The organism is Nonomuraea sp. NPDC050451 (assembly GCF_044458585.1).
This window is the reverse complement of the sequence record NZ_JBITHZ010000050.1, coordinates 1-54,649: the sequence shown is the minus strand read 5'-3', so window position 1 is coordinate 54,649 and position 54,649 is coordinate 1. Positions and strand designations below refer to the sequence as shown.

58 protein-coding genes and 5 pseudogenes (1 of these 63 cut by a window edge) are annotated in these 54,649 nt (G+C 69.1%); 35 read left to right on the top strand and 28 right to left on the bottom strand.

What is annotated here, in order from left to right:
• Window positions 1–942, bottom strand: the 5' portion of a protein-coding gene (locus tag ACIBI9_RS61190) for an MFS transporter (RefSeq protein WP_397237244.1). It extends 285 nt beyond the left edge of the window; only the first 942 of its 1,227 coding nucleotides appear in the window; its start codon is at window positions 940–942; its stop codon lies beyond the left edge, outside the window.
• A gap of 72 nt (window positions 943–1,014) precedes the next feature.
• On the opposite strand from ACIBI9_RS61190, the gene ACIBI9_RS61185 reads away from it, so the two are divergent.
• Window positions 1,015–1,857 carry a LysR family transcriptional regulator gene (locus ACIBI9_RS61185; protein ID WP_397237242.1) on the top strand — a complete coding sequence of 281 codons (843 nt, stop codon included), beginning with the start codon at window positions 1,015–1,017 and terminating at the stop codon, window positions 1,855–1,857.
• A gap of 165 nt (window positions 1,858–2,022) precedes the next feature.
• A complete protein-coding gene (locus tag ACIBI9_RS61180; RefSeq protein WP_397237240.1) occupies window positions 2,023–2,622 on the top strand; it encodes a TetR/AcrR family transcriptional regulator in 600 nt (199 codons plus the stop codon).
• 16 nt (window positions 2,623–2,638) lie between these two features.
• Here ACIBI9_RS61180 and ACIBI9_RS61175 read toward each other — a convergent pair whose 3' ends face one another.
• From ACIBI9_RS61175 to ACIBI9_RS61155, 5 genes are all read right to left on the bottom strand, one after another.
• Window positions 2,639–3,889, bottom strand: coding sequence for an MATE family efflux transporter (locus ACIBI9_RS61175; RefSeq protein ID WP_397237238.1), 1,251 nt, complete (start codon window positions 3,887–3,889; stop codon window positions 2,639–2,641).
• Window positions 3,890–3,998: 109 nt separating this feature from the next.
• On the bottom strand, window positions 3,999–4,988 hold the full coding sequence (locus ACIBI9_RS61170) for a phosphotransferase family protein (protein WP_397237236.1): 990 nt from the start codon (window positions 4,986–4,988) through the stop codon (window positions 3,999–4,001).
• A 285-nt stretch (window positions 4,989–5,273) separates the two neighbouring features.
• Window positions 5,274–6,113: an SDR family oxidoreductase gene (locus ACIBI9_RS61165; protein WP_397237234.1), complete on the bottom strand. Its 840-nt coding sequence runs from the start codon at window positions 6,111–6,113 to the stop codon at window positions 5,274–5,276.
• 293 nt (window positions 6,114–6,406) lie between these two features.
• Window positions 6,407–7,081 (bottom strand): SDR family NAD(P)-dependent oxidoreductase, encoded by a 675-nt coding sequence (locus ACIBI9_RS61160; RefSeq protein ID WP_397237232.1) that lies wholly within the window; start codon window positions 7,079–7,081, stop codon window positions 6,407–6,409.
• A gap of 41 nt (window positions 7,082–7,122) precedes the next feature.
• A complete protein-coding gene (locus tag ACIBI9_RS61155) occupies window positions 7,123–8,058 on the bottom strand; it encodes an NADP-dependent oxidoreductase (RefSeq protein ID WP_397237230.1) in 936 nt (311 codons plus the stop codon).
• Window positions 8,059–8,155: 97 nt separating this feature from the next.
• Between ACIBI9_RS61155 and ACIBI9_RS61150 the strand changes: the two genes are divergently transcribed.
• Window positions 8,156–8,848 (top strand): TetR/AcrR family transcriptional regulator, encoded by a 693-nt coding sequence (locus ACIBI9_RS61150; RefSeq protein ID WP_397237228.1) that lies wholly within the window; start codon window positions 8,156–8,158, stop codon window positions 8,846–8,848.
• A 16-nt stretch (window positions 8,849–8,864) separates the two neighbouring features.
• Here the strand turns inward: ACIBI9_RS61150 and ACIBI9_RS61145 are convergent, their stop codons facing one another.
• Window positions 8,865–9,443, bottom strand: coding sequence for a LuxR family transcriptional regulator (locus ACIBI9_RS61145; RefSeq protein ID WP_397237226.1), 579 nt, complete (start codon window positions 9,441–9,443; stop codon window positions 8,865–8,867).
• A gap of 3 nt (window positions 9,444–9,446) precedes the next feature.
• On the opposite strand from ACIBI9_RS61145, the gene ACIBI9_RS61140 reads away from it, so the two are divergent.
• Together ACIBI9_RS61140 and ACIBI9_RS61135 are read left to right on the top strand one after the other, a co-directional pair.
• Entirely contained in the window at window positions 9,447–9,590 is a 144-nt protein-coding gene (locus ACIBI9_RS61140) for a hypothetical protein (RefSeq protein ID WP_397237224.1), read from the top strand.
• A 15-nt stretch (window positions 9,591–9,605) separates the two neighbouring features.
• Window positions 9,606–9,962, top strand: a complete 357-nt coding sequence (locus tag ACIBI9_RS61135) for an alpha/beta fold hydrolase (protein ID WP_397237222.1) — start codon at window positions 9,606–9,608, stop codon at window positions 9,960–9,962.
• 42 nt (window positions 9,963–10,004) lie between these two features.
• Here the strand turns inward: ACIBI9_RS61135 and ACIBI9_RS61130 are convergent, their stop codons facing one another.
• Window positions 10,005–12,731, bottom strand: coding sequence for an ATP-binding protein (locus ACIBI9_RS61130; protein WP_397237220.1), 2,727 nt, complete (start codon window positions 12,729–12,731; stop codon window positions 10,005–10,007).
• A gap of 118 nt (window positions 12,732–12,849) precedes the next feature.
• On the opposite strand from ACIBI9_RS61130, the gene ACIBI9_RS61125 reads away from it, so the two are divergent.
• The 7 genes from ACIBI9_RS61125 to ACIBI9_RS61095 all read left to right on the top strand — a co-directional run bounded on the left by ACIBI9_RS61125 (window position 12,850) and on the right by ACIBI9_RS61095 (window position 19,125).
• The gene (locus tag ACIBI9_RS61125) at window positions 12,850–13,770 is read left to right on the top strand and encodes an alpha/beta hydrolase (protein ID WP_397237218.1); all 921 of its coding nucleotides are present in this window, start codon (window positions 12,850–12,852) and stop codon (window positions 13,768–13,770) included.
• On the top strand, window positions 13,767–15,065 hold the full coding sequence (locus ACIBI9_RS61120; protein WP_397237216.1) for an MFS transporter: 1,299 nt from the start codon (window positions 13,767–13,769) through the stop codon (window positions 15,063–15,065). The genes ACIBI9_RS61125 and ACIBI9_RS61120 overlap by 4 nt, the downstream gene beginning before the upstream one ends.
• Window positions 15,066–15,332: 267 nt before the next feature.
• Entirely contained in the window at window positions 15,333–16,157 is an 825-nt protein-coding gene (locus tag ACIBI9_RS61115) for an alpha/beta fold hydrolase (protein ID WP_397237214.1), read from the top strand.
• An 18-nt stretch (window positions 16,158–16,175) separates the two neighbouring features.
• Window positions 16,176–16,517 (top strand): esterase/lipase family protein, encoded by a 342-nt coding sequence (locus ACIBI9_RS61110; RefSeq protein WP_397237212.1) that lies wholly within the window; start codon window positions 16,176–16,178, stop codon window positions 16,515–16,517.
• Between the two features lie 155 nt (window positions 16,518–16,672).
• Entirely contained in the window at window positions 16,673–17,503 is an 831-nt protein-coding gene (locus tag ACIBI9_RS61105) for an alpha/beta fold hydrolase (protein ID WP_397237210.1), read from the top strand.
• An 11-nt stretch (window positions 17,504–17,514) separates the two neighbouring features.
• Window positions 17,515–18,309 carry an alpha/beta hydrolase gene (locus tag ACIBI9_RS61100; RefSeq protein WP_397237208.1) on the top strand — a complete coding sequence of 265 codons (795 nt, stop codon included), beginning with the start codon at window positions 17,515–17,517 and terminating at the stop codon, window positions 18,307–18,309.
• Window positions 18,310–18,333: 24 nt separating this feature from the next.
• Window positions 18,334–19,125, top strand: coding sequence for an MBL fold metallo-hydrolase (locus ACIBI9_RS61095; protein ID WP_397237206.1), 792 nt, complete (start codon window positions 18,334–18,336; stop codon window positions 19,123–19,125).
• A 147-nt stretch (window positions 19,126–19,272) separates the two neighbouring features.
• Here the strand turns inward: ACIBI9_RS61095 and ACIBI9_RS61090 are convergent, their stop codons facing one another.
• Both ACIBI9_RS61090 and ACIBI9_RS61085 read right to left on the bottom strand, forming a co-directional pair.
• Complete coding sequence (locus tag ACIBI9_RS61090) at window positions 19,273–19,842, bottom strand: TetR/AcrR family transcriptional regulator (protein WP_397237204.1); 570 nt, start codon at window positions 19,840–19,842, stop codon at window positions 19,273–19,275.
• 72 nt (window positions 19,843–19,914) lie between these two features.
• Entirely contained in the window at window positions 19,915–20,730 is an 816-nt protein-coding gene (locus tag ACIBI9_RS61085; RefSeq protein WP_397237202.1) for a class I SAM-dependent methyltransferase, read from the bottom strand.
• A gap of 74 nt (window positions 20,731–20,804) precedes the next feature.
• Here ACIBI9_RS61085 and ACIBI9_RS61080 point away from each other — a divergent pair, with 74 nt between their 5' ends.
• Window positions 20,805–21,287: a GbsR/MarR family transcriptional regulator gene (locus ACIBI9_RS61080; protein ID WP_397237200.1), complete on the top strand. Its 483-nt coding sequence runs from the start codon at window positions 20,805–20,807 to the stop codon at window positions 21,285–21,287.
• Window positions 21,288–21,887: 600 nt separating this feature from the next.
• Here ACIBI9_RS61080 and ACIBI9_RS61075 read toward each other — a convergent pair.
• The 4 genes and pseudogenes from ACIBI9_RS61075 to ACIBI9_RS61060 all read right to left on the bottom strand — a co-directional run bounded on the left by ACIBI9_RS61075 (window position 21,888) and on the right by ACIBI9_RS61060 (window position 24,985).
• Window positions 21,888–22,574: an aldo/keto reductase gene (locus ACIBI9_RS61075; RefSeq protein ID WP_397237198.1), complete on the bottom strand. Its 687-nt coding sequence runs from the start codon at window positions 22,572–22,574 to the stop codon at window positions 21,888–21,890.
• An 86-nt stretch (window positions 22,575–22,660) separates the two neighbouring features.
• Window positions 22,661–22,876: pseudogene (locus ACIBI9_RS61070) on the bottom strand (aldo/keto reductase); the annotation flags it as partial.
• Between the two features lie 163 nt (window positions 22,877–23,039).
• Window positions 23,040–24,215, bottom strand: a complete 1,176-nt coding sequence (locus ACIBI9_RS61065) for an MFS transporter (protein ID WP_397237196.1) — start codon at window positions 24,213–24,215, stop codon at window positions 23,040–23,042.
• Window positions 24,216–24,217: 2 nt separating this feature from the next.
• Window positions 24,218–24,985, bottom strand: coding sequence for an SDR family NAD(P)-dependent oxidoreductase (locus ACIBI9_RS61060; RefSeq protein ID WP_397237194.1), 768 nt, complete (start codon window positions 24,983–24,985; stop codon window positions 24,218–24,220).
• A gap of 56 nt (window positions 24,986–25,041) precedes the next feature.
• On the opposite strand from ACIBI9_RS61060, the gene ACIBI9_RS61055 reads away from it, so the two are divergent.
• Window positions 25,042–25,995: an ArsR/SmtB family transcription factor gene (locus ACIBI9_RS61055; RefSeq protein WP_397237192.1), complete on the top strand. Its 954-nt coding sequence runs from the start codon at window positions 25,042–25,044 to the stop codon at window positions 25,993–25,995.
• A 396-nt stretch (window positions 25,996–26,391) separates the two neighbouring features.
• Here the strand turns inward: ACIBI9_RS61055 and ACIBI9_RS61050 are convergent, their stop codons facing one another.
• Window positions 26,392–27,831, bottom strand: a complete 1,440-nt coding sequence (locus tag ACIBI9_RS61050; RefSeq protein ID WP_397237190.1) for an ankyrin repeat domain-containing protein — start codon at window positions 27,829–27,831, stop codon at window positions 26,392–26,394.
• Window positions 27,832–28,139: 308 nt separating this feature from the next.
• On the opposite strand from ACIBI9_RS61050, the gene ACIBI9_RS61045 reads away from it, so the two are divergent.
• Window positions 28,140–29,495, top strand: a complete 1,356-nt coding sequence (locus ACIBI9_RS61045; RefSeq protein ID WP_397237188.1) for an FAD-binding oxidoreductase — start codon at window positions 28,140–28,142, stop codon at window positions 29,493–29,495.
• A 9-nt stretch (window positions 29,496–29,504) separates the two neighbouring features.
• Here the strand turns inward: ACIBI9_RS61045 and ACIBI9_RS61040 are convergent, their stop codons facing one another.
• On the bottom strand, window positions 29,505–30,968 hold the full coding sequence (locus ACIBI9_RS61040) for a PLP-dependent aminotransferase family protein (RefSeq protein ID WP_397237186.1): 1,464 nt from the start codon (window positions 30,966–30,968) through the stop codon (window positions 29,505–29,507).
• 223 nt (window positions 30,969–31,191) lie between these two features.
• The gene (locus ACIBI9_RS61035) at window positions 31,192–31,644 is read right to left on the bottom strand and encodes a hypothetical protein (RefSeq protein WP_397237184.1); all 453 of its coding nucleotides are present in this window, start codon (window positions 31,642–31,644) and stop codon (window positions 31,192–31,194) included.
• Window positions 31,645–32,026: 382 nt separating this feature from the next.
• Between ACIBI9_RS61035 and ACIBI9_RS61030 the strand changes: the two genes are divergently transcribed.
• Window positions 32,027–32,422: a recombinase family protein gene (locus ACIBI9_RS61030; protein ID WP_397237298.1), complete on the top strand. Its 396-nt coding sequence runs from the start codon at window positions 32,027–32,029 to the stop codon at window positions 32,420–32,422.
• Here ACIBI9_RS61030 and ACIBI9_RS61025 read toward each other — a convergent pair.
• Window positions 32,305–32,889: pseudogene (locus ACIBI9_RS61025) on the bottom strand (class I SAM-dependent methyltransferase); the annotation flags it as partial. The gene ACIBI9_RS61030 and the pseudogene ACIBI9_RS61025 overlap by 118 nt on opposite strands.
• 615 nt (window positions 32,890–33,504) lie before the next feature.
• Between ACIBI9_RS61025 and ACIBI9_RS61020 the strand changes: the two are divergent.
• Together ACIBI9_RS61020 and ACIBI9_RS61015 are read left to right on the top strand one after the other, a co-directional pair.
• On the top strand, window positions 33,505–34,104 hold the full coding sequence (locus tag ACIBI9_RS61020) for a hypothetical protein (RefSeq protein WP_397237182.1): 600 nt from the start codon (window positions 33,505–33,507) through the stop codon (window positions 34,102–34,104).
• An 80-nt stretch (window positions 34,105–34,184) separates the two neighbouring features.
• A complete protein-coding gene (locus ACIBI9_RS61015) occupies window positions 34,185–34,400 on the top strand; it encodes a hypothetical protein (RefSeq protein ID WP_397237180.1) in 216 nt (71 codons plus the stop codon).
• Between the two features lie 403 nt (window positions 34,401–34,803).
• On the opposite strand, the gene ACIBI9_RS61010 is transcribed toward ACIBI9_RS61015, so the two are convergent.
• Window positions 34,804–35,490 carry an arginase family protein gene (locus ACIBI9_RS61010; protein WP_397237178.1) on the bottom strand — a complete coding sequence of 229 codons (687 nt, stop codon included), beginning with the start codon at window positions 35,488–35,490 and terminating at the stop codon, window positions 34,804–34,806.
• 26 nt (window positions 35,491–35,516) lie between these two features.
• Window positions 35,517–36,425 carry a helix-turn-helix transcriptional regulator gene (locus tag ACIBI9_RS61005; protein WP_397237176.1) on the bottom strand — a complete coding sequence of 303 codons (909 nt, stop codon included), beginning with the start codon at window positions 36,423–36,425 and terminating at the stop codon, window positions 35,517–35,519.
• 232 nt (window positions 36,426–36,657) lie between these two features.
• Between ACIBI9_RS61005 and ACIBI9_RS61000 the strand changes: the two genes are divergently transcribed.
• The 7 genes and pseudogenes from ACIBI9_RS61000 (at window position 36,658) to ACIBI9_RS60970 (ending at window position 41,164) form a co-directional block, all read left to right on the top strand.
• A complete protein-coding gene (locus ACIBI9_RS61000; protein WP_397237174.1) occupies window positions 36,658–37,293 on the top strand; it encodes an MFS transporter in 636 nt (211 codons plus the stop codon).
• On the top strand, window positions 37,254–37,874 hold the full coding sequence (locus ACIBI9_RS60995) for a hypothetical protein (RefSeq protein WP_397237172.1): 621 nt from the start codon (window positions 37,254–37,256) through the stop codon (window positions 37,872–37,874). Before ACIBI9_RS61000 ends, ACIBI9_RS60995 begins: the two co-directional genes overlap by 40 nt.
• Before the next feature lie 48 nt (window positions 37,875–37,922).
• Entirely contained in the window at window positions 37,923–38,891 is a 969-nt protein-coding gene (locus tag ACIBI9_RS60990; protein ID WP_397237170.1) for a zinc-binding alcohol dehydrogenase family protein, read from the top strand.
• Window positions 38,892–38,912: 21 nt separating this feature from the next.
• Window positions 38,913–39,641, top strand: a pseudogene (locus ACIBI9_RS60985) (NADPH-dependent F420 reductase); the annotation flags it as partial.
• Window positions 39,642–39,691: 50 nt separating this feature from the next.
• A complete protein-coding gene (locus ACIBI9_RS60980; RefSeq protein WP_397237168.1) occupies window positions 39,692–40,447 on the top strand; it encodes an NADPH-dependent F420 reductase in 756 nt (251 codons plus the stop codon).
• Between the two features lie 175 nt (window positions 40,448–40,622).
• The gene (locus tag ACIBI9_RS60975) at window positions 40,623–40,901 is read left to right on the top strand and encodes a hypothetical protein (protein ID WP_397237296.1); all 279 of its coding nucleotides are present in this window, start codon (window positions 40,623–40,625) and stop codon (window positions 40,899–40,901) included.
• The gene (locus ACIBI9_RS60970) at window positions 40,898–41,164 is read left to right on the top strand and encodes a DUF1883 domain-containing protein (RefSeq protein WP_397237166.1); all 267 of its coding nucleotides are present in this window, start codon (window positions 40,898–40,900) and stop codon (window positions 41,162–41,164) included. The genes ACIBI9_RS60975 and ACIBI9_RS60970 overlap by 4 nt, the downstream gene beginning before the upstream one ends.
• Here ACIBI9_RS60970 and ACIBI9_RS60965 read toward each other — a convergent pair.
• Window positions 41,116–41,457 carry an aminotransferase class I/II-fold pyridoxal phosphate-dependent enzyme gene (locus ACIBI9_RS60965; RefSeq protein ID WP_397237294.1) on the bottom strand — a complete coding sequence of 114 codons (342 nt, stop codon included), beginning with the start codon at window positions 41,455–41,457 and terminating at the stop codon, window positions 41,116–41,118. The genes ACIBI9_RS60970 and ACIBI9_RS60965 overlap by 49 nt on opposite strands.
• Here ACIBI9_RS60965 and ACIBI9_RS60960 point away from each other — a divergent pair.
• Window positions 41,371–41,604: a hypothetical protein gene (locus ACIBI9_RS60960; protein ID WP_397237300.1), complete on the top strand. Its 234-nt coding sequence runs from the start codon at window positions 41,371–41,373 to the stop codon at window positions 41,602–41,604. The two genes, ACIBI9_RS60965 and ACIBI9_RS60960, sit on opposite strands and share 87 nt — an antisense overlap.
• 60 nt (window positions 41,605–41,664) lie before the next feature.
• On the opposite strand, the pseudogene ACIBI9_RS60955 reads toward ACIBI9_RS60960, so the two are convergent.
• Window positions 41,665–41,814 (bottom strand): annotated as a pseudogene (locus ACIBI9_RS60955) (GntR family transcriptional regulator); the annotation flags it as partial.
• A gap of 328 nt (window positions 41,815–42,142) precedes the next feature.
• On the opposite strand from ACIBI9_RS60955, the gene ACIBI9_RS60950 reads away from it, so the two are divergent.
• The 6 genes from ACIBI9_RS60950 (at window position 42,143) to ACIBI9_RS60925 (ending at window position 48,142) form a co-directional block, all read left to right on the top strand.
• Entirely contained in the window at window positions 42,143–42,937 is a 795-nt protein-coding gene (locus ACIBI9_RS60950) for a glutamate racemase (RefSeq protein WP_397237292.1), read from the top strand.
• Between the two features lie 180 nt (window positions 42,938–43,117).
• Window positions 43,118–43,657 carry a YitT family protein gene (locus ACIBI9_RS60945; protein ID WP_397237164.1) on the top strand — a complete coding sequence of 180 codons (540 nt, stop codon included), beginning with the start codon at window positions 43,118–43,120 and terminating at the stop codon, window positions 43,655–43,657.
• 508 nt (window positions 43,658–44,165) lie between these two features.
• A complete protein-coding gene (locus ACIBI9_RS60940; protein ID WP_397237162.1) occupies window positions 44,166–45,416 on the top strand; it encodes a hypothetical protein in 1,251 nt (416 codons plus the stop codon).
• 260 nt (window positions 45,417–45,676) lie between these two features.
• On the top strand, window positions 45,677–45,904 hold the full coding sequence (locus tag ACIBI9_RS60935) for a hypothetical protein (RefSeq protein WP_397237160.1): 228 nt from the start codon (window positions 45,677–45,679) through the stop codon (window positions 45,902–45,904).
• Between the two features lie 317 nt (window positions 45,905–46,221).
• Entirely contained in the window at window positions 46,222–47,100 is an 879-nt protein-coding gene (locus ACIBI9_RS60930) for an alpha/beta fold hydrolase (protein ID WP_397237158.1), read from the top strand.
• Between the two features lie 103 nt (window positions 47,101–47,203).
• Window positions 47,204–48,142, top strand: coding sequence for a GNAT family N-acetyltransferase (locus ACIBI9_RS60925; RefSeq protein ID WP_397237156.1), 939 nt, complete (start codon window positions 47,204–47,206; stop codon window positions 48,140–48,142).
• An 872-nt stretch (window positions 48,143–49,014) separates the two neighbouring features.
• On the opposite strand, the gene ACIBI9_RS60920 is transcribed toward ACIBI9_RS60925, so the two are convergent.
• From ACIBI9_RS60920 to ACIBI9_RS60905, 4 genes are all read right to left on the bottom strand, one after another.
• On the bottom strand, window positions 49,015–49,389 hold the full coding sequence (locus ACIBI9_RS60920; RefSeq protein WP_397237154.1) for a hypothetical protein: 375 nt from the start codon (window positions 49,387–49,389) through the stop codon (window positions 49,015–49,017).
• Between the two features lie 349 nt (window positions 49,390–49,738).
• A protein-coding gene (locus tag ACIBI9_RS60915) for an IS5 family transposase (protein ID WP_397237152.1) occupies window positions 49,739–50,579 on the bottom strand; the annotation gives its coding sequence in 2 pieces (ribosomal slippage) (window positions 49,739–49,978 and window positions 49,980–50,579; 840 coding nt in all).
• A 95-nt stretch (window positions 50,580–50,674) separates the two neighbouring features.
• Window positions 50,675–51,286, bottom strand: coding sequence for a transposase (locus ACIBI9_RS60910; RefSeq protein ID WP_397237150.1), 612 nt, complete (start codon window positions 51,284–51,286; stop codon window positions 50,675–50,677).
• Complete coding sequence (locus ACIBI9_RS60905) at window positions 51,211–51,753, bottom strand: winged helix-turn-helix domain-containing protein (RefSeq protein ID WP_397237148.1); 543 nt, start codon at window positions 51,751–51,753, stop codon at window positions 51,211–51,213. Before ACIBI9_RS60905 ends, ACIBI9_RS60910 begins: the two co-directional genes overlap by 76 nt.
• A 378-nt stretch (window positions 51,754–52,131) precedes the next feature.
• Between ACIBI9_RS60905 and ACIBI9_RS60900 the strand changes: the two are divergent.
• Window positions 52,132–52,668: pseudogene (locus ACIBI9_RS60900) on the top strand (IS5 family transposase); the annotation flags it as partial.
• A 105-nt stretch (window positions 52,669–52,773) separates the two neighbouring features.
• Here ACIBI9_RS60900 and ACIBI9_RS60895 read toward each other — a convergent pair.
• Together ACIBI9_RS60895 and ACIBI9_RS60890 are read right to left on the bottom strand one after the other, a co-directional pair.
• Window positions 52,774–53,478 (bottom strand): hypothetical protein, encoded by a 705-nt coding sequence (locus ACIBI9_RS60895; RefSeq protein ID WP_397237146.1) that lies wholly within the window; start codon window positions 53,476–53,478, stop codon window positions 52,774–52,776.
• A gap of 146 nt (window positions 53,479–53,624) precedes the next feature.
• Complete coding sequence (locus tag ACIBI9_RS60890) at window positions 53,625–53,867, bottom strand: hypothetical protein (RefSeq protein ID WP_397237144.1); 243 nt, start codon at window positions 53,865–53,867, stop codon at window positions 53,625–53,627.
• 68 nt (window positions 53,868–53,935) lie between these two features.
• Between ACIBI9_RS60890 and ACIBI9_RS60885 the strand changes: the two genes are divergently transcribed.
• Both ACIBI9_RS60885 and ACIBI9_RS60880 read left to right on the top strand, forming a co-directional pair.
• Window positions 53,936–54,166: a hypothetical protein gene (locus ACIBI9_RS60885; protein WP_397237142.1), complete on the top strand. Its 231-nt coding sequence runs from the start codon at window positions 53,936–53,938 to the stop codon at window positions 54,164–54,166.
• A gap of 30 nt (window positions 54,167–54,196) precedes the next feature.
• Window positions 54,197–54,649: hypothetical protein (locus tag ACIBI9_RS60880; RefSeq protein WP_397237140.1), on the top strand; the 453-nt coding region annotated here is incomplete at its 3' end.

Sequence of the window (54,649 nt, the reverse complement as noted above, 5' to 3'; positions counted from 1 at the left end):
CGTGGAAAGGGTCGGTGCGGTGAGCAGACCGGCACCGATGACGGCCACACACAGCCAGGGCCAGTCATGGGCAAGTCCGGCCGGAATCGTCACCAGCCCGAGCAGGCCGAGCAGCAGCCAGGTGGGCATCGGCCGGGGCAGCGCCCCGTACACCAGACCGCCCACGACGGACGTCACCCCGAACACGGCGACGACCACGGCCGCCCACGAGACCTGACCGGCTTCTTGAAGAGTGGCGACGATGGCCAGGTCGACGCCGCTGAGCAGCATCGCGACGCCGAACCCCATCGTCAGGACAGCGACCATGCGCGCCCCCAGCCACTCCCGGCGCCGGGGCCGGCCCGCTGCCTCGCCGACCATCTCGTCCTCGGCCCGCAGCGGCGGGTTGAGCAGGGCGATCCCTGCCCCGCCGACGACGATCGCGGCGCCCACTCCCCATGCCACCACCCCGGGAGACACCTTCGCCGCGCACAGGATCACCACCGCCGGCCCCACCATGTACGACAGCTCGCCCGCCACCGACTCCAGCGCGAACGCTGCCCGCCGCTGCCCTGCCGTCGTCATCGCGGCGATCGCCTGCCTGGTAACCGGTTGGACCGGCACCATCAGCAGGCCGGCGGCGAAGGAGGCGCCCAGCAAGATCACGTACGGCAGCACAGGAACGGTCAGCCAGAACACGAGCTGCGGCACAACCGTGGCCAGCAGCACGGTACGCAGGCCCCGCCGGTCGATCAGCCGCCCCAGCAGCGGGCCGCCCAGCGCGACCCCGGCGGTGAGCGCCGCCACCACGCCTCCCGCCGCCGCGTAACTCATGTCGAGGGCAATGACGACGTACATCGTCAACGCCATCGCGTCCGCCGTGATCGCGGTACGAGCGAGCAGCGAAATGCCCAGCAGTGGCGCCATCCCCGGCACCGCGAGCACCTGTCGAAATCTGGTCACCGATTTGACGGTAGGTCACCTGTCATGCCATAGGAAGTCGTCAATTCGTTGGACCAGGCATAATGAACGCTTATGGCCCGTGATCTCGACACCGCACTGCTGCGGTCGTTCGTCACCGCCGTGCGAGCGGGCAGCATCAGCCGTGCGGCGGCGGCGCTCGGCCGCACCCAGCCCGCGCTCAGCCAGCAGTTGCGCAAGCTCGAGAGGGCCGTCGGCAGTCCGCTGCTGCACCGGACGCCGTCCGGCGTCTCGCCGACCCGGGCGGGCGAGGAACTGCTGCCCTACGCCGAGCGCATTCTCGCGCTGTCGGCACAGGCGCTCGCCGAAACAGGACGTGCGCTCACCGGGCATTGCGGGGTGGGACTCCTCGAAGATCTCGCCGCCTCCCGACTTCCTCAGGCGCTCGCCGACCTCGCGCGGCTGCACCCCGACGTGACGCTGGAGGTGCTCAGTCTTTCCAACGCGGCGATGCGGGAGGCCTACGACACGGGCCGCGTCCAGCTCGTGCTCGACGAGGCCGCGGATCTTCCCTGGCCGCCGCGCTGGACGGTGCGTCTGCCGCTGGTCTGGGCGGTGGGGCAGGGTGTCGCCATCGACGCCGATCCGCTGCCGGTGGTGCTGTTCTCGAACACGTGCGCCTGGCGAACGTCGGTGCTGGAGACGATGGAAGGCACAGGGCGCCGCTGGCGGGTGGCGTTCGAAAGCAACAGCCTCGCCGGAGTACTCGCCGCGCTACGGGCCGGGCTCGGGGTCGCGGCGCTCCTGCCCGCCAACCTCGAGCCGGCCATGGCCTGCCACGACGCGGCCGCCTTGCCTGCTCTGCCGGACGTCGAACTCGGCCTTGCCCGCCACCCCGGTACCGAAGGTGACGCGCTCATCGACGCTGTGGAGACCGCCCTGCGGCGGATGATCTGAGCCGCGAAGTTCGACCCGGCCTGTCTCCGCCGCCATGGTGCGCTGCCCTCCCAGGTGTTGTCGGGGACGCCGGCGTTCGAGGGTATCTTCGGTTGTGCTGCCCACCTTGCCCGCTTGGCAGTCGAGCCGGTCGAGGAGTCGATATGCAGCCAAGGGGGTCGATCGATGAGCGCGGGCTATCCGAAGGGGCGACGGCGGCGTGCTGAGATCGTCGAGGCCGCGTTCGCCAAGTTCGCCTCGGTCGGGTACCGCAACGCGAGCATGGTGCAGATCGCTGCGGACTGCGGGGTTTCTCGGATGGGCCTGGCGCATCACTTTCCGACGAAGGAATTGCTCCTCGCTGCTGTGCTCGAGGAACGGGATCGAGTCAATGGCGAGTTGTTCTTCGCCGGATTCGACGCAACGGTGGATGGCTTGGACTATCTCTCTCGGCTTGCACGCGTGGTGGAGCACAATGCGACGGTGCCGGGCCTCGTGAGCCTGTACGCCGTGCTGTCGATCGAGGCCGCTGACCCGGCGCATCCCGCGCACGCGTACTTCGTCGAACGGTATACGCACATCCGCAGGGACATTCGCGATGCGCTTGAGGAACTCGACGCCCGAGGGCTTGTGCGGCCGGGCGTCCGCATCGCGGGTGCCGAATCGGATCTCATGGCGTTGATCGACGGTCTGCAGGTGCAGTGGCTCCTCGACCCGACCAGCGTGGACATGGGTGCCCGCTTCCGGCAGCGGCTCAGCGAGATGCTCCTGGTCGAGGTGCCCTGACCGACTGGGCGGCGGCTCACACCGTCAGCGTCTTCGACCGGCCGAACCTCCACAGAAGGCCGGCCGCGGCGACGACCGAGATCGCTTCGCCGATCGGCAGGCTGATCCAGATTCCTGTGGGCCCGCGCATGCCGAGCGCCAGGACGAGCGGCGCCTTGATGATCACGAGCGTGCCGATCGAGATCAGATACGACGGCGTGGCTCTGCCGAGAGACTGGAAGTAGGCGGAGATCAGAGGCGGGATGCCGGCGAAGACGAATCCGATCGCGATGATGCGCAGCGCATCGACCGTGACGGCCGTGGTTTCCGGATCGCCGATGAACAGTCCCACGAGCGGCTGCGCGAGCAGGGCGATGGGCGCCGCTGTTATGGCCCCGTAGATGACGGTGGCGCGCATGGCCAGCGTGAGAGTCCGGTTGACGCGGCCGGTCAGCCGGCGGCCGGCGTTGTAGCCGACGATCGGCTGAATACCCTGGGTGATGCCGATCTGCGGCGTGAACACGAAGGTCTGCAGCCGCGCGCACACCGCGTAAGCGGCCAGAGCGACCGCGCCGGTCGCGGCGAGAGTCGTGTTGATCAGGGCTGCCAGCAACGTGGCACCGAAGCCGGCGAGGAAGGAGGGGGCGCCCACCGCGAGCACGGCCCCGATCGTCGCCGGGTTCGGGCGCAGGTCAGCCAGCCCGATCCGGTACGGCCGACCGCGCTGGACGAAGAAGAACCAGACCGCCATGCCTGCCGACACGGCCTGGCCGCCGACCGTGCCGAGAGCCGCACCGGCGACACCCAGGCCGCAGGCAAAGATCAGCAGCGGATCGAGGACGATCTGCACCAGCACGGGTACGACCCACAGCATCGTCGAGAACCGCAGCCGCCCTTCCGCGCGCACCAGAGCCGAGAACCCGGTCGAGAAGATCGACCCCCCGATGATCACTGCCGCGTAGGGCCGCGCGTATTCGATCGTCGGATCGGATCCACCCAGCATGGTCAGCAGCGGATCGAGCGCGAGAAGACCGGCCACGGTGATCACCAACGCCACGAGCCAGAACACGACGAACGCGTTTCCCGCGGCGCGTGCGGCCCGATCGGGTCGGCCGGCACCGAGCATGCGCGAGACCACGGACGCGCCGCCGACGCCGACGGTCGTCGAGACCGCACCCAGCATCAAGATGACCGGTGCGACGAGGTTGACCGCTGCCAGTGCTGTCTCGCCGACGCCTCTGGCGACGAACCAGGCGTTGGTGAGCGCGTAGATCCCGTAAACGCCCACTGAGAGCGTCGTCTGCGAGCATGTCCACCACAGCAGCCGCCCGATCGGGCGGGTGCCCAGCGATTGCGTGTGATCGCGTACTGCCGGTCCACGCCGGCCCATCAGCGTGTCACCGGGTACGGCCGAACTGCGCCATCAGCAGATCAAGCTGCTCACGGCCGAAGTCGTAGGTCGTGGTGTCGGTGTGACCGCGGTACTTCGTCTCGACGATCATGATGACGGCCAGGTAGAGCGAGTACAGCCGGCGGCGCACCCTTTGCGCCTCGGACAATGCACCGAGCCCGTATCCCTGCATGAAGTCGGTGGGATCTCCGAAGACCGGCAGGTCGATCCCGGTGAGTCCGGCCTCCATGATCGGATCGCCATAGACGGCACGCTCGTGGTCGAGGATGGACACGATCTGACCGTCGCGGATCATCGAGTTCTTCGTCCAGAGATCGACCTCGACGAAACGGGGCTCGGTCACGGCATCGAGCGCGCTTGCGTTCTTGGCGAGCACGGCGCGGATCTCGTCGTAGTCCCAGCCTATGTCGACCTGGACGTGGGCGCCATCGGTGAGCGTGTCCTCGACCATCTTGGTGAACGCTTCTCGCCATGTTGCCGATCCCGGGCCTTCCAGCGGCCCGAAGTGCGGCCCCACGATGGAGTTCAGCTCCCGGTTGAGGGCGCCGAGTTGTCGTCCACCCGCAGTGATGACCTCAGCCGTCAGGCGACCATCTGCCGCCGCGAGGCCGAAGTTGTCGGCATCGACGTACTCCATGAAGAAATAGTCCGCATCGATCAGCTCCCGCGACAGATCCGCGTGATCGACCCGCGGCACCGGAACCCCAGTGCGATCCCGGACCAGCGCCATCGCGGCAAGCTCGTTGCGCATCATGTTCCGCTCACGGGTCAGCACCGCCACATCCCCGGGAGGGGCGATTTTCAGCACCGCCTGCTGCCCGTCACGAAGCTGAATTCGATACACCACGTTGAACCAGCCGTGCGTGATTTCCTCGGCGAAGTCGTCGCCGTCGGGCACGTGGGCGGTCCCATAGGCTCGCTCGATCATCGCCCGAAGCGTCTTGAGTGGCTGCCGGTTCTTCGTGATGCTCTCCATCGCAACTCCCATCCGGCGCCGCTCTCGCCGTGCCTCAGCTCCATTGCCTGCCGAGGGATCCTACAAGAAACCGGCAGGGGTGACGGGATTAGTCGATACGCCCTGCGCGGGCGCTGCGGAGCAGCCCGGCCAGCAGCGCGCCGATCGGGGCGCTGCCTCGCGGGTGGGCCGGCGACGGGGACGGCAGACATCGGCTTTCCGATCAGCTCACCGCAGTCACCTGCGCCTTTCCGTGCCGACGGCAGTGGTAGACGAACGCTGCGGCCTTCGCGGGGTCGCCCTGGCCTAAGCGGTTTGGTGCGCGGTGGCGACGGCCTTCTCGCGCCAGGTATCGATGTCCGACATGAGGGTGCGCTGATGCTGCTCAATTTCCTCGATGCAGTCCCCGCCGACAGCAAGGTGTACCGGTGGATGCTCCGCCGCGGCGACCTCGACGAGAAGCCGTCCCAGGGCCGCCGGATCGCCGACCTGCTGGTGATTGGCCTGCTCGGCGAAGGATCGCATCCCTGTACGGGAGCGCTCGTAGTCGGCCAGTTCCCGAGCGGGGCTGGCTTGCACGGAGGAACCGTCGAGGAAGTCGGTGCGAAAGTAGCCCGGCGCGACGTTGGTCGCCTTGATGCCAAACGGGTGCAGCTCAATCGCCAGCGACTCGGTGAATCCCGTGACGGCGAACTTGGTGGCGGAGTACATGGCGGCGCCGCCCACGTAGCCTGCGGCGGAGGAGAGGTTGAAGATGTGCCCTGACCGCTGCTGCCGCATGATCGGGAGCACGGCCCGGGTAACGCGCATGAGCCCGAAGACGTTCGTCTCGAACAGCTCGTGCACCTGTGCCTCGTCCGTCTCCTCGAAGTGGATCAACATGCCGCGGCCCGCGTTGTTGACCAGGACGTCGATACGTCCGAAATGATCCATGGCTGACTCGACCAGCGAGGCGTACACCCGCTCGTCGGATGTCGTGACGTCGAGCGGCAGCACCAGCAGGCGGTCGCTGAACCGCGGATCGGTGTTGTCGAGCATGCCGCTGCGGGTCGTCGCCACGACCGAATGCCCAGCCGCGAGTGCGGCGTCCGCGATGGCGCGGCCCAGTCCGCGGGATGCGCCGGTGATGAGCCATACCTGTGACATGAGTAGTCCTTTTCCAGTCCGTTGGGACACGGGAAACGTGGGGCTGTGGCGACGACCGCCGCGGCCATGAGCAGGACCGCGTTGAACACGATGGCCTGCGGCTCCCCCGCGGCGAGCGTGGACGCCCATGATGATGCCCAGGCCGGTGGCAGCCAACGGGGTGAGCTTGTCGCGCTGCTGGGTCAACTTGGTGACGCCGGCGCTGGCGAACAACACGGCCAGGTCGGAGCGGGAGCCTTTTCTCTGGCGCAGGGGTGAACGATGGGTGGGGGAGGAGGAGAGCCGGCGCGGCGTCAGACGGTGAACACGCGCTCGACTTCGTCGCGCTGCGTGTGCAGGTCCCAGTAGAGGGGGGCGATCTCCTCGGCCGAGGCCGTCGGCGCTCCGGGCGGGCCGTCGGTGCCGATCCACACGCCGATGGCGACGTGTGCGGCCTGGACGCCGGTGTCGGCCAGTTCCTTGTGCAGGCCGAGAACCCAGTTGCGCAGCGCGGCCTGGGCGGCGTTGACGTTGCCGAGCATCGGGGTGGGGTCGACCGAGCCGCCGCCGTTGGTGTAGAGCAGGGTGCCCGCGCCGGCCTCACGCATCGCGGGCAGCACGGCCCGGGTGGCGGCGATGGCCCCGTACAGCAGGAAGTCCATCCCCCACTGCACATCGGACGGGCTGGTCTCGGACGGGGCGGTGAGCGTCATGGACTCGATGCTCGGCGCTGGGGAGTACTCCAGGACGTCGATGCCGCCGAAGCGGGTGGCGGCGTCCTTGAGCGCCTGGGTGAGCGCGTCATGGTCGAACACGTCCGCCGGGAACGCGGCGGCGGTGATGCCCTCGGCGTCGAGCTGACCGACCAGGTCGTCGAGCTTGTCGCGGTTGCGGGCGATGAGAGCGACGTCGAAGCCGCGGGAGCCGAAGGTACGGGCGATGGCCAGGCCCATACCGGGGCCGGCTCCGACGATGGCGATGCTGGGCACAGTGAATCCTTTTCTGGAAAAGCCGTTGGGAAAGGGGTGGATCAGGCGACGGTGAGCGCGATCTTGCCGAGAGTGCCGGCGCCGAACGCCGTGAACGCCTCGCCGGCCTGCTCCAGGTCGTAGACGGAGGTCACCGGCACCGACAGGCCGCCCGCGGCGACCTGCCCGGCGAGCGCGGACAGAGTTTCAGCGCTCGGGGTGGCCCTGACCATCGCGGTCTGCAGCGTGCGCCCCTCCGGGGCTTCGGGGAAGCCCAGAGCGGAGGCGACGGAGCCGCCGTCGCGCGCCAGGGCGGTCAGCTCGGCCAGGTCACCCGCCAGGTGCAGCACCGCGTCCACCCCGCCTGGGGCGAGCGCCTGAACCTGCGCGGTCACGTCCTGGGTGTAGTCGACGAGGTGCACTTCAGCCTCGGTCAGCGCCGAGACGAAGTCGGCCTCGGGGCCCGGCTTGGCAGTGGCGATCACGCGTGCACCGCCGGCCGTGGCCAGTTGCACCGCAAGGGTGCCCACACCGCCAGTGGCGCCTGAGATCAGCACCGTCTTGCCCTCGATCGGGCCGAGCGAGGCGAGACCGTCGTAGGCGGCGGTGCCCGCCAGCCCGAGCGCGCCGGCGTCGCGCACCGTGACCCCCTCGGGCAGGGAGGCGACGCCGATGGCGGCAGGGACGGTGACGTACTGCGCCATCGACCCGGTACCGAGGTGCGGCTTGGTCACCACGCCGAACACCGCATCCCCGACCGCGAAGCCCTCCACACCCGCGCCGATCGCTGCCACGGTGCCGGCGAAGTCCTTGCCGGGGATCAGCGGGAAGCGGTGCTCCATCATCTCCCGCAGGAGCCCGGCCGCGGTGCCCAGGTCGAACCCGTTCACCGACGATGCCCGTACCCGCACCAGCAGCTCGCCGGCCTCCGGGCGCGGCGACTCCACCTCGGTCACCTCAGGGGTCCCGGGCACCTGCGTCAGCGTGACAGCACGCATCACAACTCCTCCAATCAATCTGGAAAGGCCTATCCGTTTCGCTGGCCAGCATAGCAGCAGAATCGGATAGGCCTTTCCAGTTCGGTAGAGTGGACCCATGAACCCAGGCGACCCGCAAGCCGACGACACCGCCCCATCGCTGCGCAGCGACGCCGAACGCAACCGCGAACGCATCCTGGCCGCCGCCCGCACCGTGTTCGCCCGCGATGGGCTGGGCGCCTCCATGGCCTCGGTCGCACGCGAAGCAGGCGTCGGCATCGCCACCCTGTTTCGCCGCTTTCCCGCCAAGGAAGACCTGGTCGCCGCCGTCTTCGCCGACCGCATGGACGCCTACGTCGACGCCGTCGCCATTGCCCTGGCCGACTCCGACCCCTGGCACGGCTTCACCGGCTACCTCCACACGGTGTGCGCCATGCAAGCCGCCGACCGCGGCTTCGCCGACGTGCTGACCATGACCTTCCCCACCGCCAAGACCCTGGAGGGCCGCCGCAGCCAGGCGTACGACGGTGTGGTGAGCCTCATCGACCGCGCCAAAGCCGCAGGCCACCTGCGCGACGACTTCACCCCGCAAGACATGGCCCTGCTGCTCATGGCCACCGCCGGTGTCATCGCCGCCACCGCCGACGCCGCCCCCGACGCCTGGCGCCGCATTCTCGCCCTGATGATCCAGTCCTTTGAGGCTCCGGCCCGCGGCCCGCTCCCCGCTCCGCCCGCACACACCGCCCTGTACCGGGCCATGATCAACCTCGGACGCCCAGACTCCCCTTCCCGCGAATCGACCGGAAGCTGATCTCGGCCGGGCGCTCTCACAAACGCGCGATTCCAGGAGAAGACCGCCAACACTCCTCGAATCCTGATGGCGGCGCCGCCGTTGGAGTGGCCGACCATGATGGCTGGGCCGGGGATGGTGCCGCCATGAACCGGTCATCGTCCAATGCGTCACGTAAAGCGGCTCGGGAGGTGATGCCGAGTTTGGGGAAGATCCGGTACAGGTGGGCGCTGACGGTCCGTGATGACAGGAAGAGCCGCTCGCCGATCTCCTTGTTGCTCAGCCCTGAGGCGGCCAGGCGGGCCACCTCCAGTTGCTGGGCGGTCATCCCGTGGGCGGCGTTGGGCCGCTGGGCGACCGCCACGCCGCTGGCCCGCAGCTCCTGCTCGGCCCGCTGCTGCCAGGCGGTCGCGCCGATACCGGCGAAAAGGTCCGCCGCCCGGCGCGGCTCGGGCCTCGCCTCGCCCGGTTGCAGGCGGCGGCGTTGCAGCTCGCCGAGTGCGAGCCGCACCCGCGCGTGGTCGAAGGGCCAGCGTTCGGTCCTGGGCAGCGCGAGCGCGGCCCTGAACAGCGGCACCGCCTCCTCGTCCGGCGCCACCAGCGCTTGGGCGGCCATGACGTGAAGGCGCAGCCGGGGAGCCCGCTCGGCACCGGCTGCGCCGAGGCCGTCAGCTACGCCGCGGCATCCGACCGGGTGGCCAGGCTGGTGCTGGCCAGCCCCGTGGTGTATCCGGACCCGCACGAGCTCCGGATCGCCTCGTGACGGCACCGCATCCCCATGCTCGACGACGTGCTGCTCAGGTTCTTCGCCGTCGACGGGTACAGCACGCTGGACGAGCCGACGCGCCAGTACCTGCTGAGACAGGCCGCGGACGCCTCCCCCAAGGCAACCGCCGACTCGCTGGCGGCGTGGGCCGCCGCCGATCCTGGCCCGGACCTGGCCCGCGTCACCGCACCCACGCTGATCATCCAGGGCGAGGGGGACGCGTTCGTGCCGTCGGAGGACAGCGGGACGCGCGCCGCACGGGCGATCGCAGGAAGCTCGGTTGTGACCATCCCGGACGCGCCGCACGGGGCCCCACTCACCCACCACGAGCAGTGGAATGAGCTCGTCGTGGAGTTCCTGGCGAGATGACGGCACGCAGCGACGGTACGTCCCGCGCGGCGGACCGGGGTATCAGTCACGTGACGTATCTCCCAGGGCATCGCGCAGCTGGCCGCGTGAGGTGATGCCGAGCTTGGGGAACGCCCGGTACAGGTGGGTGCTGACGGTGCGGTGCGACAGGTAGAGCTGCTGGCCGATCTCGCGGTTGGACAGCCCGGAGGCGGCCAGCCGGGCGATGTGCAACTCCTGCGAGGTGAGCAGCTCGGCGGCCGGCGGGACGCGCAGGTCACTGGCCTCGCCCGCCGCCCGCAGCTCCTGGCGGGCCTTCTCCCCCCAGGCGAGCAGCCCGAGCACGTCGAAGGCGTCGCGGGCCGCCCGCAGGGGCACGCGTGCTTCCTGGATCCGCCGCCGGCGGCGCAGCCACATGCCGTGGGCGAGCAGCAGGCGCGCCCGCGCGGTGGGCCAGGACGACAGGTCCGCGCTCAACGCGGTCTGGAAGAGCGCCTCGGCGTCGGCGTCGTCGGCCAGCAACGCACGCGCGTGCCGAAGACCCAGGTGCAGGAGTGGAGACCGGGTCCGGGCGGCCACCTGCTCCAGCTCCGCCACCGCCCGCCTGGCCCTCTCCTGCAGGCCGGCCGCGACCGCGGCCTCGGCCAGCTCGCTGATCACCCACTGCCGCCAGATCTGGTGATGGGCGGCGTCGCCCGGCTCGAACAGCCGCCACAGGTGTCCGAACGCCTCGTCGTACCGCCCGGCGCACAACGCGATCACGCCCCGGGCATGCTGGAGTATCGCCACGGCCGAGCTGATGGCGACGGTGCCGAGCGCGCGCTCGCCCTCGGCGGCCAGCGCCAGGCCGCGTGCCTCCTCGCCGCGGAGCCCGGCCAGCAACGCCAGCACCCCCAGGGCCGCGGCCTGCCAGCGCGGCTGCGCGGTCTCGCGGGCCAGGCGCTCGGCCTCCTCAGCGACCAGCAGCGCCCCGGCCCAGTCGCCGCAGAAGACCTGGCGCCACATCTGCGTGCTGAGCGCCTGCGTGAGCAGGCCCAGCCTGCCCTGGGTCCGCAGGTCGGCGATCGAGGCGTCCATGAAGTCGCCGACCAGGTCGAAGGCGCCGACCGTGCTCGCCGCGACGCCCAGAAGCCGGGTCATGGCCCCGTCCGGCCGGGCGCCGCGCACCTTGGTCAGGCGCTCGATGACGTCCGCCCCGCGCTCCGCCGGCCCCGCCGTGGCCAGGGTCATCAGCAGTTCGGGGTCGTCCTCGCCGGCCGCGAGCCGCTCGGCCAGGGCGATGACGCGCCGGCGCTGCTCCCATCCCGGGTCGGTCCACCAGCAGCGGATGGCCGCCGCCCGGACGAAGTTGAGCGCGAGCTCGCGATCACCCGCCGCCTCCACCGCTTCGGCGGTCGTGACCAGCCGCCGGATCCGCGCGGGGCCCTCGTTGCGCCCTTCTTCCAGCACCTCGCTCAGCCAGGCGGCCCTGGCACGCCGCAGCTCGCCGACGAGGGACGGCTCGGCCAGCGTGAGCAGCTCGGCGGCCTGGTCGCCGCGGCCGAGCTCGAAGGCCAGTTCGGCCGCGGCCAGCAGGCGATGGGCGCCGGCCGTGGGCTCCTCGCTGACCTCCGCCGCACGGCGCAGGGCGGTCACCGCCACCGGGATCGCGCCGCGCTGCCGGGCCCGCGCGGCCACGCCCTCCAGCTCGGCGGCGACGGACTCGTCTCGATGAGCGATCGCCGCGGCGCGGTGCCAGGCCCTGCGGTCCGGGTCGCGGCCGTGCACTCGGGCCAGCGCGGCATGGGCGGCCAGGCGATCGGTGCGACCGGCCTTATGGTAGATCGCCGAGCGCACCAGCGGATGCCGGAAGCGCAGGGCCTGCTCGTGGAGCTCCACCAGCCCCGCGTCCACGGCCGGGGCCAGCGCCTCGGCGGTCATCTCGGCACCCGTCACCATCGTGCCGCCGGCGAGGGCGTCGGCCAGATCGTGGCCGTCGTTGGCGGCGGCCACGAGCAGCAGCCCGCTGGTGTGGGGCGGGAGCTCGGCCAGCCGCACGGCGAAGGCCCGCTCCAGGCGCGCCGTGAGCGGCAGTAACCCCGCCTCGGCTGTGACCGTCCCGGCATCCAGCGCGAGCGGCAACTCAACCAGGGCGAGCGGGTTGCCGGCCGCCTCGCTGAGCACGCGCCAGCGCATGCCGACGCCGAGCCCGTCGGTCTGGGCGTCCAGGAGCGCCTCGGCCGCGGCAGGATCCAGGCCGCCCAGCCGCAGTTCAGGCACATCGCTGTCGTCCAGGGTGGTGGGGTAGCCGTCGCGGATGGCCATCAACAGCACGATCGGATCCGAGCGCACGCGCCTGGCCACGAACCCCAATACCTCGATGGTGGGCCGGTCCAGCCACTGAAGGTCGTCCACCACGATCAGCAGCGGCTGCTGGGCCGCCGCCTCACCCAGCAGGTTGAGCACGGCCAGCGCGACCAGGAAGGGTTCGGGGTGGCTGACCTCGGCCATCCCGAAGGCGCCGAGCAGGGCCTCCCGCTGGGGGGTGGGCAGCTGATCGGCGGCGCCGAGCATCGGCCGCAGCAGCTGGTGGAGCCCGGCGAAGGGCAGGTGCGTCTCGCTCTGCACCCCGGACGCGCTGGACACCATCACATCGCGTGCCTCGGCCCGCTCCGTGGCGACCGCCAGCAAGGCGGACTTGCCGATGCCCGGCACGCCGCGGACGACCAGGGCGTCACCGCGCTCGCGAATGCGGTCGACGAGCCCTTCGAGCTCCGCCACCTCGCGGTCGCGCCCGAAGAGCGTGATCATGCGACGCCTCGCCCCGGAGCCCCCATGATCGAATTGTCGCATAAGTACGTCATATGACGAATGACTGGTTCCTTGACTTCTCCTAGCATCGGCGTCGCATCTGTCCTTGGAGCCGCTCGTGATCAAACCCGTCCTGGAGCCGGCTGCCCAGGCCTTCGCCGATGCCACCGCCAACCCGCCCTACCTGCACTTCCTGCCCCTCGAAACGGGCCGCCGGGCTATGGCCGAGGTGCAACGCCCGGACATCCGCGTGCCGGGCGTCATCCGGCAGCCGATCCCCGGGACGCGGCTCACCCTCTTCCGCACCGATGACGCCGAGGGCCCGCTGCCCGCGGTGCTCTACCTCCACGACGACTGGGTGTTCGGGGGCGAGCACGCCCACGAGCGGCTGGCCCGCGAACTGGCACACGAGTCGGGGGCGGCGACGGTGTTCGTCGACTACAGCCTCTCGCCCGAGGCCCGCTACCCTGCCGCACTCGACGAAGGGCTGGCGGCGCTGGACTGGGTGCGTGCGCACGGCGGCGCCTTCGGCCTGGACGCCTCGAAGATCGCGGTGGTGGGCGGCAATCTGGCGGCCGCGCTGGCCCTGGCCGCCCGCGGGCGTCTGGCCGGGCAGGTGCTGCTGTGCCCGGCCACCGACGCGTCGTTCGACACCGTCTCCTACCGGGAGTTCGCCGAGGGCTACTTCCTGCGCGCCGACGGCATGCGCTGGTGCTGGGACCAGTACACCGCGGACAAGGCGCAGCGCGCCGAGATCACCGCCTCGCCGCTGCGGGCCACGACGCGGGAACTGGCCGGCCTGCCGCCGGCCCTGGTCATCACCGCCGAGGCCGACGTGCTGCGGGACGAGGGCGAGGCATACGCCGCCAAGCTGCGGGCGGCGGGCGTGCCCGTGACCGCGGTGCGCTACCACGGCGTCATCCACGGATTCCTCACGCTCAACGCCCTGCGCGGCACCCATGCCGCCCAGGCGGCGATCGATCAGGCCGGGCGCTATCTGGCCCGGGTGCTCGGCACTGTCAACGGGAGGCGACCATGACAGGCAGACCGGTGACCAAGGCCGCCGTCATCGGCACCGCGATCGAGTTCTACGACCACGCCCTTTTCGGCCTCGCCGCGGCGATCGTCGTCAACGGACAGTTCTTCCCCGCCGACAGCCCCGCCGCGGGCACCCTCGGCGCCTTCGCCGCGTTCGCGGTCGGATTCCTGGCCCGTCCCCTCGGCGGTGTCGTGTTCGGCCACTTCGGCGACCGCATCGGACGCAAGCCCACGCTGGTCGTGACGCTGCTGCTGATGGGACTGGCCACGGCCGGCATCGGGCTGCTGCCCACCTACGATCAGATCGGCGTGGCGTCGCCGGTCCTTCTGGTGCTGCTCCGGCTGGCGCAGGGGTTCGGCGCGGGAGCCGAGTACGCGGGCGCCCTGGTCCTGGTGGCAGAGACCAGTGACCCTCGCCGGCGGGGCCTGTGGGCCTCACTTCCCGGTGCGGGCGTCCAGGTCGGAATCCTGACCGCCACGCTGGTCTTCACCGCGGCCGCGGCATTGCCGTCGTTCGAGACGTGGGGCTGGCGGTTGCCGTTCCTGCTCAGCCTCGTGGGCGTGGGTGTGGGACTGTTCGTCAGGTTCCGGACCCCGGAGTCGGAGCTCTTCGAGCGCGAGCGTGCGCGCGGGTTGAGCCGTTTCCCGGCGCTGGAGGTCGCCAGGAGGCAGCCGCGGAGCCTGCTGATCGCCGTCGCGGCCAACGCACCCTTCGGCGCGCTCGCCTACATCATCAATGTCTTCCTGCTGTCGTACGTGACCAAGACGGTCGGACTGCCGGCCACGGTCGGTCTGGTCGCCAACGTGTTGTCCTCCGCGGTGGCGATCGCGGTCTCGCCGCTGTTCGGGCTGCTTGCCGACCGCGTCGGTCGCCGTCCCGTCTTCCTCGGCACCGCGTTCTTCCTCGCCGTGTACGCCTTCCCGATGTTCTGGCTGGTCGACACCGGCCGCCCTGAGCTGGTGATCCCCGCGGTCACGCTGGGGTACGGCGTCTGCGTCGCCGGGATGTTCGCCGTGCTGGCCTCGCTGCTCACCGAGCTGTTCGACACCCGCTACCGCTACAGCGGCATCGCGATCGCCCGCGAGTGGACGGCCGCGCTGACCAGCGGTCCCGCCCCGCTCGTGGCGGCAGCCCTGGTGGCGGGCGCCGGTGGCGCGTCCTGGCCCATCGCCCTCCTGCTGGTGGTCTGCGCGGCGATCACCTTCACCGCCGTCCTGTTCGCCCCGGAAACCCGCCGCCGCGACCTGAGCGAGACCGCCGGCAAACCGCCTGTCCGTACGAGTGCAGCCATCTGACCGACAGCCGCCGAACCGCGCGGATCTGGCATAGAGCCCACCGACACCGGCCCCGAAGGCCCGCCCATCGAGGTGTTGGACGCCATCCGGGCCGGGTTCGCAGCCGACCTGAAGGACCTGGTCGTCCGCTTCGCCGCATCCGGCTGGACATGCCGCTGCATAAGTCACCCGTTGCCGCCTCGAGTGCAGTCAACTGACGGATTACCGGCCGGGGTCACCAGCCTAGCTTCGAAGCACATCGAGACCGCACCGAGAAAAGGACCCCGAATGCCCTACATCACCGCCAACGACGGAGCCCAGATCTTCTACAAGGACTGGGGCACCGACGGATCCCCGGTCCTGTTCAGCCATGGCTGGCCGCTCAACTCCGACGCCTGGGAAGCGGCCGCTCTCTTCCTCGCCGAGCACGGGCACCGCGCCATCGCCCACGACCGGCGCGGCCACGGCCGCTCATCGCAGACCTGGCAAGGCAACGAGATGGACACCTACGCCGACGACCTGGCCTGCCTGATCGAGCAGCTCGACCTGCGGGACCTCACCTTGGTCGGGCACTCGACCGGTGGCGGGGAGGTCGTCCACTACGTCGGCCGCCACGGCAGCGGCCGCGTCTCGAAGGTGGTCCTCGTGTCCGCTGTACCGCCGCTGATGCTGCGCAGCGACGACAACCCCGAGGGCCTGCCGATCGAGGTCTTCGACGCGATCCGTGCGGGCGAGGTCGCGAACCGGTCCCAGCTCTACCGGGACCTGGCCGACGGCCCGTTCTTCGGGCACAACCGCAGGCAGGACGTCGCCCAGGGCTTCCGGGACGCGTTCTGGCTGCAGAGCATGGCATGCGGGCACCGAGCCGCGTACGAGTGCATCGCGGCCTTCTCGGCCACTGACTTCCGGCCGGATCTGGCGAAGATCGACGTCCCCACCCTGGTCATTCACGGCGACGACGACCAGATCGTGCCGTTCGAGGTCGGGGGTGAGCGGTCGGCCGAAATGATCGACGGCGCCGTTCTGAAGGTCTACGAGGGCAGTGGGCACGCCCTGCCCGACACCGACCGCGACCGCCTGCACGCGGACCTGCTCGCGTTCATCAACGCCTGACCTGACCAAGGAGCCCTCATGAGCGGCAGCATTCGTCCCGACACCGTGGTACTCGTTCACGGCCTGTGGATGACGCCCCGCAGCTGGGAGAACTGGGTCGAACACTACGAGGCCAAGGGCCTCACCGTGCCGGGCTTCGAGATCGAAGTGGAGGCGCTGCGCGAAAACCCGGACGTCATCGCCAAGCTGACCGTCCCCGAAACCGTCGACCACCTCGCCGGTGTCATCGAGGCCGTCCCGACCCCGCCGATCAGCATCGGTCACTCCTTCGGCGGCACACTCACTCAGCTGCTCCTGGCCCGCGGGCTGGGATCCGCCGAGCACGCAACGGCCTCCAGCGGCACCTCCGCAAGATCCTGATCAGCGCGAACGAAGGTTGGCCCACCATGAGGCCTTCACCCGACGTGGGCGGGCCGCCGGCGACCTGGACGCCACGCCCAAGGTCTACCCCGGCGTCTTCGAGCAAGTTCGACAACGACTTCCTCGCCTTCCGGAACTCCCAAGGAGCATCGCGCATGACCCCCCTACGCCGACTCGGCCGGCTGCTGGGCGCCCTCGTCACGAGCTGCGTCCTGATCCTCGGCCTGAGCGGAGCAACCGCATCCGCCGCCTCGGCCACCACAGCCTCCGGCGCCAAGCCGACCGTGGTGCTCGTCCACGGCGCGTTCGCCGACGCCTCCGGCTTCAACGACATGATCACACTGCTGGGGGCGGCCGGCTTCCCGGTGATCGCGCCGGCCAACCCGCTGCGCGATGTCGCCGGTGACGCCGCCTACATCTCCAGCGTCCTGGACACCATCACCGGCCCGATCATCCTGGTTGGCCACTCCTACGGCGGCATCGTCATCACCAACGCCGCCCGCGGCCACGACAACGTCAAGGCCCTGGTCTACCTCGGCGCGTTCGCGCCCGACCAGGGAGAAAGCGCCCTGCAGCTCGCCGGCCAGTTCCCCGGCAGCAAGCTGGGCGAGGCGCTGCTGCCTCGGCACTACCCGCTGCCCGACGGCACCATGAACGGCATCGACGGCTACATCACCGCCGACAAGTTCCGCGAGGTGTTCGCCGCCGACCTGCCCCTCGCCAAGACCCGGCAGATGGCGGCCACCCAGCGTCCCGGCAGTGTCACCGGCCTGTCCGGCGGCAGCGGCGAGCCGGCGTGGAAGACCATCCCGTCCTGGTACCTGATCCCCACCCAGGACAACGTGATCCCGCCCGCCGCCCAGCACTTCATGGCCGAACGCGCCGGCAGCAAGGTCCGCGAGATCAGCTCCTCGCACGTGGTGATGATGTCCCACCCCACCGCCGCGACCGCGGTGGTCCTGTCCGCCTACGCCGCAACCCGATAGAGGGAGCCGACATGAAACCCGACACGATCGTCCTGATCCACGGCTTCTGGGTGACCCCCCGCAGCTGGGAGCACTGGATCACCCGCTACGAGGCACAGGGCTACAAGGTCCTGGCCCCCGCCTACCCGGGCTTCGAGGTGGAGGTCGAGGCGCTCAACGCCGACACCACGCCGATCGAGCAGGTGACCGTCCCCCAGATCATCGACTCCCTGGAAAAGCTGATCAGCGGTCTGGACACCCCGCCGATCCTCATCGGGCACTCCGCCGGCGGGGTGTTCACCCAGATCCTGCTGGACCACGGCTACGGCGCGGCCGGCGTGGCGATCAACTCCGCGCCCACCGAGGGCGTCCAGGTGATCCCGCTGTCGCAGCTGAAGGCCACCTTCCCGGTGCTGAAGAACCCCGCCAACCGGCACAAGGCCGTGGGCTTCACCTTCGAGCAGTGGAAGTACGCCTTCACCAACACCTTCCCCGAGGAGGAGGCGCGGGCCACCTACGAGCGGTACCACATCCCCGCCTCCGGCCCGATCTTCTGGGGCAGCGCGCTGGCCAACATCCACCCCGGCAAGGACGACAACTACGTCAACTACCACAACGACGACCGCAAGCCCCTGCTGTTCATCGCCGGCGAGCACGACAACCTGATGCCGCCGAAGATCCAGCGCTCCAACGCCAAACACTACAAATCACCGAACACGATCACCGAAGTCATCGAATACCCCGGGCGCTCCCACCTGATGCCCGCCCAAGAGGGCTGGGAGGAGATCGCCGACCGCGCCCTGGCGTGGGCTCTCCACCACAGCTGACACCCTCGAAAAGGAGCGCGTTCCATGTCGGACGTCAGGTTCAGCCACATCGGCGGTCCCACCGTCCTCATCGAGTTCGACGGCTGGCGACTGCTGACGGACCCGACCTTCGACGCCCCCGGCCGGACCTACGCGTTCGGCTGGGGAACCTCCTCCCGCAAGCTCACCGGTCCCGCCCTCGCCATGGCCGACATCGGGCCCGTGGACGCCATCCTGCTCACCCACGACCATCACGGCGACAACCTCGACGACGCCGGGCGCGTCCTGCTGACCACCACCAGAACCACGATCACCACCCCCTCGGGCGCCCGCCGCCTCGGCGGGACCGCCCGTGGGCTCAAGACTGGGCAGACCACCCGGCTGGAAGCACCCGGCAGGGTCGCGATCGACGTCACCGCCACCCCGTGCCGGCACGGGCCGCCGCTGAGCCGGCCGATCACCGGCGAAGTGATCGGCTTCGCCCTCACCTGGCCCGGCCAGACCCACGGCCCGCTCTGGATCACCGGCGACACCGTCTACCATCGCGCACTTCGCCGGGCCGCCGCCCGGATACGGCCAGGCACGGTACTGCTCCATCTGGGCGGCGTCGGCTTCCCTCTCACCGGGCCGCTGCGCTACACGATGACCGCGAGACAGGCCGTACGGCTGTGCGAGGTCATCACCCCGCACACGGTCCTGCCGGTGCACTACGAGGGATGGCAGCACTTCCGGCAGGGCCGCGACGGCATCGAGCGGGACCTCCTGCTGGCACCGAAGCAGATCAGCAGCCGGTTTCACTGGCTGCCCACCGGATCGACGGAACAAGTGCAGCTCTAGATGACACATGGTCACAGAAGATCGATCAGGCCCTTGACCCGCTCATCTCGTGAAGGACATTGAAACTCCCGCGCAGACGGGGCTCCCCGGCCGATGCCGGCAAGGGCCGGGGGCGTAGTACGTCGTCACGCTCGAAGCGAGCGACAGTCAGGCCGCGTCGTCGGCGAAGTGCGACAGGACCATCTCGACCAGTGCGGCGACGTCGGCATCCACCATCGGCTCGCCGGTCATGCCCATCCGGTGGAGCAGGGTTCCGACGACGACGTCGATGAAGAACAGGACCCGGTGCTCCGGCTCGCCGAGCGCGTCCTGGAGTGCGAGCCGGTACGGGTCCTGCAACTGTGCGGACAGGATCTCGCGCAGGGCCGGGTCGCTGACGGCGTCGCTGAACACGCCGGCGAACGCGTCGCCAACCCCGGGCTCGCTGATCTTCCCCGCGATCCAGTGGATGGCCGAGGACATGAGCTCGGCTCGACTGGTGCCTTCCAGTGGCACCGGGCCGAACACGTCCAGGAGGCAGTCCACGATCAGCGCGCCCTTCGACGGCCAGCGGCGGTAGATCGTCGTTTTCGCGATCCCTGCCGCGGCGGCGATGCGGTCGACGGTGGCGCGCGCGTAGCCGAGCTCCTGGACCGTGCTCAGAGTCGCGGCGAAGACCACGTCGTTGACGCCGGCGCGCGGGCGGCCGGGTGGTCTGGCGGATGTGGTCGAGGTCATGACCCCACGATAACCTATTTCGCTACTATCGGTATCGATACTTTGGTAGCGCAATTATGGGGCTGAGGAGGATCAGAAGCGGAACCGCACGATGCGGGTGGACCGCTTCATGCCCGGCAGCAGATTCATGACGCGGTACATGCGGCGTACATTCGGGGGCGCCTTGGCCATCAGCACCGGCGAGTCGTACATCGGCGCCTCATCGACGTATTCGAGCCGCGGGTGCCAATCGGCCAGCTCTGCCGGGTCGTTGAAGCCGCAGTGGAACCGGGTGCCGTACTTGCGCAGCGTGGGATCCCATTTCGAGGTGCGCCACGCCCAGACCGGCACCGTGTCGAACTGTATCTGTCCGGCGGGAAAGGCATCGACGACGCTGATCAGCAGCCGCCGGACGTCAGTCTCGGTCAGATAGGGCACCAATCCCTCGGCGATCATCAGCACCGGCCGGCCGCGGGGAATGCGTTCCAGCCAGGTCAGGTCGGTGACACTGGAGTCGATCAGGGTGTAGTGCTCGCGTGGCGGAAGGAATTGCCGCCGCAGGTCGATGACGGATCGATAGTCCAGGTCATACCAGTCGACGGTGGCGGGCGGGTCGATCCGGTACACCCGGGCGTCGAGACCGCAGCCTAGGTGCAGCACCACCGCGTCAGGGTGATCGGCGAGGAAGCTTCGCGCCCAGTCGTCGTGGGCCTTGGTGCGCACCACGGCGGCGAGGCCCATCTGGCTGGTGCCGAATCTGCGCTTGTCGTAGCCGGGGTCGAGGCGGCGCATCGCCTGCTCGGCGTACTCGTCACCGAGGATCGGGTCCGGTAGTCGGTTGTCCAGCGCTTTGGCCTTGAGGACGGGGCTTAGGGTCTGCTGCACTCCGACGAGTTCGGTGTCTCCCATACAGCTACACTAGACTTATTTCACGAATTTCGTGAAGTTCGCGAACAAACAGTCAAAGGCAGATAGGAGCTTCGGTGACACGAGCGGACGAGAACGCCATTGCCGGCTACCAGGAACGGTTCGCGCAGATCATGGTCGAATCCGGCATGCCCCGGATGGCCTCGCGCGTATACGCCGCGCTGCTGGTCACCGACTCCGGCAAGCTGTCGGCCGCCGAACTCGCCGAGCGACTGGGCGTCGGCGCGTCAGCGATCTCGGGGGCGGTCAAGTACCTGGTGCAGGTGCGGCTGGTCGAACGCGGCCGCGAACCCGGTAGCCGACACGACTTCTGCCGCATCCACGAGCACACCTGGAGCCACTACATCAGCCAGTCCGACCCGGTGCTGGTCCGGCTACAGGAAGGCGCCGGCGAGGGCATCGCGGTCTTGGGTCCCGACTCTCCCGCCGGACGGCGGCTGGACGAGACCCGACAATTCTTCGCGTTCGTACGCGAGGAGATCAAGCGGTCGATGGCGAAGTGGCAGCAGCTCCAGGAGGCTGAACGCGAGCCCGGTTAGAGGCGTGCGCTGTGAATTCGCTGGTGGCGCGAGCGTTCGCGGCCGTGCCCCTCCCAGGGATTCCGGAGGTCAGGACCGTCTCCGTTGGATTTTCCACCAGCCCGGGCCCCCGTCAGGTAGCGGTGTCATCTTCTGGACGCAGGACGGCGGCGTCGGCGTGGTGAACCTGGCCGCCGTTTGGGGCCACTTCACGTCGCCGGGATTCGAACGGTCCTCGTTTCAGACGCCGTCATCGTCCACGACAGTGGCACTGGCGGTGCTGGCCTCGGGCAACGCCACCATGCGGATCCGTCACGATGCCGAGACCGAAAACCTGTCCATGCGCGCCCGGTCAGGCGCCCTCACCAACCCCGAGCCACCGGCCCGCAAGCCCTTACCCCGCCGCCCCTCGGCCATCGACCCGGTCCAGCACCTCATCGACTCCACAATCGAGAACGCCCTACAGAGGTCTGGACACAACTCATGGACGAGTACGACGTCTCGACCTCCTACGGCCTGATCAGGCTCTATGTCCACAACCAGACGACGCGCTGACTGCTCAAACTTCGTTGTCACAGGGCACTTGCGGCAAACTCGTCCGGCGTGCCTGTGGGCCCGTCTCTATGGTGCGGTGGTGGTCGGGGCGCGCTCGTCCAGCAGGCCCTCCGCACGCAGGTCGGACCACACCTGCGCCGGGACCTCCGCGCCGAACGCGGTGAGGTTGCGCCGCACCTCGTCCGTGCTGCGCATGCCCACCACGATGCCGGCGACGACGGGGTGCAGCAGCGGGAAGGCCATGGCCATCTGCGGGACGGTCACGCCGTGCACCTCGCAGACGTCCGCGATCCGGTGCGCCCGCCGCAGCAGTTCCGGCGCGGCGGGGGCGTAGTCGAAGCGAGCCCCGGGCGCGGGCCGATCGGTCGCCAGCAGGCCGGAGTTGAAGACGGAAGCCGCCAGCACTGAGACCCCGCGCTCGGCGCAGGCGGGCAGCAGCTCGTCCAGAGCGCTGTGATCCAGCAGGGTATAGCGGCCGGAAAGCATCACCACATCTGCGTCGGTCTCCCGTACCAGGCGGGTCAGCTTGCCCGGGTGGTACATGCCCGCGCCGATCGCGCCGACTACGCCCTCGGCGCGCAGCTCGGAGAGCGCCGGGTAGCCGTCGCGCAGCGCGGCCTCGAAGTGCTCCTCGGCATCGTGCAGATACAGCACATCGATCCGGTCCACGCCGATGCGGGCGAGGGAGTCCTCGACGCTGCGCCGGATACCGTCGCGGGAGAAGTCCCACACCCGGCGGTGGGTGGCCGGCACGGCGAACCCCTCGTCCAGCGCCCGCCCGGCTCTTGAGGAACCAGCAGCCGGCCGACCTTCGTCGAAAGCGTGAACTCCGTCCGCGGCTTTCCGCGCAGCAGGTCGCCGATGCGGCGTTCGGAGTGGCCGATGCCGTAATGCGGCGAGGTGTCGAAGTAGCGGATCCCGGCGTCCCAGGCCGCGTCCAGCGCCTGAGCTGCGGTGTCGTCGTCCAGGGGTGCGAACAGGCCGCCCAACGGGCCGCCCCCGAACCCGAGTTCGGTGACTTCAACCTCGGTGTGGCCGAGTCTGTGGGTACGCATACGGCGACTTTCCTTCGTGTGAGGACCCGACTCCCTGCCGGGCCTTGGCTTACTGGACTTGAATGCTGATCAGGCCGTCCACCACCGCCAAGGTGAGCGAACGTGCACAGCGCGGTGGACAGGTACGGCTGATCACCGCCGGCACCGCCAGAGCGGAGGGGTCTCATTCGGCCGGGGATCGTGATCGAGTCGTCCGGGGAACGGCCATGCCCCCGAGGGCAAGTGCGGTGACCAAAGCCACGAGCACGCACACGCCCGGCCAGCCCGCCTGGCCATAGGCGCGTATCCCGAGCCATGATCCCACGCTGCCACCCACGTACATGCAGGCCATGTAGGCGGTGTTAAGCCTGCTGCGGGCCTTGGGATCTAGGCCGTAGATGCGGACTTGGTTGGCGACCATCCCGGATTGCATGGCAATGTCCAGCAGCAGAGAACCTAGTACGAGCCCCGCCAGGCCCAGCGTCCCGCCGAGACCGCCGATCGCGAGCACAGGCGCCGAGGCGATCACCCCGATCAAGCAGATGAGATTGACCGCGTCCGGCCCGTGCCGGTCCACTTGACGTCCTGCGATTGGCGTGCACATCATCGTTGCTGCGTTGACCAGGGCCAGCATGCCGACCGCTGTCGCGTCCAGGTCGTAGAGCGGACCGGTCAACAGCAGCGCGACGCCGGTCCAGACCGCCGAAAACCCGGCGAAGACCGCCGACTGATAGAGGCACGAACGGCGCAGTTCCGGCTCGCTGCCCAGCAGACGCAGTGGCTCGATCAGCAGCGAAGCGTACCGCTGCGCCGACAGCGGGGCCGTCGCCGGCAGCACCCGGAGCAGCAGGAGCGCGACGATCACGACGAGTGCCGCGGCCATCAAGTACGGCGCCCGCCACCCCAGCCACTCGGCGAGCGCCCCACCGAGCGTGCGTGACAACAACATGCCACCGACCGATCCGGCCAGTAGCGTGCCACCGACCATCCCGCGTCGATCCTCGTCCACCAACCCTGCCACCATCGGACCGATGATCTGCGCGACTACGGTCGTGAGGCCGACCAGCATCCCGGCGAACAGCAGCGCTTCCAACCCGGGCGCACCGGCCGCAGCGAGGAGTCCCAGGGCCGTGAGCATCAGCAGGCCGACGATCAACCTGCGGTACGGGACCCGGTCGCCGAGCGGTACCAGCAGGACGATCCCCGTCGTGTAGCCAAACTGCGTCGCGGTCACCACTTGCGCGGCTGCCTCGGGAGCGATGTTCAAACCGGTCGCGATCGAGGGGCTGACGGCTTGGGGAAAGTAGACGTTGCCGACAGCCACCCCGCAGACGAGGGCCAGCAGCAGGATCAGGGGCATGTTCAGTCCACCGGTCCGCCGGCGACGTAGACGACCTGCCCGGAGACGAACCCCGCCTCCGGGCTGACCAGATAGGAGGCAGTGTGCGCAATGTCCTCCGGCTGGCCGACCCGACCGACCGGGATGGATTCGGCGGCGATGCGCTGGTGCTCGGCGAAGTTGCGGCCGAGCCGGCGTGCCGTGGCCCGGGTCATGTCACTGACAACGAAGCCGGGCGCGATGGCGTTGGCGGTAATGCCGTGCCGGCCGAGTTGCAGGGCCAGCGACTTGGTGAAGCCGATCAGACCAGCCTTGGCACTGGCGTAGTCGACCCGGTCGGCGTCGCCGACTGCGGAGATGCTCGACACGTTGACGATCCGGCCCCATCCGGCCTCGATCATGTGCGGAACAACGGCTCGAGTGAGGAAGAACGGTCCGTTCAGGTTGACCCCGAGCACGGTTTCCCACTGGTGCGTGGCCAGTTCCACCAGATCGGCCTGCGGGCCGATACCAGCGTTGTTGACCAGCACCGTCGGGGGCCCGAGCACGGCAGCGATACGGGTGACGGTGGCGATGACCGCGGTCTCATCGGAGACGTCGGCCATGACCGCCATCGCCCTTCCGCCATTGGCGGTGATCGCTTCGACGGTGGCGGCGCAATCGGCCTCGTCCAGGTCAATCACCGCAACCGCAAGGCCCTCCCCCGCCAGCCGCCTTGCCACCGCGGCGCCGATGCCGCGCGCCGCTCCGGTAACGATGGCGATGCGCTCTCCATGAGCCGCATGTTTCATGGGCGCAAGCCCAGCGCATCGACGGAGTGTCGCCAAAGGATTTAGTGTACGGCTTAATGATCAGCTACGAGTTCAGCGTTGAGGACCTCGCCGACACCCGGTTCGCGATCTCACCGCTGTCCGAGACCGTCTTCAGCCTGCGGGTGCTGCGGGAGCCCGGCCTGCACGTGCTGCACCTGCCGTGGCGCAGGGCGGTGCTCGGCGAACTCGACGCGGCCGACGTCGACCTGCTGTTGTCTCTGGTCGGGGAACGGCTCGTCCTGCCGGACTTCCTGACTCCTCGGCCGACGACCTTCGCTCCTGCCTTCGAGGAAGAGCTGGCCCTGGTCCGGCGGACAGCTCCGGAGGACGTCCGTCGCGACCTGCTGGCCGCGCTCATCCCCGGGCCGGTCCCCGTTGGGGAGGACGCTGCTGTCAGGTTCCGCGACGCCGCCTGCGAGCTGCTGCAGCGTTACTGGAAGCTGGCCATCGAACCGGTCTGGCCCAGGATACGGCTGATCCTGGAAGCCGACATGACCTACCGGGCACGGCAACTCGCCGTGGGAGGGGCACGCCTGCTGTTCGCCGACATGCACCCGAACACGCGCTGGCATGAGGGGGTGCTGTACATCTCCAAGATGATCGGGCGGCACCACGTCCCCTCGTCCGGCCGGGGATTGCTGTTGATGCCGTCAGTGTTCGCCCACAAGCCGGCCCCGCCCTTCCACCCCGACGTACCGCCGAGCTTGGTCTATCCCAGCCGCGCCGTCGCCACATTGTGGACCTCTCCGGCTGTCCCGGACGTGACCGCCCTGACCGAGTTGCTCGGTGCGCCCCGGGCCAGGCTGCTTCGTCTGCTTCATGAGCCGCTGCCGACGATCGAGCTGGCGCGCCGCTTGCGGGTCACCTCCAGCGCTGTGTCGCAGCACCTGCGCGTTCTGCATGCCACAGGCCTGGTCGTCCGGGCCCGCCACGGACGGCTGGTCCTGTACAGCCGCAGCCCGCTCGGTGACCAACTCGCCGAACCTTGAGCACATCGCTTCTGGGTGCTCGCCAACCCCTGATGTCGTCGAGCTGCAACTCGGCGGCACCTCTTTTCAGCCCGGCCACCGTCAACCCCGACAGCCCTCGCGAGCAGCAGCTGGCAACATCCGGCAAGGTCACCCTGATCCAGGACGAGACGCCTACGGAGGGTCAAGCGCTATCCGCATGCCGGCCCCCTGCTGAGCGCCCGCTGAAATCGAAGTCGCGTTAGTGAGCCGGACAGGGACGTGGTCGACAGCGCACAACATCGGTGCGCTCGTGAACGTCTTGTTCGCCCGCGAGTTGGACTGGAGTACTCGAGGGCGGAGTGGGGGCTGATCAACAACGATGGGCAGACGACATCGCCAGTGCTCAGCGTCACTGTCTCGTTTGCGAGCTGGCCGCTACCGGCTCAAGAACCCCGCCACCTCGGCCTGGCCGGCGAACTGTGCCCACTGCAGCGGCGTGGCATCGTAGTCGGAATCCCGTAGTGACCGGTCAGCTCCGAGCTCCAGCAGCGCTCGTACCACCGGCAGGTTGCCTGCCCGCGCCGCCTTGTGCAACGCGGTCGACGGGAGGCGTGCGTTCACGTCGAACCCCAGCGCGCAGGCCAGCCGTACGGCCGGTACCCGGCCGTACTCCGCGGCCTTGATGACCAGATCGAGCCGCGTCAAGAGTTTCCCGGCCAGTCCGGGATCGACGCTCAGCAGCTGCTCGACCTGCTCCCGTTCGCCGCGCATGATCGCCGCTTCCACGGCGTCCAGCCCGCGGAGCGTGCCGGACGCCCCGGCGTCGGCCAGGAGCCGCGCAACCTGCGCATGCCCGCCGAGCAGGGCCAGCTCCAGCGCTGTATACCCGAGGAAAAACGGATGCCCATCGTTCTTGGCGTTGGCGGCGGCGGGCGCGCCGTGGGCCAGCAGGCACCGCATTCGGCCTGCCTGGCCACGCAACGCGGCTGTCAGCACCGTGTCCGCCAGCATGCGGGCCGGCGCGTCCTGCACCTGGCCCAGCCTGGTGCGCCACGGCCCACCGTCCCCGCGGCCGAGCCCGAACTTCAGCAGCAACTCCAGGTAGCCGGTGTCATCACCCCCGACCCCGCGGTTGTACAGGGCCCGGCCGTCGTTGGCGTCCGCCCCCGCCTCCAAGAGCACTCGGGCCAGCTCCAGGTCCCGCGGGTGCGGCGGTTGCCTCAGTTCGCCCCCGCCCAGTGCCCCGGTCAACGCGGTGAACGGCGGCCCCTGCCCCTCAGGCAGGTAGCCGGCGTTCGGATCGGCGCCCGCCCTCAGCAGGACCCGGGCGGTCGCCACGGCGTCGGCCTGGGCCACCCGTGAGCAGGTCAGATACAGCAGCGGTTCCCAGCCGAAAGGGCCGCCATACGCCTGGGCCGACGCGGGGTCGGCCGCGACCGCGCGTGCCATTCCGGCCGCGTCGCCGACCGCTGCCATCGTCCACACCGACGCGCTGGCTATCTGGGGATGGGCGGCCAGCAACCGCACTGCAGCCTCGGTGCTCATGGGTCCGTGGTAGTTCAGGCAGGCCAGCCGCAGGAACTCTGTGGCCGGGTCGGCCGACAGGCCCACCTCGTGTGGTCGGCGCGCGTACTTGTCCGCCATCGCCAGGTGTGCCCGCAGATGCGACCAGCTCGTGAAGCCGTATTTGCGGGCCACCGCCAATTGCGCGCCGGCCAGCCGCAGTCCTGACAGCTCTCGATCGTCAGCGGTGCGGAGCCACCCGCCCGCCGTCGCGATCGCGCGGATCTCGCCCGCACGTACGCCGCGCAGCAGTTGCTTGGCCTCGTTCTTCAGGTGGTCGAGGCTGGGGTTTTCGGGCAGACGGTTGGCCATGAAGACCTCCCTTTCGGATATGCCCGACGTCCGCATCTTCGGGCCGAAAAGGAGGAATGGCACCATGTACACACGCTAAGGATCGGGTGGGCTGAGCCCTTTCCGCGGACCGGTTGCGTCCCGAAACGCTAACCGGAAGCGTACCCCATCATCCTGTTCTGGAGTGTCCGTCATCGCACCCAGCGCGCTGGGCACGGAGACCCGGCATAGATCAATGAGCAGATCCTCGACCGACCCTGAATCGGTCCTCAATTTGCGTACAGGATCGGACCTCATAGCGTGTACCGATTCCTGCCAGGCTGAGTGGCATGACAACGACAGCAACCCGCTTCGACGGCCAGGTAGTCACGCCTGGCGACGCCGGCTACGACGCCGCCCGCACTGTCTGGAACGCCATGATCGACCGGCGTCCACGCATGATCGTCCGCGCGGCGGGCGTCGCCGACGTGGTCGCCGCCGTGCGGATGGCCCGCGAACTGGACCTCGAGATCGGCGTGCGCTGCGGCGGCCACAACGCCGCCGGCTTCGCCGTGCCTGACGGTGGTCTCATGATCGACCTGACGCCCATGGGCGGTGTGCGGGTCGACCCGGCCCGTCGCCGGGCCCGGGTGCAGGGCGGCGCGCTGCTCGGCGCGCTGGACCGGGCGTCCCAGCCGTACGGCCTGGCCACCACCGCCGGCAACGTCTCACACACCGGCGTCGGCGGGCTCACGCTCGGCGGCGGCATGGGCTGGCTGGCCCGCCAGTACGGCTTGGCCTGCGACAACGTCGTCTCTTACACGATGGTCGCCGCCGAGGGGGACGTCGTGACCGCGAGCCGTACCGAGAACCCCGACCTGTTCTGGGGCCTGCGGGGCGGGGGTGGCAACTTCGGCATCGTGACCGAGTTCGAGTTCCAGTTGCATCACACCGGCACGCGAACGCTGGTCGCCGAGTTCGACTTCCGCGCCGAGGACGCCGTCCCGGTCATTGAGGGCTGGCGCGACCTGAACGCCGTCGCGCCCCGGCAGGCGACGTTCACCGCCAGTGTCGGCAGCGCTTCCTCCGGCCCGATCGCCACGCTGGGGTTCGTGTGGGTCGGCGACCCGGCCGAGGGCCGCCGGCTGCTTCCCCCGATGCGGGCGCTCGGGCGTCCCGTTGCCTCCCGCGTCACCACACCGTCCTACCTCGAACTTCAGCAACGCGAGGACTCCATCGGCGGCCACGCATATCGCCGCTATTCCAAGGGGCACTACCTGCAGAGCTTTCCCACCGCGGCGATCGAGGCGTTCTTGCTGCGCGGCGGTACCGACCTGGGCGCGAGCCTGGACCTGCCGGGCGTCGGCCTGCAGGCGCACGGCGGCGCGATCGCCGATGTCCCGGAAGCAGACGCGGCGTTCAGCCACCGCGGCACGATGTTCGAGTTCGGTGCCGGCTCCCGCTGGACCGACCCGGCCGAGGACGACGCCAGGATGGGTGCCGCCCGCGCCGCCGGTGCCTCGCTTGAGCCGTACGCCAGCGGGATCTACGTCAACTCGTTGACGGCCGACGAACTGGCCGATGGGCAGCGCGGCGTGCGGCGGGCGTACTCGGCCGCAAAGCTGGCCCGGCTGACCGCGGTGAAGACCGCGTACGACCCGGCGAACGTGTTCCACCTGAACCAGAACATCCGTCCGGCACTGTGACGGGCCGCGTCAGGATCCCCGTACCTCCCGGATGGCCGCCGCCAGCAGCGCGACCCCCTCAGCGATGGCGCTCTCGCTGAGGATGGCGTAGCCGAAGATCAGGCCACCGGGCCCGGCGCCGGCGATCCGGAACGGCCCGACGCCCTGGATGCCGAGCCCGTGCCGGGCGGCTGCCGCCACCACCGCCGCCTCGTCGAGGTCGGGCGGAAGCCAGGCGACCACATGCTGCCCGGCGGCGATCCCGGCCGGTCGCAGATCCGGCAGATGGGTGCGCAGCGCGTCCAGCAGCGCGTCGCGGCGGCGCCGGTACACCGGACGCATCCGGCGCAGGTGACGGTCGAACTCGCCGCGGCCGAGAAAGTCGGCGAACGCCAGCTGGTCGATGACCGGCGAACCGCGATCGGCGAGCAGCTTTGCCGCGGCGACGTCGGCGACCAACTGGGGAGGCACTACCATCCAGCCGAGCCGCAACCCTGGCGCGAGCGTCTTGCTGGCCGTACCGCAGTAGACGACGTGATCGGGCGCCAGTCCCTGCATGGCGCCCACCGGAGACCGGTCGTAGCGGTACTCCGCGTCGTAGTCGTCCTCGACCACGATCGCGCCGCGGCGCCTCGCCCAGCGGATCACCTCGGCCCTCGCCGCCGCCGACAGCACCCCGCCGGTTGGCCACTGGTGCGACGGCGTGAGGACCAGCGCGTCGGCGTCGGCCAGGTCGAGGGCGTCGACCTGAACGCCGTCCGGACCCACCGGGATGCCGACCACGTCCAGTCCCGCGGCCCCGGCCAGCACCCGGGCATCGTCGTCGGACGACGGGTCCTCCAGGGCAATCCGCCTGGCGCCGCGCCGCGCGAGCACCTGGATCAGCAGCGAGATGGCCTGCCCGTAGCCGCTGCAGACGACCACGTGGCCAGGGACGGCCAGCGTGCCGCGTACCCGGTTGAGGTAGTCACACAGGGCTTGGTGCAGTTCCGGCACGCCGCGCCCGTCGAGGTAGGCGAACCGGTCGTTGGGTGTGGTGGTGAGCACGGTACGAACCGAGCGCAGCCAGGCGGCCCGCGGGAACTGCGACACGTCGGTGCGCCCGTACCCGAAGTCGACCCTGAAGCCGCCCCTGAAGCCGACGCTGCGGGCGGCCGGCTGCGCCATCGAAGCCGCCATCGAAGCCGCGGAGCCCGCGCCGGCGGCGACCGGCGGCATCGACGCGGCGACCTGGGTGTAACCGCCCGATCGGCTGGCAAGGTAGCCCTCGGCCACGAGCTGCTGGTAGGCCTCCACGACCACCCCGCGGGAAACCCCGAGCCCGGCCGCGAGGGTGCGAGTGGGTGGCAGCGACGCACCCGCCCGCAACCGACCGGCCCGGATGCCCGCGCGGATGGACGCCTCGATCTGCCGGTGCAGTGGCACCCCGGCGTCGCGGTCCAGTTCGATGAGCAAGTCCTCGGCCAGCCCTGAATTGGTCCTCAGCCGCCCCACAGGATCGGACCTTACCGGCGTGTACCAATTCCTGCCAAGCTGAGTGACCTGCTGGGTTCCTCGGTGGCGAACCATCCGGATGAGCTCCTGGCCGGCGGCGGGAAATACCGGCCGGATATGACCAGGACCCCAGAACGATCACATCCGCCCACCGGCTTACGCTGGTCAAGCCGCGCCAATGGCGCAGCGGGCGCACGACCTTTGTTGCCGGCCAGCCCGAGCCTCAGAAGGCCGGACGTAGCGGGCGAAGGAGGCTGAGAGTGTCGGTGTCGCCGTCTTCGCCGGCGTGTGCGTAGGCGCTGTGGCGGAGCTGGTGCAGTGTCCAGGGGCCACCGGGGAGGTCGGCGGTGGCCTGCTCGAAGAGTTCGGCGGCGGGGCGGCAGAACAGCCGGGCCTGGCCGCTGCTCGGGTCGATGTCAGCCGGCGGCAGTGGGACACGGGCGCGCCGGTTGCGCTGGTCGAGATCGTCGAGCGCCAGAACCTGCTCCGCGCGGGCCGCGCTCTCATAGAGCAGCCGAAAGAGCGTGCGGTCGCGCAGCGGCAGATCCTCACGGGTGAGCAGGGCCTCGATCTGGTCGCGGTCCAGATCCTTGGTGCGGTCCGGGGTGCGAGGGCGGGGCGGATGCGGCGCAACGGGTCGCCGGTGAGCCAGTCCTGGTCGCGCCCCCAGACGCAAGCGGAGCTGAGCGCGTCCTTGCGGGCATTGAAGGTGGCCGTGGCCGCCGTCCCCCAGCGGCTGGTGAACCAGTCCGCGAGGTGGTCGGCACCGGCCTCGCTCTCCAGTTCTGTCAACGGCGCGTTGACGCCGCCATGGGGACCTCCGGAGCGCTGATGACGAACGCAGCCCACTCCTCAGAGGTACAGTGCTGAGTACATACGCGTTTGGCAAGTGCCAAAGGCGTCCGAACAGCAGAAAGCCCCGTCGGCGTGCCCGGGCCGTGGGAGAAACGGGCGCCCCGGTGCCAGTCAATCTCTACCGCGGGACAAGACCGATCGGGCAAGGCGAGTCGATTTCGAACTAAGCCGAGTGAAGCTATGCCACCCAGCGTAGGCGAGCACTGACCCCAACGCGCGCGGAGAACTCCGAAAAGACCCCCGGCGGCCGCCTCAGCTTCCACATCTTCGCCGCCCTGGCCGAATTCATCCGCGAGCTCATCATCGCCGGCACTCGCGACGGCCTGGCCGCCGCCAAAGCATGCGGCCGCCCCACCGTCATCACGCCTGAGCTGCTGCGGGCGGCGTGCAGCAGCTTCCGCCCGCCCTTGCCAGAACGCTCATGCCCCCACTCCGCCCACTCCGTACCGAGGACGATCCGCCGGTCGATCCGCAGGCCCGCCGCCTCGATCGCAGCCTCGGCGTGTTCCGGGACCATGCTTGCTGCGACGCAGCCCATCGTCGGCAGCAGCCACCCGGCTTCATGCGGCTCCAGCCGCTCGGTGGCGAACATCTGGTAGATCAGCGCTCGGCCGCCGGGCTTGAGAACGCGGTGGAATTCTCTGTATGCCGCGTTCAGGTCGTCGACGTGGACAAGGACGTCCCGGCACCAGATCAAGTCGACCGTTTGGTTCTCGACCGGTAGCTCCTCCGCGGTTCCCGTTTCGAACGTCACCGAGTCGAGGAGTCCCGTAAACGACCGGGCTTGTTCCCTCGCCTCATGCATCGCGACGGCGATGTGGCGCGAGACCGGGTCCACGCCACGGACGCGCAGTTTGAACCGCTTGGCGAGCTCGATCGCGTGCCGCCCTTCACCGCACCCGACGTCCAACGCCGTCGCCCCATCCGGGAGAGCGAGTTCGGCCACGACGTCGAAAAGCAGATCTGGCCCCTGCGGATCCAGACTTTGGTCCAGAGCCTCGTTGAACCCTTCCTCTACCTGGACGAAGGCGTCGTAGCTCCGTGCAAGGAACGAGTCATCGACCATGATCGTCGAGCGTAGGCCAAATCCCGGCTCAGCCGCCTCCGGTTTTCCGTCCAAGCAGGCGCCATCCCAATGCTCCCCGAGTTCGGGAAACGATCAGTCCTCGCATGGGAAGCGATCTTCCGGGACCCTCAGTTCGGCCAGGTCACACACTCGTGAACACCCCCACCGGTGGCGCCGCACTCCCTCACCCCGGACGTGGGTAGCGGGCGACGTTGCCGACCCCGCCCTGTTCCTCGCGAGCCTGAGCGAGGTCCAGGTCGAGTTCGGTGACCTTGCGTTGCAAGGCGGATGTTGTGCGCCGTGCCCGCGCCAGTGCGGCCCGGACCTCAACCAGGTCTGGCTGTAGCCGGGCCCACCGAAACAGGTCGTGCGGGCCGCCGCGGTCAACGCCTGGTGCGGGCGCGTCGATCAGCCCGGCCTGCGCCAGCCTCCTCCTCCTCCTCGAACCGTCTCTGTGGGGATGGTCGTACGTGCCCGCTCGGATGAAGATGCGACGCGACCCGCCAGCCGCTAGAGTTCGCGATCAACGACTGTGCCGGTGCGCGTGCGAGGCTCTCCCGCACCTCATGCGCCAAGCCCGTCGGCCGGTGCCAGAGCGATGACCAGAGGACGTGGGTGGCCAGCCAGAGCAGAGGACGGCCGGGCTGGCTTCATGTCGGCGCGCTCGAAGAGCGCGTCCACAGGGCATGGGATCCCGGCACGTTCCCTCCTGCCGAAACCCTGCTGGCGATCATGACGTTGTCCGCGGTGCCGCGTGCCTTGGGCGCCCGGCTGGCCGCTCATCTGGACGGTGGGATCGTCGTGGGGCCCGGGGCCGTACCGGACTTACCGGGCTTCGAGCATTTGCGGGGCATCCCTCTGCCCGTCCAGCAGGGCGGGTGGGAGCGCAGTGCCGGCGTCTACGACCCGACGCGGCGCAGGATCGGGGTGGGCAGCGTACCGTCGCCGTCGGTGAGCGTGGCGGGCCACGAGGTAGGGCACGCAGCAGACGATATGGACGGCATGCCGTCCCACGCCCCGTTCTGGACGGCCCTGCATGCCGCGAGCGCGGAACGCCTCGCTCCGCCCTACCGGGAGGCCGTCACCGAGCTGTACGCCGAAGCCTTCGCCTGCGTGCTGGTCCGGCGGGCCCGGCGGCTCATTCAGCTGTTCGGCGACGAACACGCCGCCCAGCAGGCCTACACCTGGTTCGCGGGACGATATGGGCTCGGCTGAGCAGCACCCCTGCCGATAGCACGCCGGGCCGCTATGCTGGACAGGGAAGCGTGGCGGATGAGACGGAAGGGATGAAGCACATGACCGCGATCCTGCTGGCCGGCGGTGTCCTTCGTGTTCCGGCCTCCACCGTGCTGCCCGACGGTACCTGCATCGATGGCACCAGGGACATCACACCCGATGCCCCGGACTATCACGACTGGCTGCCGCACGCGATCGACGAGGAAGCCTCCTGGCACGGTGACCGTGATGATGAGGACATTTTGAGGCGCTGGCGAGCAGCAGACAGCGCCTGATCACGCATTGACACGTCGCCCTCCCCCGGTCGTTGTTGGGCTCTCGGCGCTCACGCGTCCACAAGCTCCGCCGATGCCCCAGCTGTCCGGAGACGCTCCGAGGAAACGACCGGCTCTACAAGCCACGGGAGGCTCGACGGCGCCTCCGCCCTGCTCGACGTGCTGGCGCTGCGGCGTGCGTTCTCCCACGGTGACCAGCGTCTTCTCAACGACGCCGCGATCCACGCCGAGCCCGTCGACATGACCATGAAGCTGGCCTACCTGGACGCGGGCCGGCCGTGGCGGTCGCCCATTCGCTCAGCGATGCCACTCGCGAGCTCCAGGAGGCCCTGGCCAGGTTAGCGCCCACGGGGAGCCGACAGGTGCGCACCGCGCTGCGCCGCCTGGTCATCCTGTCCAAGGACTACGCGGAGGATTTCGCACGGCCGCAGGAGAGCGGATACCTGACGCTGCCGCACATCGGATGATGGCAGCGGCTGAACGACTTCACGCCGCAGGACAGGCCGCTTGGCATCCCCTCCGACGACAGGTTCGCGGCCTTCCACATCGTGACGAGGCACCTCATAGCCTCGTGCGCCGCCCTGGCGGAAGTCCGAAGGGCCGCCATGGCCCTGGTGGCGGCGGCCATCGCGTGGTAGCCCTTGTACGCGCTGTCGGGGGTGCCGATGTCGGGGTGGGAGTCGATCCAGATGACGGCCAGGTCGTCGCCGTAGCGGCGGGCGAGTTCGGTGAACGGGGCCACGCTGACCGCGCACTCGCCACCGAGGGTGGTGATCCGTGCCGGGTCGTGGTCACGGATGGTCTCCAGTGCGTTCGCGAGCTGCTTGAGGATCACTGTTTTGGCTTCGACGCCGTCACGCTCTTCCAGGCCGTCGTCACTTAGGGTGACGGGGACGGCTGCGGTGGGGCCGTCGTGTGGCGGCAGAACCGCTTCGAGGACCTTGGTGCCGACCGTGTAGCCGCGGCGGGCGACGTCATGCGGGAACTCGGGGGCGAGCTCCTTGACGACGGCTGCGCCGGCACCCTGCCACTGGGGCCAGACCAGGCGCAGGTGGTCGCCTCTGCTGCGGGAGGTAGCGGCGTGGCTCATAGATTCCCTTTCACCGGCGGGTTACGTCACTCCGGGCGTGTCTTGCTGCCGGGCCGGGCAGCGGGTGAGGTGTTGTCGCGCCGGGTGGCATGAGGTGCGCTCCAGCTGGCCAGGAGGGCGAGAGCCTGCGCGGAGGTGGAGCCGGGTTCGGCGGTGTACACGCAGAGGGTCTGGCCAGGGTCGGAGGGGAAGGCCAACGTCTCGTGGCGCAGGGTGAGTTCGCCGACCACGGGGTGGTGGAAGTACTGCGTACTGTGAGAGCACTGGGCCACGCGATGGCTGTCCCACCAGGTGCTGAACTCCGGCACCTTGACGATCGCCTCACCGATCAGTTCGTTCAGCAGGGGGTCGTCGGGGTGGCGTCCCGAAACCAGGCGCAGGTTTGCCACGACGATCTCCGCGACCTCGTCCCAGTTCCGGTACAGATCGCGGGCCGCTGGGTCGAGGAGGACGAAGCGGGCGAAGTTGCGCTCGCGGTACGGCAGGGCGTCGAAGTCGGTGATCAGGGCCTTGGCCAGCTGATTGGCGGCCAGGACGTCCTGCCGGTGGTTGGTGATGAAGGCCGGCGTGACTCCGTTGAGGACGTCCAGCATCTGGTGGACCTCGGGCCGTGCCCGCTGCACTCGCTCAGGCCGGCGGCGCTGGGGACGCGCAGTACGGGGACGGGCGAGGTCGAAGAGGTGGTCGCGTTCGGCGTCGTCCAGACACAGGGCTCGAGCCACCGCGATGAGCACGGCTTCGGACACGTTGGGGTGTCTGCCCTGTTCGAGGCGGGTGTAGTAATCCGCGCTCACCCCGGCGAGGTGTGCGACCTCCTCCCGGCGCAGCCCTGGTACCCGGCGGGCTCCGCCGCCCGGGGCCACGCCCGCCTCGCTCGGGCTCAGGCGAGCCCGGCGGGTGCGGAGGAAGTCTCCCAGTTCAGCGTTCTGCTCCATCTCTCCAGTATCGGCTCAGGGCGGGGCAGCCGCCCGGGCCAGGGCGGTCCAGCTGGACCTAGGTTCGACTGGGCCTGTTTTGGCGACTGCCGAGCGCATACGGGGTGTGACGCTGGAGCGGAGGCCGGGACGAAGACGACCTGGCCTGATTCCAGGACAGTACACCTCTCAGGGCGTGCACCCCTGCCACCGGCTGGCCGGGTCGACGACGCCCCCATGGAGCACCGCCACCATGCCTTTCGTCATCTACGTCATCGGGTTCGGCGTCTTCGCCCAGGGCACCTCGGAGTTCATGCTCTCCGGGTTGCTGCCGTCCGTCGCCGGTGATCTGCATGTCTCGTTGTCCGAGGCGGGCCTGCTGGTCTCCGCCTTCGCCGTCGGGATGGTCGTCGGCGCACCGCTGCTGACCCTGGCCACCCTCAAGCTGCCCCGTCGTGCCGCGCTGATCGGCTTCCAGGTGATCTTCGTCGCCGGGCACGTGGCCGCGGCGCTCGTGCCGCACTTCGGGTTTCTGCTGGTCACGCGCGTGATCACAGCTACGGCGTACGCCGGTTTCTGGGCCCTTGCCTCCGTCGCCGCGGTCTCGCTCGTCACCGCTGGCCAGCGCGGGAAGGCGATGTCCGTGGTGGCCGGCGGACTCAGCGTCTCCATGATCGTCGGTGTGCCGGCCGGCACGCTGCTGGCCCAGCACACGGGATGGCAGGCGGTGTTCTGGGCGGTGGCCGCGATGACCGCGCTCTCGGTGGCCGCGCTGCTGCTCGCCCTGCCCGGCGGCCACGACACCGACGCACCGCCGCTGAAGCTGCGCACCGAGCTGCGGTCTTGGCCGTGCCCCGCCTGTGGGCCGCGTACGCCACCGCCGCGCTGACCATCGCCGCCACCATCGCGGTCTTCTCCTACCTCGGCGCCCTGCTGGAGGACGTCACCGGCGTCGCCGAGGGGCTCGTGCCGGTGATCCTCGGGCTGTACGGGGTGGGCGCGCAGGCCGGCATGACCGTGGGCGGCCGTACCGCCGATCGTGCACCGTTCGGCACCCTGCTGACCGGCATGGGCACGGTCGCGGTCGCGGCCTCCGGCATCGCGCTGACGGCGGACAGCGCGGCGGCTGTGGTCCCGCTGGCGATGCTGCTGGGCGCAGGCGGCATGCTCTGCACCCCGGCTGTCAACGCCCGGGTCTTCGGCATCCTCGGCGAGACCAGGACACTGGGCGGCGCGATCAACATCGCCGCCTTCAACGTCGGCATCGCCCTCGCTCCCTGGGCGTCGGGACTGATCATCGACGCGGGCCCTGGCCTGGCGGCCATCGGCTGGGTCGGCGCCGCCTTCGCCCTGGGGGCCGCCGCGGCCACGCTGCTGGACCGCCATCTCACCGGCCGCCACCAGCGCACGAAAAGCATCGTCGCCGCGACCGTCCCCGGTGCCGCCCAGGCGACCACCACCTACCGGTGAGCCGCACCCGACCAGTACAGCAAGCAGACAACCGACCGGAGGCACACCATGAAAGCGATCGTGACGCGACGATTCGGAAGCCTGCCCGAGATGGGAGTGGAGGAACGCCCGAAGCCGGTTCCTCGTGAGGGTTTCACGCTCGTCAGGATGCGTTCCGCGACGATCAACCAGCTCTCGAACACGATCCGGAAGGGCGACTTCGGCTTCCCGCAGGCGCCGCTCGTCCTGGGCAACGAGGGTTCGGGAACCGTCGAGGAGAGTGATCGTTTCCCGGCCGGCACCCGGGTGGCGATCTACGGCCACTCCGACCTCGGCGTGACCGTGGACGGGCTCTTCCAGGAGTGGGCGCTGGTCAGGGACGACCGGCTGCTGGAACTGCCCGGCACCCTCGACTGGGCTGAGGGATCAGCGCTGACGGTGAACTACCTGACCGCGTATCTGGCGCTCACGAAGTCCGCGGGGGTCCGGAGCGGGCAGTCGGCGCTGGTCTCCGGGGCCACCGGCGGAGTGGGTCACGCCGTGGTGCAGACGGCCAAGGCACTCGGCGCGCGACCGATCGCCCTGGTCTCGTCCCCGGAAAAGGCGCGCCGCGCTGCAGACGCCGGAGCCTCGGCGGTCATCGACTCGTCGTCGCAGAAGCTCGACGAAGCCATCGCCGACCTCACCGACGGCCAGGGCGTCGACCTCGCCCTCGACCCTGTCGGTGGCCCGCGCCTCGGCGAACTGGTCCACTCCGTCCGCCCCGGCGGCACGGTCGTGTCCTTGGGCTTCACCGGAGGCAGGCAGGCCCTGGTCGACGTAATGGACCTCCTCGCCGGGCGGGTCATCACCGGTTATGGCGTGCACGGCGACTCCGACGAGGAGATCGCCGAAGGCCTGGACGCCATCGGCCGACTCGCCGCCGACGGACAGCTGCGGCCCGTCATTGACAGCAGGTTCGATCTCGACGATTTCGAGGACGGCTATGCGCGTCTGGCCTCGCGGGAAGCCGTGGGCTCCATCGTCCTTGAACTCTGACCACACCCGAAGCACCACACACATAGGGACATCGACATGAGCACCATCGGCCTGATCGGCAGCGGACACATCGGCGGCACCGTCGCCCGCCTGGCAATAGCCGCCGGACACGACGTCGTCCTGAGCAACAGGCGAGGAGCGGACAGCCTGGCCGACCTGGTGGCGGAACTGGGCCCACGCGCCCGCGCGGCCACCCCCACCGAAGCCGCGACCGCAGGCGACATCGCCGTCGTGACCATCCCGCTGCACGCCTACCGCACGGTCCCGGTCGACCCGCTGCGCGGCAAGGTCGTCATCGACACCAACAACTACTACCCCCAGCGTGACGGCCGCATCGCCGAGCTCGACGACGAGACCACCACGACCAGCGAACTGCTCCAGGCCCACCTGCCCGAGTCGCACGTCGTCAAGGCGATGAACAACATCTTCTACGTCCACCTCGGCAACCTGAGCCGGCCCAGCGGCAACCCCGAGCGGTCGGTCCTGGCCATCGCCGGTGACTCGGACGATGCGAAGAAGACCGTCACCGGATTCCTCGACTCGATCGGCTACGACGCCCTGGACGCCGGCCCCCTCTCCGAAGGCTGGCGCTTCCAGCGCGACACGGCCGCCTACAGCGAGCCGTACTTCAGCCAGGGGCACAGCCTGGCCGCCCTCGCGCCGGGTGGCGACCCCGGTCGGGGACAGCCCGTCACCGCGGACGCCCTGCGCACCGCGCTGGCCGCGGCGAAGCGGTACCGCGACATGTGAGCCGCCGTGCGCCCACCCCGTTGAGCACAGCCCCGAACGGAATCACCGCCATGCCCCAGCCCATCGCCTTCATCGGCAGCGGCAACATCGGCCGCACCCTCGCCCGCCTCACCGTCGCCGGCGGCCTCGACGTCGTCGTGAGCAACTCGCGCGGACCGGAGACCCTCGCCGACCTCGTCGCCGAGCTTGGCGACCATGCCCGCGCCGCCACCCCGGCGGAGGCCGCCGAGGCCGCCGACCTCGTCGTGGTCTCCCTGCCGTTCCACGCCTACGACAAGCTCCCGGTCGACGCGCTGACGGGCATCGTCGACACGATGCACTACTTCCCCGAGCGGGACGGCCGTATCGACGACCTGGACGAGCGGCGGATCACCAGCAGCGAGCTGCTCCAGCGTCACCTGTCCGGCTCCCGTGTCGTCAAGGCGCTCGGCAACATGGACTCCGGCCGGCTGTACAGCTCGGCCCGCCCATCCGGTCACCCTTACCGCAGCGCCCTGCCCGTCACCGGCGACGACCCCACGGCCATGGCGGAGGTCGCGCGGTTCATGGACGCCATCGGCTACGACGCCGTCGACACCGGCTCGCTCGCCGACAGTTGGCGCCACGAGGCCGGAACCCCCGTCAACGTCCTCCCCTACATCTCGCTGCCGCCCAGGGGCATGACCCAGGAGCAGGCGCACGACTGGCTCTACAACGCCCCGGGTGCCGTCGTCAGTGCCGCCCGCGTCGGGGAACTGACCGGCCGGGCCACCCGCACCGGACGCGTCGGCCTCTTCCTGGAGGACTTCTTCCCAGCCGGCAACTGACCCGGTCCGCCCAGAACGTCGAGACAGAGGAGTACGTATGCGCAAGCCGCCGCTTCCGTCCGAGGCGGTCGACCTGCTATGCCGGCCCAACCCGTCCGTCATCAGCACGTTGCGCCCCGACGGAACGCCCGTATCCACCGCCACCTGATACCTGTGAGAGGACGACGGCCGAGTCCTGGTCAACACGAACCGGGGCCGTCGGCGTCTCGATCACATGCGCAACGATCCGCGCGTGACCCTCACCGTCCTCGCCGCGGACGACTGGTACACGCACGTCAGCCTCGTCGGCCGCACCACCGAGATGCGCGTGGACGAGGGTCTGGTCGACGAAGTGGGCCGACATCCTGGACCGGCACTTCCCGGCCGCCGACCGATAGCTCAGTCCTGGCGCCGGCGGCGGACACGCAAGGACACCTTCCCGCCCGGTGCGTGGCCGGCTACTAATGGTGTGTGAGGCATCTGTACTGGGACCTCGGAGAAACCGGGGCCGGCGCCTGCTTCGAGGTGGACTGGCGCGGCTCGACCGCCCGGGTCTGCCTCATGGACAGCGAGGAATACCAGGCGTACCTCGATGAGGAGGCCTACCAGTACCACGGCGGCTTCTACGACTACAGCCCCATCAGCCTGCAGGTGCCCTACGACGACTACTGGTACCTGATCGTCGACAGCTACGACCGGGTCAAGAACGTCACCGTCGCCCAGCTCTTCGACGACTGACCGGTGATCTGAGCGCGGCCTGGCGGGCGGCGGCCGGGACCGACCGGAGAGCCGCACGCCCGGCCGGCCGATCCACCGGGCCGCGCTCTTGACCTTTCATAAGAGCAATTCGGTCTCATGGCCTCCAGAGCGTTCGGGTAGGAGGGGTTCTCCACCATGACCCGGTCGCCGGGTTCGCACAGGAGCCCAATGACCAGTGTGAGTGCGTGCTGGGCACCGGAGGTCACCAGAATCTGCTCGGGTACGGTGGCCAGGCCTCGCCGGGTGAAACGCTCGGCGACGGCAGCGCGCAGTTCCGGCAGGCCGTAGGGATGGGAGCCGGGAGTATGCGCGTGCTCGGCCAGCTGCGGGGCGACGCGGTGAAGAGCGTCGCCGAGCAGCTGCTCCGGCAGCCCGGGTGCGGCCCTGGCCAGGTCGATCGCGGTATCCGGGGGCGGTAGGACCCGTGTGACGCCGCTGGGGACAGCGCCCTCAGGCAGGGTGGTCCAGGTCCCAGAGCCCCGGCGGCTGTGGGCGTAGCCGCTCTCGCGCAGCAGATCGTAGGCGGCGGTGATGGTTGGTCTGCTGATTTTCAGTGCGGCGGCCAGGTCCCTTTCGGCGGGGAGTCTCACGTGCAACGCGATCCGTCCGTCCAGGATCAGCGCGCTGATCGCATGGGCCGGGTGGCGGTAGGCGGGTCTGGTTTCCGCCGAGTCGGCAGCATGGCGGCGAGTTGTAGGCCCCTGAGCATCCGCTCAGCGCGGTCCACCCTGTCCACAGGCCGGAACGAAGGCGAGTCTCCCCATGCCACTATCCCGGGATTGGCCATGCTATTGAGGCCAATCAGTGTACAAAATGTCCGCCAATGGCATTGAGGCACGAGCACACTGGAGGGCGACTGGCATGGTTCAGGAGATCACGGATCGCGGTGAACGCGAACGTCAGCACGGCCATGAGGAACGCGCTGCACGTGCACGGCCAGCGACCCATGGCGACCGAGTGAAGATCGCGCTCATGGACGTCGGAATCGGACTGCTGGCGGCAGCCGCCGCAGTCCGCCGACTGCGACCCGACGCCGATCTCGTTCTCTCCTCGGATCCCGACGGCATGCCCTGGGGGGCGCGTACCCCGGAGGACATCACGGTCCGTGCCCTCGCCGTCGCCGAAGCCGCCGCCGCGCACCGCCCGGACGCGCTGATCGTCGCCTGCAACACCGCCTCCGTACACGCCTTGCCCGCCCTGCGGGCTCACCTGGAACCGGACGTGCCGGTCATCGGGACGGTCCCGGCGATCAAACCGGCCGCCGCGAGCGGCGGGCCGGTTGCCATCTGGGCCACTCCCGCCACCGTCAGCAGCCCCTACCAGCGCGGTCTCATCGGCAAGTTCGCAGATGGCGTGCGCGTCACCGAAGTGCCATGCCCCGGGTTGTCCAACGCGGTCCAGTACGCGGACGAGGCGGCCGTCGCGCTTGCGGTCGCCGCCGCGGCGGAGCGCACCCCAAATGATGTAAGGGCCGTTGTCCTGGGCTGCACCCACGAACTCGTGGCTGAGCACATCCGCGTGGCCGTGCAGCGGCCCGATCTGCCGCCGCTCGTGCTGCATGGCTCGGCGGGCGCGGTCGCCGCCCACGCGCTGCGCCGCATCGGCGTGCTGCCCGCACCGGAGGCGTCTGCCGAGGGCGTCCTGACCGTGATCCTCAGCGGGCGGGAGGCGGCGCTTCCAGCCGCAGCGCTGGCGTACGACGAAGGCCGACTGTTGCAGACCGTCAGCGCCACACCAGGGGGCCGTCTGTGAACGGTGACGCGTGGCATCCCCGTGCCCGCGCTCTGAAACGTCGCGCCGCAGCTGCACAGTTACCGAAACCGAGTACGCGCTCCGCCACGCCTGAGCTACATTTCCCTCGGTGAGCATCCGCTGAGACGTCTTCCCCAGCTGTTCATCGGCCTCGCCCTGTACGGATTCAGCCTTTCAGCGATGGTGCGGGCCTCGCTGGGTGCCAACCCCTGGAGCGTTTTGTACGAAGGGCTGGAGCGCCACACTTCCCTGAGTTTCGGCACAATCAGCGCTGTCCTTGGGGCTCTCGTGCTCCTGCTGTGGGTTCCCCCCAAGCAGACACCGACGTTCGGCACTGTCGCCAACATCATCGTCCTGGCGTACTCATCGGATCTCGGCCTCTTGCTCATCCCCCAGCACCTCGGCTTCCCGGCCCGGGTCGGCCTGCTGGTCGAGGGTGTCCTCCTCAATGGATTTTCCGTCGCCGTCTACGTCGGCGCACGCTTCGGACCTGGTCCCCGGGACGGGCTGATGACCGGTACGTCCGCCGCAACCGGGCGCTCCATCCGGCTCATCCGCACCCTGATCGAGATCACCGTACTCACCATAGGCTGGCTGCTCGGAGGGAGTGTGGGGATCGGTACCATACTGTACGCATTCACGGTCGGCCCGACTACTCAGCTCTTCCTGCCCTGGTTCGCCTACCGCGGTCGCGACGAGCCCCGGACGTCCGCCGACTGAATACGGGCGATGGCATTCCTTGTCCATCGGTGTGTGCCTGCTCATGTCCGTGCGATGCCCAGGCCCAGGGTGAGGTCAGGGACGTGATCAAAGTCTCCGGCAAGGTGGTCCAGAGGCGCCAGTTCTACCCTCTCCGCGTGAGCGCGGGCGGCCCCCTCACATGTGGTGATGGGCGCCGGCTCGATCGACTCGAAGCGTTCCTCGACGGATATCACCAGCACGCACGACGCCACAGCGGGCCAGGCCTGGGCTGAACGCGACACAGACCTGATCCCTTGATCAGCTCTAACGGCAGGCTGTCTGGACGGCTTTCGCCTCGTCCAAGGCGCCTTCCTGATAGGCGAACTGGCCGCCATGACCATGGTCTTCTGGAACACGCCGGCCGCGTTGTCCCCTGTGGACGACGCGGATGCCGGCGCGACGTATGTGCACGTCGCCTCAGGTTGTCAGTGCAGCGGGCCATAATTCGCCAAGCCAGGATGATCACCAACAAGGCGAAGGCGTTGACATGGCACAGTTGCTGCGCAGGCTCGACGACGAACTCTACGTCGAGTACAACACGTTCGGGCTGGACGGCACCGACTTGCCGGAGTGGGGCTCTCCCACCGATGAGATCTATCACTTCGTCGCGGCCGTGCGCCTGGAGTCCTGGGACGCCGAGCCGGGGGCCGCGGACGCCTCGTGGACGCCGGTTAGTTCTTCGACGTTCATCGCGGAGAGCGGTGTGGTCGCGATCGTGACCATGATGGACGGCAGGGGGCATGACTTCCTGATCGGGCCGCCGCATTTCGAGTACGGCGTGGAGATGTACCTGCGTGAACCCGAGCCAGGCGACGGGCATGCCACAGGCGAGTGCGAGGAGGCGTGGCTGCTGAGGTTCTGGCCGATCCGGGATGTCTTCGACCCGATTACGCACGCGGCGCCGTTCTCCTACATTGCGCGCGGAGTTCTGTACTACTCGATCGACCTCGAGCCCGAGCAACTCGTGCAACCTCCGGCGCGGCGGGAGGTGCCGGTGCCGGTCTCGACGGTGGCGGACTGGGCGTCGCTGCGCGCGGACCCGGACCTGGACACCTTCGACGGCTGGCTGCGCAAGTTGCGCCGCAAGGCGGAGGACAGGGGCGTCACCGTTCACGAGTTGCTGCGCGCGGCCGGGGCCGACATCGAGGATGGCGTGGACCTCACCCCGGCCTCCTGCTCCCCGCCGCAGACGCGTGCGGGGCGGTTCAAGGATCCGCTGATCGACCGCTACTACGCCGAGCAGGCGCGGCGGGGCTCGTTGTCCGGGCACGACCTGGGCGAGGATCGGCTGCGCGAGTACGCCGACGGCGAGCGCATCGCCAAGGAGTTGTGCCGCGGCGGCACGCGGACGTTCTCGGTGCCCGTCGAGGGCCGTGGCGCCCTCTATGTATCGGCGGGAGTCAGCCGCCGTGTGTGGCGGTGGGAAGACGACATGCTCGGCGGCGAGCTCATGGACGAGGGGCTGACGGTGGATCGGCAGATTCTGGCCAGGAATCCGTGGACCAGGCAAATCCTCGTCTCCGGCATCGTGACGGTCCTGCGCCGAGACCACGACAGGCTCGGCTGCGGCGACACCGTCTGGTATGTCGTGCGCGACGCCGAGCCGCACGAGGCCGCCAGGGTCTTGTGCGCGGAGGCCACCTGGGAGGAGGACCAGGATCAGCGCCAGGCCTTGGACGAGGTGGCCAGGGAGAAGCTGATCGAACTGCGGGCCACCTACAGGAGCCGCGAGAGGTGAGGGTGTGCGGCCAGGTCGGAGGTACACCTGACTGACGGGAACCAGTTCCCGCTTCCGCTGCGCGCTCTATCAGGGCATCAGGCTCCCATGTCGTCGTCGATCTTCACTAAGGTGCTGTCAAAAGCGCGTCCAGGACTGTCGTCTCACACGGATCTCGGACGCCCTCTGTCCGCTCCGGAGAGGCCACACCGCCGCAGGACGAGGCCGACTTCTTCGGTCGGCACCAGACCTATGACCGCTGTTATTCCGCCACGTATCGGGTGGACTGGCTGGTCACCGCTCTGTACGGATTGCGGAGAGGGGACGGGGAAGGCCGCTACAAGCGGGTGCGCGCCTACGCGGAGGGCGAGCGCCCCACAGGAATCCCGGAGGAGGCCGCAGCGATCATCGCTCGGCACGCGCCGGTCGCCGCCGTGATGTCCGACTTCTACCGCACGTTCCAGCGCCGGAGCAGACGGGTCCCCTACCCTCTGGAGGAGATTCACTAGCTTGCGGGATATAGGCCTTCGACACTTACCCGCATGGGAGCGCAGGATGGCGATAATCCCGCTCATTCCTGACGCGCTGCCGCCACTGGCCGTTCGGTTGCGGCTCCCGCATCCAGCTGCAAGGAGCAGGGCATTGAAACCTTGCCGCAGCCGATCTTCGATCCCAGGCCGGTGCCGGGTCGGACCGTCGGGCTGATTGATGTCGAGTATCACCTCTACAAGATCTATCCGAAGGTAGGCGTTGGCACCCGTACTGAACTGGCGTCCCCAGTAGTTCTACAGAAGGCACCGGTAGCAGGACAGGACATGCTTTGAACATGCCTGAGAACAACATCTGGAGCGAAGAGTTCGGCGCCGCTACGGACGCGCCGATCCTGCTGATCATGGGTTCGATGTCGCAGGGCGTCCTGTGGCCGGACGCGTTCGTCGGCATGCTGACGGCCGGTGGCCGGCGCGTGATCCGATACGACCACCGCGACACCGGCCGCTCGGACACCATCGACTTCGACAAGGAGCCTTATACATGGGACGACATCAAGAACGACGTACTGCGGGTGATGGACGCGCATGGCCTGGACAGCGCTCATCTGGTCTGCCACTCGGCGGGCGGGCTGCTCGGCCAGCTGATCGCGGTGGAGCGGCCGGAGCGGGTGCGCACACTCACCGTCATCGGCTCTTCGCCGCTCGGCGGCGCTGAGGGCGCGGTGATCATGCGGGCGTTGATGGGCGAGCCGCAGCCCGAAGGCAGCCTGCCGCCGCCAGCGCCGGAGTTCGTCGAGTTCTTCCGTGCTCTGATCACGAGCCCGCCGCCCGCCGGGCGGCGCGAGCAGATCGACCTCATGATTACCGAGCAGCGCGTCCTGCACGGGACGGGGTTGCCCTTCGACGAGGACGCCGCCCGCCTGCTGCAAGAACACATCTACGACCGGGCCCGCGACCTGTCCGCCGTGGCCAATCACCGCCGGGCTGCAGCGGCGAACCCGGACTTCGAGCCGGTGGGTGTCCTGGACCAGATCAAGGCGCCGACCCTGGCCATCGAGGGCACCTGCGAGCCCGCCAAACCCGGTCACAGCGCGCTCATCGCGGAGCGGATCCCAGGGGCGCGGCTGATGATGGTGGAGGGGATGGGGCACACGCTGCCGGTGGAGGTGCACGAGGAACTGGCGACGGCGATCCTCGCGCATACGGCGACATGATCGCCCTGCCCACGGCCTGGGCGCCGCCCCTGAGCGGGGCGGCGCCGGGCTTCAAAGAATGACCGGACGTTTGGCCGAAATAATGACAAAAGGACTGTAATTTATGCAGGTGATCTCCTACCGCCCTACCGTCCCCGCCGACCTCCACCGCGTGACCGCGTGGAGCGTGACCGAGCCCGTCGGCTGGATCCCCGCCGACCGTTACCTCGCAGATCTGGCCGAGAACATGTACCGGCCGGAATGGACGTGGATCGCCGAGGTTGACGACCAGGTCGTGGGACGGGCGCTGTGGTGGGGGCCGAAGGACAGCGCGCACCCGGTCGCGCTCGACTGCCTAGACGTGGATTCCGCCATGGGCGACCGCGCCGCCATCGCCGCCGAGCTGATCAGGGCCGCGCTGACCGGATTCCCGCAGTCGGTGCAGTACGCGATCAAGGCAGCCGGTGGCTGGCGCGACGATCCGGCCACCTCGATGGCCGTGGAGTGGCGGCGGGCGGCAGCACACGCGGCGGGCCTCACCCGAGAAGTGGAGCGGCTGCAATTCGAGTGGACACCCGCCGACGGGGTGCCCCCGGCGACCGGCGTGCTGCGGTTCGCCGAGGCGTCCGACGAGGAGTTCCTGGCGGTGTTCACGAGAATCGCCGACGGCAGCCTCGACGCCCAGACCCGTGCGAACCTGGCGGCCAAGGGCGTGGACGCGACCGCGCGCGAAGAGATGGACTTCTATCTCAGGGCGCCGGGCAAGCGGGAGTGGTGGCGGATCGCCTATACGCAGGAGGGCGAGGTGGCGGGCATGGCGATCCCCTCGGCGACGCCGTACAACGTGAACGTCGGGTATCTCGGGGTGGTCCCGGAGTTCCGGGGGCGCGGCTACGTGGACGAGGTGCTCGCCGAGATCACCCGCATCCACGCGGCCAACGGAGAGCTACGCATCACCGCCACCACCGACGTGGGCAACGCGCCGATGGCGGCCGCGTTCGGGCGCGCCGGATACCGCAACACGGAGATCCGGATTAACCTGTCCAACGACCTCCGGCCCTGAGGGCTGCTACCCAGATCAGGTGCCAAGCCAGATCACTGGGGCCGCCAGGGTGACCGGGGTCGAGGGACCGGCGGACAGCTGTTGGCGGTAGGGTCGGGAGCTGGCGCGGTGGCGATCATGGTGGACGGTAGGGCCTGGGGCCTGTCTTCCGCCGGTTTCCCGGTCGGCTGTGCTCTCCCCAGTGACCGTGGTCGCGATCGTTCCGTTTCCAGCTCCCGCCGCATCGAACCGTGCATGCCGTTCTCCAGCACACGGCTCACCGACGCCGTTCACCGCCGGTATTCAGCTTCTCCCGCCAGGGCTTGCCCGCCCTGGGCGAGACGACGATTCCAGACAGCTTGATCAGGCCGCACTGGGCGATTGGAGCGGGCGCTGACGGCGACCAAGTGCTCGGGTCGTTCGAGATAGTTGGCGTACTCCTCGCGCTTGGCGGCGTCCCAGGTAGAGGCTCCGGAGTCCCAGGCTTCTGCCAGGGGCACGAGGTGGTCGACGTCCAATTTAGACGCTTTGTCCAATACGGTGTCGTCAAAGTAGCTGTACCAGACCCCGCCGCTCAAGGCGCAGTTCGGCCCGACTTTGGCGCGTCGATGGCCTCGGAAATGAGGACCTCGTATCGGGCTGAGCAACCGTCCCCATCGGCATCGGTCCAGTGCTTGAAGCTGGTGCGCTTGTAGCCTGCGCGGTTTTCGCCCGCCAGGGGTAGATCGGCGATGGCCTGCTGCAGCCGGGGCGGCGGGTCCCCTCAGCGGCGAGCGGGATGATCCGGTCCACCTGCTCGAAGCCGGACTCATCACCCGCCGCCGGAAGCGAAACGGCCCTCTGCGGCGGCCGGACGCTGATGCTGTACTTCGCGCCGCCCAGCACTGACCGGATCACGCGACCACATCGCCGCAGGCCTGGCTCGGCGCAATCCTCACGCCCTCCTTGGGACACCGCATCCCCGAGGAGGGCGTGTGGGCCGCCGACAGCGGCATCTTAGGCAGCTTGTGCCTCGGTGGCGAGGCGTACATGCGCTGGCTGGAGAAGCACGCCCCATACGCCGACCGGTGGCTGTTCGCGACGGTACCCGGCTTCCCTTTACGCCTTGCCTCCGTTTTCAGGGGGTAGAAGCCGGAACTGGAGACCTCAAGGACTCGGCGCAGCCGCATGATGCCGAAGACGACGCGGCGGTCGTCGACGGTCTCGGGAGGTGTTGGCGTTGGGTGGCTATCCCTGCCACAGATAACGTGTATCTGGTGTCTCACCACGGACACCGTTATATAGGCCAAGGCCCAGCCCCGTCATCCAGACCCTTCCGCCAATGGGCACGGTCGGGCCGAAACAGGCCCGTTCTGCCTTGGCCGCAAAGACCGTCACGCTGCAAAAACCGTTGGATACCCAGCTCGATCCTTCTGCGCTCCCAAAAACACTGCCGTTGATTGGGCCCGCGTTCGAGGTACTGAAGTTCTTGACCACAAGTGCGGACTGCGCCGCATGCGAGCCCCTTACGAAGCAGACCTTAATCGAAATGTAGCGATTGGACGGATGCGTGCCGGTCGGCCCACAGGTCCCCCGCGCATCCATTGTGAACGGTTGCCAGAGGGTGTCTGAAAAGGGTCAGGGTGAGCGGCCGCTGTGGCGGTGTAGCAGGATCATGCTCATCGCGAGGTAGATGACATTCTCGGAGGTCGCTGTCAGGTATTCGTAGTCTTTGGCCAGGCGGCGATACTTGCCCAGCCAGGCGAAGGTGCGCTCGACCACCCACCGGCGGGGCACGAGGGCGAACCGCGGGATCTGTCGCGGCGGGGTGTCTTCGCTGGCCCAGGTGGAGCGGAATCCGCCGTCACGCCGGACCACGATCTAGGGTCACGCCGAACAGCTCCAGGATCCAGCCGATGAAGTCCTGCCCGCGATAGCCCTGATCAGCCCAGACATGCTTCAGCCGCCGCAGGATCTCGCCAGCGCGGGAAAGGAGCACGACCGCGCCGTCACGATCGTTGACGCTCGCCGGGCTGACGCAGGCAGTGAGCACGGTACCGAGCGTGTCGACCAGCAGGTGCCGTTTGACCCCTGGGACCTTCTTACCGCCGTCGTAGCCGTGCAGGCCGCCGCGGTCGGTGGCCCGGACGCTCTGGCTGTCGATGATGCCGGCGCTGGGGGTGGGGTCACGGCCTCCACCGATGCGATCGCCTTCGCGTAAGCGTGCCAGGATCTGTTCCCAGCGGCCCTCGATCCGCCAGATGCGCCAGTAGTGGTAGACCGTCTGCCACGGCGGCAGGTCGTGGGGCAGCAGCCGCCAGGCACAGCCTGCCCGCACCCAGTACGCCAGCGCATTCACGATCTCCCGGCGCTCATGGACGGCAGGCCGGCCACCTGGCTTGGGGGCGGGAATCAGCGGAGCGAGCAGTTCCCATTCAGCATCGGATAGATCTGTGGGGTACGGACGCCGAGGGACCATCGCACGCCTCCAGGGTCACGCCCCCGACACCCTTCAGCGTGACTCGCCCGACCCTTTTCAGACACCCTCCACACAGGTTGAATTCGTAGGGTCGGTCATGGGTTTGCCGGGGTATCGAGGGTGAGCCCGGTCTGGGCCAGGCAGCCGGTGAGCAGATGGGGCCGGTACTGGATCTTCTTCAGTTTGCGTTTGACGATCCTGACGAGTCCAGGCAGGTCGGCGACGGCGAAGTTGGCCAGGGCCCGGCGGAGCAGGGACCAGACGCCCTCGACGGGATTCAGTTCGGGAGCGTAGGCGGGTAACTGCACGATGCGCAGCCAGTCGGCGTGCTCGGCGGCGAACTCGGCGAGCTGGCCGGCCAGATGCACGTTCAGGTTGTCCCAGCACCACACCAGTGGTGCGCCCAGGTGCTGGTGGGTGGCCACGATCAGGTCCCGGTAGTCGATCCAGGAGAAGGACTTGGGCTCGCCCTTGCGGCCGCGGTAGATGTGCAGGCGGTAGAACAGGTGCGGGCGTTCGCCGTCCCGGTAGGCCACAACGCCGGCCATGTTGACCCGGCCGGAGCCCTTGCCGCGTACTGTCACCACCGGACGGGCGCCGACCGGTGCCCAGGTGCGTCCCTTCGGTGGTCTCAGTCCCTGCCCGGCTTCGTCTTCGAAGCAGAGGTAGGCGCCCAGGTCCGCCGCGGTGCTTTTACCACCGGCCACACCTGCTCCTTCCAGGCGGCGATGGCCTCCTCGTCCCGGTCCAGGGCCCGCCGCACCGGGACCTGGACCGACCAGCCGTGGCGATGCAGCAGTTTGCCCACGCCCTCGAGGGTGTAGCCGATGTGGAACAGCCGGCCGGTCAGCGTCTTGACCCGGGCCAGCGTCCAGCACTGGTTCTCGTCGTATCCCCAGGCCAGCGGCCCGCGCCGTAACTCGGCCTCCAGCCGTTGCCACTGCCGGGCCGACAGCTTCTCCTTCGAAACCGGCCCCTTGGAGCGCAGGGCCTGCGTGCCGCCCTCGCGCCAGGCCTTGCGCCAGCGGGTCACCGACCGCTCGTGCACCCGTAACCGTGCGGCGACCGTCTTGGTCGATTCACCGGCCTCGAACCACTCGGCCGCTTGCAGCCGTACACGCTCCCGCCGTTCCTGCTCGGCAGGCGTGTACCCACTCCTTTGCCCGTACCGCATACCACGGTCGTATCGCACCGAGCGCTATCCGTCACGGCCTGAAGACTCTACGCATTCAACCTGTGCATCTGTCCGAGGCGACTGCATTCGCGGGGCTGGAGGCGAGCAGGCAGCTGCTGACAAGCGCGGCGATCAGTGCTGTTCGACCGAGCGGGCGTGGGTTCATGATGATCTCCTCTCGGTTAGATTGTGATCATGGAACTTAATTTCGGTCAAGACCCAAACCGTCGCCTCGGAACGAAAGATGTGGAGAAGGTCGATTACGGCTCTGGATGAATCTGATGGAGTCGGCTTTGGGTGCAGCTCTTCCGCAGTGGGCCGGTCTCGCCGCCGAGTCCGACGAGGACCAGCCGCGCGGGTCGGCTCCGTGTGGGCCGCCGCCGGCGGTTACGACTGCGGCGCAGAATACGGCTGAAGGCAGCCAAGCTGGGCCGCTCGCGGGGTGGGCTGACCAGCAAGGTCCACCTGTCCGCCGACCGGCGATGCCGTCCGCTGTCCTTCGTGCTCACCCCAGGCCAGGCCGGCGACAGCCCGCAGTTTCGGGCCGTGCTGAACCGCGTCAAGGTCCGCCTGCCTGTCGGCCGCCCGCGCACCCGCCCACGCGCGGTGGCCGCTGACAAGGCCTACTCCTCTCGCGGCAATCGCGCCTACCTGCGCCGACGCGGCATCAAGGCGGTCATCCCGGAGAAGAGCGACCAGGCGGCGCACCGCAAGAAGCGCGGCTCCTGCGGCGGCCGCCCGATCAGCCATGATCCAGATCTCTACAAGCAGCGCAACACGGCGGAACGCTGCATTAATCGGATCAAGGAGTGGCGTGGACTGGCCTTCCGCTTCGACAAGACTCCCGACAGCTACCTCGCCGGCCTTCACCTACGCGGAGCCATCTTGTGGATCCGAAGCCTCCAGCCCCTCTGAAGGTACGAGCTACATGCAGGGCCCTAGCCGCGCAGTAGGCCAGCATGTTGACCGAAAACAGTCAGCGATGGTCTTCACGGTGCTGGCTATGAACCATGTCGCCGGTCATGGGTGGTAATGCTGAGAGAGCGTGGTGATCTCCGTGCCGTCCGAGGGGTCGACGGAGATGGTCTTGAAGGAGCGGAAATGCGGGTCGAGACCGCCACGTTCCAAGTTCAGCTCGGGCGTGGCGCGCAGCAGCTTGATGAACGCCGCGACGCTGTAGCGCGCAGGCACGGGGCCATTGCTCATGTTCATGAGGATGACCGTGGCTCGCCGGGCCAGCCGGTAGGTCTTGGCGGGGCCGGAGACTGGCTCGTAGTAGCCGTCGTCGGCGACCCTAGGGCCGCAGACCAGGGTGGAGGGTCTGGCCTTCAGCACCACACGATCGCCATCGACACTGATGCCGCTGATGGTCAGCACGTCGCGGACGGGTACGCGGTGTTCGCCGCGACGATCGCAGATCTTGGGGCGCGGACGGGGCCCGATATCGGTGGTCGCCGTCGGCTTGGGAAGGTTGGCCGGAGGTGAGAGGGAGGAGGACGCTGGGACGGGCTGCTGCGGCAGCGCGGCCGGGGCAGTCGCGCGACTCTGCGGTGCGACGGTCTGGGTGATGGCAGGCTGTGGCTCGGCTGTCTGGGCCGAACAACCGAGCGCGGCCAGCACAGCGCCCGACAGCGCGATCACGCGTAGTGAGCTCATGGTGAACCCCCGGATCCCGGCGATGTTGATCGTGGGGAGTACGACGACGCATCCCGCCAGAAAGTTCACGCGACACTCTCGTACGCCCGTCGTCGGCCGCCTTTTTACTGCGACAAGACTTCCGGCAGCTACCTCGCCGGCCTTCGTCTACGCGGAGCCATCTTGTGGATCCGATGCCTCCAAGCTCCTCTGAAGATCCGAACTCCATACAGCCCTTAGAACAGGGCGTACCCCTGTGCGTTGAGGTCGATCTCGATGTTCAGGATCTCCGGGTCGTTGGCGTGAGCCGCCTCGATCCAGTCCTGGTGGAGGCGGCGCGTGTTTTCAAGCGCGTCGTGGAATCCCGCGCCGTGGTTGAGCCCGCCGCACACGCATTCGCATTCGGCCTCGTGGGCGTCGTAGCAGCGGGCGTCACACCGTTGTGTCCGCCCGCCGGGCCGGATGACGGCGAGGAGCAATCGTTATCTGGGGTTGTTGGCCTCTTCTTGCAGTTCAGAGCGATATGATCTTGTTTGCCATGTAAGGCATGTCGGCTGATCTTCTCGGTACCCAGATATTGGCCGAGGTGGCGGAGGTCGGCGAGGTGGTCGAGGTGGGCGTGGAGGGCCTCGGCACCCTGCGCATCCACGTCGTCGCCAGGCCCGTGCCGATCCCCGAGGAGTACGGCGTCCAGCCCAGCATCTCGGATGAGGTGATCTCCACGGCGTCCGGCGGCGACTGGGAGACTCGTGGCATCAGGCCGCCGCTTCGCCGGTGAGAGCCTCGTCCGCCGCGTGATAATGCGGTCATGCCGCGAGGATCGTGGGCCTTTCTCTTCATCGTCTCCTTCGTGCTCGTGGGCGCCGTCGCCTGGTGGATGGCTGGCGACGGCCTGGAGGTCAACGACGCTCGCGCGAGCGTGCTCAGCTTCGTCGTGGGCCTGTGCACGCTGCTGCTGGCCCTGGCGGGTGTGCTGCGGCGCTGGCAGGGCCGCCGCCGCGACGACAGCCTCTCGGGACCCCGCCCGACCGACCCGGTCACGCACGCGGGCTACCTGAAGCAGACGATCCTGGCCGCCGCGGTCGCCGGGGACGACGCCCTGAGCAGGCCGCAGCTCCTGCCACTGTCGTGGACGAGCGCGGCGCCGGAACTCGGCGACGGTGTGCTGTCAATCCCCTCAAAGCGTGGAGACGGTCCTATGCCACAGCGGCCCTCAGCAGGACCGTTGATGCTTGCCGCTTCTCGATCATCTGACGCTCGA

What these genes read in the sequence shown, in the direction of transcription:
- ACIBI9_RS61045 (WP_397237188.1), top strand. Translation starts at nt 28,140, where the DNA reads ATGACAACGACAGCAACCCGCTTCGACGGCCAGGTAGTCACGCCTGGC.
- ACIBI9_RS61050 (WP_397237190.1), bottom strand. Translation starts at nt 27,831, where the DNA reads ATGGCCAACCGTCTGCCCGAAAACCCCAGCCTCGACCACCTGAAGAAC.
- ACIBI9_RS61170 (WP_397237236.1), bottom strand. Translation starts at nt 4,988, where the DNA reads ATGGAGAGCATCACGAAGAACCGGCAGCCACTCAAGACGCTTCGGGCG.
- ACIBI9_RS61015 (WP_397237180.1), top strand. Translation starts at nt 34,185, where the DNA reads ATGACCGCGATCCTGCTGGCCGGCGGTGTCCTTCGTGTTCCGGCCTCC.
- ACIBI9_RS60945 (WP_397237164.1), top strand. Translation starts at nt 43,118, where the DNA reads ATGGTGCGGGCCTCGCTGGGTGCCAACCCCTGGAGCGTTTTGTACGAA.
- ACIBI9_RS61110 (WP_397237212.1), top strand. Translation starts at nt 16,176, where the DNA reads ATGAGCGGCAGCATTCGTCCCGACACCGTGGTACTCGTTCACGGCCTG.
- ACIBI9_RS61005 (WP_397237176.1), bottom strand. Translation starts at nt 36,425, where the DNA reads ATGGAGCAGAACGCTGAACTGGGAGACTTCCTCCGCACCCGCCGGGCT.
- ACIBI9_RS61115 (WP_397237214.1), top strand. Translation starts at nt 15,333, where the DNA reads ATGCCCTACATCACCGCCAACGACGGAGCCCAGATCTTCTACAAGGAC.
- ACIBI9_RS61150 (WP_397237228.1), top strand. Translation starts at nt 8,156, where the DNA reads ATGAACCCAGGCGACCCGCAAGCCGACGACACCGCCCCATCGCTGCGC.
- ACIBI9_RS61105 (WP_397237210.1), top strand. Translation starts at nt 16,673, where the DNA reads ATGACCCCCCTACGCCGACTCGGCCGGCTGCTGGGCGCCCTCGTCACG.
- ACIBI9_RS61055 (WP_397237192.1), top strand. Translation starts at nt 25,042, where the DNA reads ATGATCAGCTACGAGTTCAGCGTTGAGGACCTCGCCGACACCCGGTTC.
- ACIBI9_RS61085 (WP_397237202.1), bottom strand. Translation starts at nt 20,730, where the DNA reads ATGGGAGACACCGAACTCGTCGGAGTGCAGCAGACCCTAAGCCCCGTC.
- ACIBI9_RS61155 (WP_397237230.1), bottom strand. Translation starts at nt 8,058, where the DNA reads ATGCGTGCTGTCACGCTGACGCAGGTGCCCGGGACCCCTGAGGTGACC.
- ACIBI9_RS60930 (WP_397237158.1), top strand. Translation starts at nt 46,222, where the DNA reads ATGCCTGAGAACAACATCTGGAGCGAAGAGTTCGGCGCCGCTACGGAC.
- ACIBI9_RS61135 (WP_397237222.1), top strand. Translation starts at nt 9,606, where the DNA reads ATGCTCGACGACGTGCTGCTCAGGTTCTTCGCCGTCGACGGGTACAGC.
- ACIBI9_RS61000 (WP_397237174.1), top strand. Translation starts at nt 36,658, where the DNA reads ATGCCTTTCGTCATCTACGTCATCGGGTTCGGCGTCTTCGCCCAGGGC.
- ACIBI9_RS60905 (WP_397237148.1), bottom strand. Translation starts at nt 51,753, where the DNA reads ATGCGGTACGGGCAAAGGAGTGGGTACACGCCTGCCGAGCAGGAACGG.
- ACIBI9_RS61130 (WP_397237220.1), bottom strand. Translation starts at nt 12,731, where the DNA reads ATGATCACGCTCTTCGGGCGCGACCGCGAGGTGGCGGAGCTCGAAGGG.
- ACIBI9_RS61065 (WP_397237196.1), bottom strand. Translation starts at nt 24,215, where the DNA reads ATGCCCCTGATCCTGCTGCTGGCCCTCGTCTGCGGGGTGGCTGTCGGC.
- ACIBI9_RS60925 (WP_397237156.1), top strand. Translation starts at nt 47,204, where the DNA reads ATGCAGGTGATCTCCTACCGCCCTACCGTCCCCGCCGACCTCCACCGC.
- ACIBI9_RS60940 (WP_397237162.1), top strand. Translation starts at nt 44,166, where the DNA reads ATGGCACAGTTGCTGCGCAGGCTCGACGACGAACTCTACGTCGAGTAC.
- ACIBI9_RS61180 (WP_397237240.1), top strand. Translation starts at nt 2,023, where the DNA reads ATGAGCGCGGGCTATCCGAAGGGGCGACGGCGGCGTGCTGAGATCGTC.
- ACIBI9_RS60885 (WP_397237142.1), top strand. Translation starts at nt 53,936, where the DNA reads ATGTCGGCTGATCTTCTCGGTACCCAGATATTGGCCGAGGTGGCGGAG.
- ACIBI9_RS61165 (WP_397237234.1), bottom strand. Translation starts at nt 6,113, where the DNA reads ATGTCACAGGTATGGCTCATCACCGGCGCATCCCGCGGACTGGGCCGC.
- ACIBI9_RS60990 (WP_397237170.1), top strand. Translation starts at nt 37,923, where the DNA reads ATGAAAGCGATCGTGACGCGACGATTCGGAAGCCTGCCCGAGATGGGA.
- ACIBI9_RS61185 (WP_397237242.1), top strand. Translation starts at nt 1,015, where the DNA reads ATGGCCCGTGATCTCGACACCGCACTGCTGCGGTCGTTCGTCACCGCC.
- ACIBI9_RS61010 (WP_397237178.1), bottom strand. Translation starts at nt 35,490, where the DNA reads ATGAGCCACGCCGCTACCTCCCGCAGCAGAGGCGACCACCTGCGCCTG.
- ACIBI9_RS61100 (WP_397237208.1), top strand. Translation starts at nt 17,515, where the DNA reads ATGAAACCCGACACGATCGTCCTGATCCACGGCTTCTGGGTGACCCCC.
- ACIBI9_RS60980 (WP_397237168.1), top strand. Translation starts at nt 39,692, where the DNA reads ATGCCCCAGCCCATCGCCTTCATCGGCAGCGGCAACATCGGCCGCACC.
- ACIBI9_RS61095 (WP_397237206.1), top strand. Translation starts at nt 18,334, where the DNA reads ATGTCGGACGTCAGGTTCAGCCACATCGGCGGTCCCACCGTCCTCATC.
- ACIBI9_RS61120 (WP_397237216.1), top strand. Translation starts at nt 13,767, where the DNA reads ATGACAGGCAGACCGGTGACCAAGGCCGCCGTCATCGGCACCGCGATC.
- ACIBI9_RS61060 (WP_397237194.1), bottom strand. Translation starts at nt 24,985, where the DNA reads ATGAAACATGCGGCTCATGGAGAGCGCATCGCCATCGTTACCGGAGCG.
- ACIBI9_RS61145 (WP_397237226.1), bottom strand. Translation starts at nt 9,443, where the DNA reads ATGGCCGCCCAAGCGCTGGTGGCGCCGGACGAGGAGGCGGTGCCGCTG.
- ACIBI9_RS61090 (WP_397237204.1), bottom strand. Translation starts at nt 19,842, where the DNA reads ATGACCTCGACCACATCCGCCAGACCACCCGGCCGCCCGCGCGCCGGC.